The sequence below is a fragment of the Kribbella sp. NBC_00382 genome, from assembly GCF_036067295.1.
In the GTDB taxonomy this organism is placed as follows: Bacteria; Actinomycetota; Actinomycetes; order Propionibacteriales; family Kribbellaceae; genus Kribbella.
Map to the genome: position 1 here is coordinate 2,873,683 of NZ_CP107954.1, position 55,204 is coordinate 2,928,886.

58 protein-coding genes and 1 tRNA gene (2 of these 59 running past the window's edge) are annotated in these 55,204 nt (G+C 68.3%); 30 read left to right on the forward strand and 29 right to left on the reverse strand.

Features of this window, described 5'->3' with window-relative positions:
* The 10 genes in view from OHA70_RS14145 to OHA70_RS14190 are tightly spaced (at most 37 nt apart) and all read left to right on the forward strand, a layout consistent with a single transcriptional unit that may run on beyond the window.
* A protein-coding gene (locus OHA70_RS14145) for a hypothetical protein (RefSeq protein ID WP_328332507.1) crosses the window boundary here: on the forward strand, positions 1-144 show its end. It extends 630 nt beyond the left edge of the window; 144 of the gene's 774 nt are visible here — the last part of the coding sequence; the start codon falls outside the window, past its left edge; the stop codon is at positions 142-144.
* A 37-nt stretch (positions 145-181) separates the two neighbouring features.
* On the forward strand, positions 182-1,369 hold the full coding sequence (locus OHA70_RS14150; protein ID WP_328332509.1) for a hypothetical protein: 1,188 nt from the start codon (positions 182-184) through the stop codon (positions 1,367-1,369).
* Positions 1,366-1,977: an acyltransferase gene (locus OHA70_RS14155; RefSeq protein WP_328332511.1), complete on the forward strand. Its 612-nt coding sequence runs from the start codon at positions 1,366-1,368 to the stop codon at positions 1,975-1,977. The genes OHA70_RS14150 and OHA70_RS14155 overlap by 4 nt, the downstream gene beginning before the upstream one ends.
* Positions 1,974-3,065, forward strand: a complete 1,092-nt coding sequence (locus OHA70_RS14160) for a DegT/DnrJ/EryC1/StrS family aminotransferase (RefSeq protein WP_328335124.1) — start codon at positions 1,974-1,976, stop codon at positions 3,063-3,065. Before OHA70_RS14155 ends, OHA70_RS14160 begins: the two co-directional genes overlap by 4 nt.
* Position 3,066: 1 nt before the next feature.
* Complete coding sequence (locus OHA70_RS14165) at positions 3,067-4,107, forward strand: Gfo/Idh/MocA family protein (RefSeq protein ID WP_328332513.1); 1,041 nt, start codon at positions 3,067-3,069, stop codon at positions 4,105-4,107.
* Positions 4,107-5,168, forward strand: a complete 1,062-nt coding sequence (wecB, locus tag OHA70_RS14170) for a non-hydrolyzing UDP-N-acetylglucosamine 2-epimerase (protein ID WP_328332515.1) — start codon at positions 4,107-4,109, stop codon at positions 5,166-5,168. The genes OHA70_RS14165 and wecB overlap by 1 nt, the downstream gene beginning before the upstream one ends.
* Positions 5,169-5,172: 4 nt before the next feature.
* Positions 5,173-6,351, forward strand: a complete 1,179-nt coding sequence (locus OHA70_RS14175) for an acyltransferase family protein (RefSeq protein WP_328332517.1) — start codon at positions 5,173-5,175, stop codon at positions 6,349-6,351.
* Between the two features lie 25 nt (positions 6,352-6,376).
* Complete coding sequence (locus OHA70_RS14180; protein WP_328332519.1) at positions 6,377-7,678, forward strand: nucleotide sugar dehydrogenase; 1,302 nt, start codon at positions 6,377-6,379, stop codon at positions 7,676-7,678.
* Positions 7,675-10,287 carry a glycosyltransferase family 4 protein gene (locus tag OHA70_RS14185; RefSeq protein WP_328332521.1) on the forward strand — a complete coding sequence of 871 codons (2,613 nt, stop codon included), beginning with the start codon at positions 7,675-7,677 and terminating at the stop codon, positions 10,285-10,287. Before OHA70_RS14180 ends, OHA70_RS14185 begins: the two co-directional genes overlap by 4 nt.
* 1 nt (position 10,288) lies before the next feature.
* Positions 10,289-11,461, forward strand: a complete 1,173-nt coding sequence (locus tag OHA70_RS14190; protein ID WP_328332523.1) for a glycosyltransferase — start codon at positions 10,289-10,291, stop codon at positions 11,459-11,461.
* 40 nt (positions 11,462-11,501) lie between these two features.
* Here OHA70_RS14190 and OHA70_RS14195 read toward each other — a convergent pair whose 3' ends face one another.
* Together OHA70_RS14195 and OHA70_RS14200 are read right to left on the reverse strand one after the other, a co-directional pair.
* Positions 11,502-13,457: a CocE/NonD family hydrolase gene (locus OHA70_RS14195; RefSeq protein ID WP_328332525.1), complete on the reverse strand. Its 1,956-nt coding sequence runs from the start codon at positions 13,455-13,457 to the stop codon at positions 11,502-11,504.
* Positions 13,458-13,622: 165 nt separating this feature from the next.
* Complete coding sequence (locus OHA70_RS14200; protein ID WP_328332527.1) at positions 13,623-14,198, reverse strand: helix-turn-helix domain-containing protein; 576 nt, start codon at positions 14,196-14,198, stop codon at positions 13,623-13,625.
* Between the two features lie 53 nt (positions 14,199-14,251).
* On the opposite strand from OHA70_RS14200, the gene OHA70_RS14205 reads away from it, so the two are divergent.
* The gene (locus OHA70_RS14205; RefSeq protein ID WP_328332529.1) at positions 14,252-16,207 is read left to right on the forward strand and encodes a vWA domain-containing protein; all 1,956 of its coding nucleotides are present in this window, start codon (positions 14,252-14,254) and stop codon (positions 16,205-16,207) included.
* Here OHA70_RS14205 and OHA70_RS14210 read toward each other — a convergent pair.
* On the reverse strand, positions 16,194-17,522 hold the full coding sequence (locus OHA70_RS14210) for a serine/threonine-protein kinase (RefSeq protein ID WP_328332531.1): 1,329 nt from the start codon (positions 17,520-17,522) through the stop codon (positions 16,194-16,196). The genes OHA70_RS14205 and OHA70_RS14210 overlap by 14 nt on opposite strands.
* A gap of 177 nt (positions 17,523-17,699) precedes the next feature.
* Here OHA70_RS14210 and OHA70_RS14215 point away from each other — a divergent pair, with 177 nt between their 5' ends.
* Positions 17,700-18,122 (forward strand): hypothetical protein, encoded by a 423-nt coding sequence (locus OHA70_RS14215; protein ID WP_328332533.1) that lies wholly within the window; start codon positions 17,700-17,702, stop codon positions 18,120-18,122.
* 5 nt (positions 18,123-18,127) lie between these two features.
* Here OHA70_RS14215 and OHA70_RS14220 read toward each other — a convergent pair whose 3' ends face one another.
* Entirely contained in the window at positions 18,128-19,912 is a 1,785-nt protein-coding gene (locus OHA70_RS14220) for a DUF222 domain-containing protein (RefSeq protein ID WP_328332535.1), read from the reverse strand.
* A 131-nt stretch (positions 19,913-20,043) separates the two neighbouring features.
* Between OHA70_RS14220 and OHA70_RS14225 the strand changes: the two genes are divergently transcribed.
* Complete coding sequence (locus OHA70_RS14225; protein WP_328332537.1) at positions 20,044-20,502, forward strand: hypothetical protein; 459 nt, start codon at positions 20,044-20,046, stop codon at positions 20,500-20,502.
* 257 nt (positions 20,503-20,759) lie between these two features.
* Here OHA70_RS14225 and OHA70_RS14230 read toward each other — a convergent pair whose 3' ends face one another.
* Positions 20,760-21,635, reverse strand: coding sequence for a hypothetical protein (locus OHA70_RS14230; protein ID WP_328332539.1), 876 nt, complete (start codon positions 21,633-21,635; stop codon positions 20,760-20,762).
* A complete protein-coding gene (locus tag OHA70_RS14235; RefSeq protein ID WP_328332541.1) occupies positions 21,632-22,636 on the reverse strand; it encodes an SPFH domain-containing protein in 1,005 nt (334 codons plus the stop codon). The genes OHA70_RS14230 and OHA70_RS14235 overlap by 4 nt, the downstream gene beginning before the upstream one ends.
* Positions 22,637-22,752: 116 nt before the next feature.
* On the opposite strand from OHA70_RS14235, the gene OHA70_RS14240 reads away from it, so the two are divergent.
* Positions 22,753-23,436 (forward strand): NUDIX hydrolase, encoded by a 684-nt coding sequence (locus OHA70_RS14240; RefSeq protein WP_328332543.1) that lies wholly within the window; start codon positions 22,753-22,755, stop codon positions 23,434-23,436.
* Here OHA70_RS14240 and OHA70_RS14245 read toward each other — a convergent pair.
* From OHA70_RS14245 to OHA70_RS14300, 12 genes are all read right to left on the reverse strand, one after another.
* Positions 23,433-24,317: a carbohydrate kinase family protein gene (locus OHA70_RS14245; protein WP_328332545.1), complete on the reverse strand. Its 885-nt coding sequence runs from the start codon at positions 24,315-24,317 to the stop codon at positions 23,433-23,435. The two genes, OHA70_RS14240 and OHA70_RS14245, sit on opposite strands and share 4 nt — an antisense overlap.
* Before the next feature lie 114 nt (positions 24,318-24,431).
* Positions 24,432-25,220 (reverse strand): maleylpyruvate isomerase family mycothiol-dependent enzyme, encoded by a 789-nt coding sequence (locus tag OHA70_RS14250; RefSeq protein ID WP_328332547.1) that lies wholly within the window; start codon positions 25,218-25,220, stop codon positions 24,432-24,434.
* 76 nt (positions 25,221-25,296) lie between these two features.
* A complete protein-coding gene (locus tag OHA70_RS14255; protein WP_328332549.1) occupies positions 25,297-25,926 on the reverse strand; it encodes a CoA transferase subunit B in 630 nt (209 codons plus the stop codon).
* A gap of 1 nt (position 25,927) precedes the next feature.
* Positions 25,928-26,716, reverse strand: coding sequence for a CoA transferase subunit A (locus OHA70_RS14260; RefSeq protein ID WP_328332551.1), 789 nt, complete (start codon positions 26,714-26,716; stop codon positions 25,928-25,930).
* A 136-nt stretch (positions 26,717-26,852) separates the two neighbouring features.
* Positions 26,853-28,214, reverse strand: coding sequence for a hypothetical protein (locus OHA70_RS14265; RefSeq protein ID WP_328332553.1), 1,362 nt, complete (start codon positions 28,212-28,214; stop codon positions 26,853-26,855).
* A gap of 90 nt (positions 28,215-28,304) precedes the next feature.
* Positions 28,305-28,991 carry a hypothetical protein gene (locus OHA70_RS14270; protein WP_328332555.1) on the reverse strand — a complete coding sequence of 229 codons (687 nt, stop codon included), beginning with the start codon at positions 28,989-28,991 and terminating at the stop codon, positions 28,305-28,307.
* 1 nt (position 28,992) lies between these two features.
* Positions 28,993-29,220, reverse strand: coding sequence for a hypothetical protein (locus OHA70_RS14275; protein WP_328332557.1), 228 nt, complete (start codon positions 29,218-29,220; stop codon positions 28,993-28,995).
* A 105-nt stretch (positions 29,221-29,325) separates the two neighbouring features.
* On the reverse strand, positions 29,326-30,030 hold the full coding sequence (locus OHA70_RS14280; RefSeq protein ID WP_328332559.1) for a carbohydrate-binding family 9-like protein: 705 nt from the start codon (positions 30,028-30,030) through the stop codon (positions 29,326-29,328).
* Positions 30,023-30,520, reverse strand: a complete 498-nt coding sequence (locus OHA70_RS14285; protein WP_328332561.1) for a hypothetical protein — start codon at positions 30,518-30,520, stop codon at positions 30,023-30,025. Before OHA70_RS14285 ends, OHA70_RS14280 begins: the two co-directional genes overlap by 8 nt.
* 17 nt (positions 30,521-30,537) lie before the next feature.
* Entirely contained in the window at positions 30,538-30,684 is a 147-nt protein-coding gene (locus OHA70_RS14290; protein WP_328332563.1) for a hypothetical protein, read from the reverse strand.
* 90 nt (positions 30,685-30,774) lie between these two features.
* Positions 30,775-30,848: transfer RNA gene (locus tag OHA70_RS14295), tRNA-Pro, on the reverse strand.
* Positions 30,849-30,894: 46 nt separating this feature from the next.
* Complete coding sequence (locus tag OHA70_RS14300; RefSeq protein ID WP_328332564.1) at positions 30,895-31,821, reverse strand: metallophosphoesterase; 927 nt, start codon at positions 31,819-31,821, stop codon at positions 30,895-30,897.
* Between the two features lie 26 nt (positions 31,822-31,847).
* On the opposite strand from OHA70_RS14300, the gene OHA70_RS14305 reads away from it, so the two are divergent.
* A complete protein-coding gene (locus OHA70_RS14305) occupies positions 31,848-32,315 on the forward strand; it encodes a GatB/YqeY domain-containing protein (RefSeq protein ID WP_328332566.1) in 468 nt (155 codons plus the stop codon).
* Positions 32,316-32,360: 45 nt separating this feature from the next.
* Here the strand turns inward: OHA70_RS14305 and OHA70_RS14310 are convergent, their stop codons facing one another.
* The 4 genes from OHA70_RS14310 to OHA70_RS14325 form a co-directional block, all read right to left on the reverse strand.
* Positions 32,361-34,772 (reverse strand): transglycosylase domain-containing protein, encoded by a 2,412-nt coding sequence (locus OHA70_RS14310; protein ID WP_328332568.1) that lies wholly within the window; start codon positions 34,770-34,772, stop codon positions 32,361-32,363.
* A 152-nt stretch (positions 34,773-34,924) separates the two neighbouring features.
* Positions 34,925-37,276 (reverse strand): endopeptidase La, encoded by a 2,352-nt coding sequence (gene lon / locus OHA70_RS14315; RefSeq protein WP_328332570.1) that lies wholly within the window; start codon positions 37,274-37,276, stop codon positions 34,925-34,927.
* A gap of 106 nt (positions 37,277-37,382) precedes the next feature.
* Complete coding sequence (locus OHA70_RS14320; RefSeq protein ID WP_328332572.1) at positions 37,383-38,504, reverse strand: ArsA family ATPase; 1,122 nt, start codon at positions 38,502-38,504, stop codon at positions 37,383-37,385.
* On the reverse strand, positions 38,501-39,451 hold the full coding sequence (locus OHA70_RS14325) for an ArsA-related P-loop ATPase (RefSeq protein ID WP_328332574.1): 951 nt from the start codon (positions 39,449-39,451) through the stop codon (positions 38,501-38,503). Before OHA70_RS14325 ends, OHA70_RS14320 begins: the two co-directional genes overlap by 4 nt.
* Positions 39,452-39,513: 62 nt before the next feature.
* On the opposite strand from OHA70_RS14325, the gene OHA70_RS14330 reads away from it, so the two are divergent.
* From OHA70_RS14330 to OHA70_RS14345, 4 genes are all read left to right on the forward strand, one after another.
* Positions 39,514-39,675, forward strand: a complete 162-nt coding sequence (locus OHA70_RS14330) for a DUF4177 domain-containing protein (RefSeq protein ID WP_203590847.1) — start codon at positions 39,514-39,516, stop codon at positions 39,673-39,675.
* Positions 39,672-40,133: a RidA family protein gene (locus tag OHA70_RS14335; RefSeq protein ID WP_328332580.1), complete on the forward strand. Its 462-nt coding sequence runs from the start codon at positions 39,672-39,674 to the stop codon at positions 40,131-40,133. Before OHA70_RS14330 ends, OHA70_RS14335 begins: the two co-directional genes overlap by 4 nt.
* A gap of 180 nt (positions 40,134-40,313) precedes the next feature.
* Positions 40,314-41,144, forward strand: a complete 831-nt coding sequence (locus tag OHA70_RS14340) for an NUDIX hydrolase (protein WP_328332582.1) — start codon at positions 40,314-40,316, stop codon at positions 41,142-41,144.
* On the forward strand, positions 41,141-41,929 hold the full coding sequence (locus OHA70_RS14345; RefSeq protein ID WP_328332584.1) for an MBL fold metallo-hydrolase: 789 nt from the start codon (positions 41,141-41,143) through the stop codon (positions 41,927-41,929). The genes OHA70_RS14340 and OHA70_RS14345 overlap by 4 nt, the downstream gene beginning before the upstream one ends.
* On the opposite strand, the gene OHA70_RS14350 is transcribed toward OHA70_RS14345, so the two are convergent.
* Positions 41,926-42,603 (reverse strand): Crp/Fnr family transcriptional regulator, encoded by a 678-nt coding sequence (locus OHA70_RS14350; RefSeq protein ID WP_328332586.1) that lies wholly within the window; start codon positions 42,601-42,603, stop codon positions 41,926-41,928. The genes OHA70_RS14345 and OHA70_RS14350 overlap by 4 nt on opposite strands.
* A gap of 181 nt (positions 42,604-42,784) precedes the next feature.
* Between OHA70_RS14350 and OHA70_RS14355 the strand changes: the two genes are divergently transcribed.
* Positions 42,785-43,672 (forward strand): hypothetical protein, encoded by an 888-nt coding sequence (locus OHA70_RS14355; protein ID WP_328332588.1) that lies wholly within the window; start codon positions 42,785-42,787, stop codon positions 43,670-43,672.
* Positions 43,673-43,693: 21 nt separating this feature from the next.
* A complete protein-coding gene (locus OHA70_RS14360) occupies positions 43,694-43,981 on the forward strand; it encodes a hypothetical protein (protein WP_328332590.1) in 288 nt (95 codons plus the stop codon).
* 9 nt (positions 43,982-43,990) lie between these two features.
* Here the strand turns inward: OHA70_RS14360 and OHA70_RS14365 are convergent, their stop codons facing one another.
* Positions 43,991-45,328, reverse strand: coding sequence for a carotenoid oxygenase family protein (locus tag OHA70_RS14365; protein ID WP_328332592.1), 1,338 nt, complete (start codon positions 45,326-45,328; stop codon positions 43,991-43,993).
* Positions 45,325-45,882, reverse strand: a complete 558-nt coding sequence (locus tag OHA70_RS14370) for a hypothetical protein (RefSeq protein WP_328332594.1) — start codon at positions 45,880-45,882, stop codon at positions 45,325-45,327. Before OHA70_RS14370 ends, OHA70_RS14365 begins: the two co-directional genes overlap by 4 nt.
* Before the next feature lie 97 nt (positions 45,883-45,979).
* Between OHA70_RS14370 and OHA70_RS14375 the strand changes: the two genes are divergently transcribed.
* Positions 45,980-46,498, forward strand: coding sequence for a PadR family transcriptional regulator (locus tag OHA70_RS14375; protein ID WP_328332596.1), 519 nt, complete (start codon positions 45,980-45,982; stop codon positions 46,496-46,498).
* 24 nt (positions 46,499-46,522) lie between these two features.
* On the opposite strand, the gene OHA70_RS14380 is transcribed toward OHA70_RS14375, so the two are convergent.
* On the reverse strand, positions 46,523-46,972 hold the full coding sequence (locus tag OHA70_RS14380; RefSeq protein ID WP_328332598.1) for a hypothetical protein: 450 nt from the start codon (positions 46,970-46,972) through the stop codon (positions 46,523-46,525).
* A 69-nt stretch (positions 46,973-47,041) separates the two neighbouring features.
* Between OHA70_RS14380 and OHA70_RS14385 the strand changes: the two genes are divergently transcribed.
* From OHA70_RS14385 to OHA70_RS14415, 7 genes are read left to right on the forward strand one after another with little or no spacing between them, the layout of a single operon-like run.
* Positions 47,042-47,680: a response regulator transcription factor gene (locus OHA70_RS14385; RefSeq protein WP_328332600.1), complete on the forward strand. Its 639-nt coding sequence runs from the start codon at positions 47,042-47,044 to the stop codon at positions 47,678-47,680.
* Positions 47,681-47,732: 52 nt separating this feature from the next.
* Entirely contained in the window at positions 47,733-48,500 is a 768-nt protein-coding gene (gene nth, locus OHA70_RS14390; protein WP_328332602.1) for an endonuclease III, read from the forward strand.
* Positions 48,497-49,108, forward strand: coding sequence for a TlpA family protein disulfide reductase (locus tag OHA70_RS14395; RefSeq protein WP_328332604.1), 612 nt, complete (start codon positions 48,497-48,499; stop codon positions 49,106-49,108). The genes nth and OHA70_RS14395 overlap by 4 nt, the downstream gene beginning before the upstream one ends.
* Positions 49,105-49,878: an NUDIX hydrolase gene (locus OHA70_RS14400; protein WP_328332606.1), complete on the forward strand. Its 774-nt coding sequence runs from the start codon at positions 49,105-49,107 to the stop codon at positions 49,876-49,878. Before OHA70_RS14395 ends, OHA70_RS14400 begins: the two co-directional genes overlap by 4 nt.
* On the forward strand, positions 49,875-51,047 hold the full coding sequence (locus OHA70_RS14405) for a MarP family serine protease (RefSeq protein ID WP_328332608.1): 1,173 nt from the start codon (positions 49,875-49,877) through the stop codon (positions 51,045-51,047). The genes OHA70_RS14400 and OHA70_RS14405 overlap by 4 nt, the downstream gene beginning before the upstream one ends.
* 42 nt (positions 51,048-51,089) lie before the next feature.
* A complete protein-coding gene (locus OHA70_RS14410) occupies positions 51,090-51,605 on the forward strand; it encodes a SigE family RNA polymerase sigma factor (RefSeq protein WP_328332610.1) in 516 nt (171 codons plus the stop codon).
* 1 nt (position 51,606) lies between these two features.
* Positions 51,607-52,341, forward strand: coding sequence for a hypothetical protein (locus OHA70_RS14415; protein ID WP_328332613.1), 735 nt, complete (start codon positions 51,607-51,609; stop codon positions 52,339-52,341).
* Here OHA70_RS14415 and OHA70_RS14420 read toward each other — a convergent pair.
* The 3 genes from OHA70_RS14420 to nhaA form a co-directional block, all read right to left on the reverse strand.
* Positions 52,336-53,184, reverse strand: coding sequence for an alpha/beta fold hydrolase (locus tag OHA70_RS14420; protein WP_328332615.1), 849 nt, complete (start codon positions 53,182-53,184; stop codon positions 52,336-52,338). The two genes, OHA70_RS14415 and OHA70_RS14420, sit on opposite strands and share 6 nt — an antisense overlap.
* Positions 53,185-53,276: 92 nt before the next feature.
* A complete protein-coding gene (locus tag OHA70_RS14425) occupies positions 53,277-53,675 on the reverse strand; it encodes a phage holin family protein (protein WP_328332617.1) in 399 nt (132 codons plus the stop codon).
* A 57-nt stretch (positions 53,676-53,732) separates the two neighbouring features.
* On the reverse strand, positions 53,733-54,950 hold the full coding sequence (gene nhaA / locus OHA70_RS14430) for a Na+/H+ antiporter NhaA (RefSeq protein WP_328332619.1): 1,218 nt from the start codon (positions 54,948-54,950) through the stop codon (positions 53,733-53,735).
* Between the two features lie 178 nt (positions 54,951-55,128).
* Between nhaA and OHA70_RS14435 the strand changes: the two genes are divergently transcribed.
* Positions 55,129-55,204 carry the beginning of a CBS domain-containing protein gene (locus OHA70_RS14435; protein ID WP_328332621.1) on the forward strand. Its footprint extends 371 nt past the window's final position, so 76 of the gene's 447 nt are visible here — the first part of the coding sequence; it begins with the start codon at positions 55,129-55,131; its stop codon lies beyond the right edge, outside the window.

Genomic DNA, 55,204 nt, shown 5'->3' on the forward strand with positions numbered 1-55,204 from the left:
GCCGACGTGATCATCGCCCTCGACGGTGGATCGGTCTGGGCCGGCTGGCAGATCGGCCAGCGCCGGACCGAGACCCCGGTGGTACTCGGCCTCCCGGCAGCCCGCCGCGAGCTCGACCGCCTGGTCGGTGCGGGACAGGAGTGACCAGATGCCGGACCGGGCTGGTGGAGTGGGAACGCAGATGACATCTGCGCGAACTCTTCGTGACCACCTGCCGACGCCGATTGCCAGGACCGCGGGTGCGGTCCGGCGACGGCTGAAGGGGCTGCGGTACAGCTACGCGCAGCTACCGGAGTTTCCGCAGGTGGCCGACACCCCGGTCCGGTTGTTCATCGGTCCGACCAACAGCGCGGGCCAGGGCTACGCCTGGGCACGCGCGGCGGACACCATCGAGGGCGTCTCAGCAGTCAGCTTCTCGGTGCACCGCAAGGGCCAGTTCCAGTTCAAGGACGACTACGGCGTACCGCTGAACTGGTTCGGTCAGTCGCGCTGGCAGCGAGCCCAGGAGAAGCACGTCCTGGGCTCGTACACGCATGTCCTGATGGAGTCGCTGCGCCCGCTGTTCGGCGCCCGCGGCCTGAAGGACGGCTTCACCGAGATCCAGCAACTGAAGGACGCCGGTATCAAGCCGGCCCTGCTCTTCCACGGCTCCGACATCCGCCTCCCGAGCCGTCACGCCAAGCGTGAGCGCTGGTCCCCGTTCATCCCGGGTGACCCGCTGACCGACCGCCTGGAGGCGCAAGCAGCACGGTTCGCCGAGCTGGTTGAGGCAGCGGACGTACCGGTCTTCGTTTCCACGGTCGACCTGCTGGACGACGTACCGCAGGCGCAGTGGCTGCCCGTGGCGATCGACCCGGCGCCGTGGGCCCAAGCGGCTAGACCACTCTTCTCTACCGACCGGCCGGTTGTCGCGCACGTCCCGTCGAGCGCGCAGCTCAAGGGCAGCGACGTGATCGACGAGGTGCTGACCGGGCTCGCGGACAGCGGCCTGGTCGAGTACCGGCGGATCAGCGGCGTCACCCACGGTCAGATGCCGGCCGTGATCGGTGACGCCGACATCGTCGTCGACCAGCTCCGGATCGGCCTGTACGGCGTCGCCGCGGCCGAGGCGCTGGCGGCCGGACGTTTGGTTGTTTCTTACGTCGGTTCGGCGGTACGCGATCAAGTGCGTAGTCTGACTGGGCGCGAGGTGCCGATCGTCGAGGCGGATCCTGATTCGCTCGGCGGTGTGATCACCGACCTGCTCTCCGACCGTACGGCGGCCGCCGAGCAGGCCACCGCGGGCCCCGCCTTCGTGGCGGAGCTGCACGACGGGCGGCGTTCCGCCCGTGCACTCACCGATTGGCTTGACCCGAAGGAGAGCTTGTGACGTCCCGGATCGCTGCGTCGGCAGATGTCGACGAGAGCGCGCAGATCGGCGACGGATCGTCCGTCTGGAACCTGTCCCAGATCCGCGAGAACGCGGTGCTGGGCAAGAACTGCATCATCGGCCGCGGCGCCTACATCGGCACCGGCGTGACGATGGGTGACAACTGCAAGGTCCAGAACGACGCTCTGGTCTACGAGCCGGCCGTGCTCGAGGACGGCGTCTTCATCGGGCCCGCGGTCGTGCTCACCAATGATCACTTCCCGCGCGCGATCAACCCGGACGGCACGCTGAAGAGCGCGTCCGACTGGGACGCCGTCGGTGTGACGCTGCGCACGGGCAGCGCCGTCGGCGCTCGTTCGGTCTGCGTGGCGCCGGTCACGATCGGCCGCTGGGCCACCGTCGCCGCGGGTGCGGTGGTCACCAAGGACGTGCCAGACTTCGCGCTGGTCGCGGGGGTCCCGGCCCGCCGGATCAAGTGGGTCGGCAAAGCAGGCGTTCCGTTGCAGGAGATCGGCAACGGCGACTGGAAGTGCCCGCAGACGGGCGAGATGTACATCGAAACCGACGGGCGGCTCCGGCCGGCCGACGAAAACCAGGAGGAGAACTGATGGTGCAGCCGATTCCGGCCGCGAAGCCGATCATCGGGCAGGAGGAGCGGGAGGCAGTCGACCGTGTGATGCGCAGCGGAATGCTCGCCCAGGGTCCTGAGGTCGCTGCCTTCGAGCAGGAGTTCGGCGCAGCGCTGGTCTCCGGCCGGGCCTGCGTAGCGACGAACTCGGGCACCTCGGGTCTGCACCTGGGCCTGCTGGCCGCGGGCGTCGGTCCGGGCGACGAGGTCATCGTCCCGTCCTTCACCTTCGCCGCGACCGCGAACAGCGTCGCGCTGACCGGTGCCACCCCGGTGTTCGTCGACATCGAGCCGACGTACTTCTGCCTGGACCCGGCCGCGGTCGAGGCCGCGATCACTGAGAAGACCAAGGCCGTCATGCCGGTGCACCTGTTCGGGCACCCGGCCAACATGACCGCCCTGCAGGCGATCGCCGACAAGCACGGCATCGCCATCTTCGAGGACGCCGCGCAGGCGCACGGCGCGACCTGGAACGGCGCCCCGGTGGGCACCTTCGGCGAGTTCGCCATGTTCTCCCTGTACCCGACCAAGAACATGACGTCCGGTGAGGGCGGCATGAACTCGGTCGCGAACGCCGACCTCGAGCGCCGGATGCGGCTGTTCCGCAACCAGGGCATGCTCAAGCAGTACGAGAACGAGGTCGTCGGCCTGAACAACCGGATGACCGACCTGCACGCCGCCATCGGCCGCGTCCAGCTCACCAAGGTCGGCGGCTGGACCAAGCAGCGGCAGGAGAACGCGACCTTCCTGGACGCGAACCTGCAGGGTGTGACGGTCCCGACCGTCGCCGCCGAGGCGACGCACGTCTACCACCAGTACACGATCCGGGTGACCGAGGACCGGGACGGCTTCGCCGACGCGCTCCGCAACGAGCACGGTGTCGGCTGCGGCGTCTACTACCCGATCCCGAACCACCGGCTCCCCTCGTTCAAGCGTGAGCTGGACCTGCCGGAGACCGAGAAGGCCGCCGCCGAGGTGCTCTCGCTGCCGGTCCACCCCTCGCTGTCCGAGGAAGACCTGAACCGCATCGTCACCGCGGTCGCGACCGTCGCGAAGGCAGGTGCGTGAGATGGCTAACCTCCGCGCCGGTCTGATCGGCCTGGGCATGATGGGCCGCCACCACGCACGTGTACTGGGCTCGCTGGAAGGCGTCGACCTGGTCGCCGTCGCGGACCCGGGTGGCGACAAGCACGGCGTGGCCAACGGCCTGCCCGTGCACGAGAACGTCGAGCAGCTGATCGCCGCCGGCATCGACTACTGCATGGTCGCGGTGCCGACCCAGTACCACACCGAGATCGCCAAGGCGCTGGCCGAGGCCGGCGTGCACGCGATGATCGAGAAGCCGCTGGCCGGCTCCTCGTCCGAGGCCGCTGAGATCGCCAAGGCCTTCGAGGCCGCCGGCGTGATCGGCGCCGTCGGTCACATCGAGCGGTACAACCCGGCGCTGCAGGCGCTGCGGGTCCGCCTCGAGGCCGGCGAGCTGGGCGACATCTACCAGATCACCACCCGCCGGCAGGGCCCGTTCCCGGCCCGGATCGCCGACGTCGGCGTGGTGCTCGACCTGGCCACCCACGACATCGACCTGACCGCCTGGGTGACCCAGTCGCCGTTCGCGTCGGTCTCGGCCCAGAGCGCGCACAAGTCCGGTCGCCAGTACGAGGACCTGATCGCCGTCACCGGCAAGCTGCAGGACGGCACCGTGACCAGCCACCTGGTCAACTGGCTGTCCCCGATGAAGGAGCGGCTGACCGTCGTCACCGGTGAGCGCGGCGCGTTCATCGCCGACACCCTGACGGCCGACCTGTCCTTCCACGCCAACGGCACCGTGCAGACCGCCTGGGACGACGTCGCGCACTTCCGCGGTGTCTCCGAGGGCGACATGATCCGCTACGCGATCGCCAAGCCCGAGCCGCTGAAGGCCGAGCACGAGGCGTTCCGGGACGCCATCCTGGGCAAGGAGACGGACATCGTCACCCTGCAGCAGGGTCTGGCCACCGTCGTCGTCGCCGAAGCCGTGATCCAGTCCGCCGCGGAAGACGGCAAGTCGGTCGCGCTGACCGATGCCGTCAACGGTGTCCTGGGCACGGACAACGCGGGAGCCGCGCAGTAATGAAGGTTCTCAGCGTCGTGGGCGCCCGCCCGCAGTTCGTGAAGCTCGCCCCGATCGCGGAGGCGTTCGCCGCCACCGAGCACGAGCACGTGATCGTGCACACGGGGCAGCACTACGACAAGAACATGTCCGACGTGTTCTTCGCCGACCTGAAGATCCCAGCCCCCGACGTCCACCTGGGCGTCGGGTCGGGCAGCCACGGTGTCCAGACCGGCGCGATGCTGTCGGCGATGGACGCGGTACTGGACGAGCACCGCCCGGACTGGGTGCTCGTCTACGGCGACACCAACTCGACCCTGGCCGGCACCCTGTCGGCGGTGAAGATGCACCTGCCGGTCGCGCACCTCGAGGCCGGTCTGCGCTCCTTCAACCGGTCGATGCCGGAGGAGCACAACCGGGTGCTCACCGACCACGCGGCCGACATCCTGCTCGCCCCGACCGAGGTGGCCATGGGCCACCTGGCCAACGAGGGTCTGAAGGACCGCTCGCGGCTGGTCGGCGACGTCATGACGGATGTCTGCTTCCGGGTTCGCGACGCGGTGAAGGACCAGCCGCTGGAGCTGCCGGACGGCCTTAAGCGTGGGGAGTACCTGGTCTCCACCATCCACCGGGCCGACAACACCGACGACCCGGCGCAGCTGGCCGCGATCGTTGACGGCCTGGCGGCGCTGGACACCCCGGTGCTGCTGCTCGCGCACCCGCGCCTGGTCGCGCGCTGCGCCGAGTTCGGCATCAAGCTGGAGCGTCCGGGTGGTTCGCTGCACACCGCCGAGCCGCTGGCCTACCCGCAGATGGTCGCGGCGGTCCTGGGCTCGGTCGGCGTCGTGACGGACTCGGGAGGCCTGCAGAAGGAGGCCTTCCTGCTCGGTACGCCGTGCACCACGCTGCGCACCGAGACCGAGTGGACCGAGACCATCGAAGACGGCTGGAACGTGCTCACCACGGACCTGTCGAAGCTGCCGGAGCTGGCCGTCCGGCCGGTACCGACCGCAGCCCAGGCCGAGCCGTACGGCGACGGCCAAGCAGCCGGCCGGGTCGTCGCAGCACTCGCCGCAGGATAGGACGATGACGAAGGCAGCCGAAGAGAAGTCGCAGGAACCGATCACCACCGCACCGCCGGCTCAGGACGAGCCGGCGGTGCCGGTGGTGGCCGGCCCTGCCGACGAGCCGCCGAAGAAGCGGCTGCCCCGGGTCGAGTCGCTCACCGGTCTGCGCTGGTGGGCGGCGTTCTTCGTCTTCACGCACCACATGACGAACCTGGCTCCGCTGCCGATCTTCAAGTTCCTCACCTACGGCACCTCCGGAGTCACCTTCTTCTTCGTCCTGTCCGGGTTCGTGCTGACCTGGTCGGCGCAGCCTGGGACCAAGGTCCGGACGTTCTACCGGCGCCGGTTCGCCCGGATCTGGCCGGCCCACGCGGTCGCCCTGATCGCGGCGGTCTTCGTCTTCTACCGCTTCCACCCGGATCCGGCGATGAGCTGGATCAAGCCGTTCGACATCGGCGTCCTGCTGCTGTCGCTGGTCCTGCTGCACGGCTGGTCCAACGACCCGACGATCCTGTACTCCGGCAACCCGGCGTCCTGGACCTTGTCGGTCGAGGCCTTCTTCTACGCGTACTTCCCGTTCGTCTGGCGGGCCACCCAGCGGCTGAAGCTGGCCGGTGGGCTGATCCTGTGCGCGTCGGTGGTGGTGATCGGCGCGGGGTACAAGCTGCTCCTGTTCCACTACCCGCAGACGTTGCCGCAGCTGCCGCAGCCGGTCTGGCACTCGGTCGCGTTCCTGTTCGGTATCGGCCTGGCGATCGCGCTGCGGTCGGGCTGGCGGCCGTGGCTGCCGTTCCCGGTGGCCTTCGCGATCTTCGCGGTCGGGATCTACACCCTGTACTACTCCGGTCTGCACCGGACGATCCCGCTAGCCACCACCATGGCGCTCACCCAGAAGGAGATCCTGACCGTCCTGTACGGCCTGCTGATCCTGTCGGTGGCCGCCCGGGACATGCGCGGCGGCCGGTCGCTGTTGCGCAGCAAGCCGCTGGTCGCGCTCGGCCAGTGGTCGTACTCCTTCTACCTGGTGCACGCCACCATCCTTTACGCGATCCGTGAGTTCCACGGCGTTTCCGCTCCGGCCAGCTGGTCGAACCTGACCTGGTACGCCGGGGTGCTGGCGCTCTCGATCGCCGCCTCAGCCTTGCTCTACAAGTGCGTTGAACACCCGCTAGAGAAGCGCCTGCGAGGTCCCCGATGAATGATTCATACCAAGTGGAGTTTTCGTGCGTATCGCAGTAGTTGCCCTAGGCAAGATCGGACTGCCGCTGGCGGTCCAGTTCGCGACCAAGGGACACCAAGTCGTCGGTGTCGACATCAACCAGGCGTTCGTCGACCTGGTCAACGCGGGCAAGGAGCCCTTCCCGGGTGAGGCCCACCTCGGCGAGCTGCTGGCCGAGACCGTCGCGGACGGCCGGCTGCGGGCGACCAGCGACTACGCCGACGCCATCCCCGGCGCCGACGCGGTCGTCCTCGTCGTCCCGCTGTTCGTGGACGAGAAGACCGGTGAGCCGGAGTTCGGCTGGATGGAGAGCGCGACCCGCTCGCTGGCCGAGCACCTGAGCCCGGGCACCCTGGTCAGCTACGAGACCACGCTGCCCGTCGGCACCACGCGGAACCGCTGGAAGCCGCTGCTGGAAGAGGTCTCCGGCCTCACCGAGGGCACCGACTTCCACCTGGTCTTCTCCCCGGAGCGGGTGCTGACCGGTCGCGTCTTCGCTGACCTGCGCAAGTACCCGAAGCTGGTCGGCGGTCTGTCCGAGGAAGGCGCCAAGCGCGCCATCTCGTTCTACGAGGCCGTTCTCGACTTCGACGAGCGCGCCGACCTGCCGCGCGGCAACGGCGTCTGGGACCTCGGCTCGGCCGAGGCGTCCGAGCTGGCGAAGCTGGCGGAGACCACCTACCGCGACGTCAACATCGGCCTGGCGAACCAGTTCGCCCGGTTCGCCGCGAACAACGGCATCGACGTGCACCAGGTGATCGAGGCCTCGAACTCGCAGCCCTACAGCCACATCCACCGTCCCGGCATCGCCGTCGGCGGCCACTGCATCCCGGTCTACCCGCGGCTGTACCTGTGGACCGACCCGGCCGCCACCGTCGTCCGGGCCGCCCGCGAGGCGAACCTCGACATGCCGGAGTACACCATCGGTCTGCTCGAGGGCGCGTACGGCGACCTGGCCGGCGCGAAGGTCGTCGTCCTGGGCGCCTCGTACCGCGGCGCGGTGAAGGAGACCGCCTTCTCGGGCGTCTTCCCGGCCGTCGAGGCGCTGAAGTCGCGTGGCGCCGAGGTGTTCGTGCACGACCCGATGTACTCCGACGAGGAGCTGCAGGGCCTGGGCTTCACGGCGTACCACCTGGGCGAGCCGGTCGACGCAGCGGTGCTGCAGGCCGACCACCCGGAGTACAAGCAGCTGACCCCGGCCGAGCTGCCGGGCGTACAGGTGCTGGTGGACGGTCGCGACGCGACCGACGCCGCTCGCTGGGCGGGTGTCCGTCGGATCGTGATCGGAAGGTCGGTCCGCCAGTGACGCGTTCCCCGGAAGAACTTCGGGTGGTGATGCTCGTCGCGAACGCGGTCACCAACGACAGCCGGGTCCGTAAAGAGGCAGCAGCGCTGGCCCAGGCCGGAGTACAGGTGACTGTGCTCGGGGTCGCGAGCTGGGGTGAACCGCAGTCGCGCGAGATGCTCGACGGCGCGATGGTCGTACGGGTGGCGGTGCCGTTCACCCTGCGCGAGGAGCGCAAGTTCGCGCGCAAGAAGCACCGTGAGTGGCGTCCGCCGTTCCTCGGGTACAAGACCCCGCGGGCGTACCGGGCCCGGAGCCTCCGGGTGCAGTCCGGGCTCAAGGAGATCAAGGCCGACTCGGGCCACGCGATCCAGGCCAAGAAGGCCGGCCAGACCGGACCGCTGGCCTACAAGGTCGGCGTTCTGGGCCGCTTGGTACGCCGGAGCGGCTGGCAGGCCGCCCGGCGCGGCATCTGGCTGCGCAAGGGTCTGGGCAACGCGATCGACAAGCCGTTCCGTTCGGGCTGGCGGGCGTACGACGGCGTGGCGCACCGGCTGACCTGGCCGGCGCGCTGGCGCCGGGTGCACCCGGACGCGCTCGACTACGAGTTCGCCTTCGGTGACCTGATCGACCGGCTCGAGCCGGATGTCGTGCACGCGCACGACATGCACGTGATCGGGGTGGCCGCGCGGGCGGCGGGTCGCGCGAAGCTGCGCGGCAAGGACCTGAAGGTCGTCTACGACGCGCACGAGTACGTGCCGGGCATCGCCCTGTACGGACCGCGCACGAAGAAGTTCATCGCCGCGTGGGCCAACCACGAGAGCGAGTACATGGGTTCGGCCGACCGGGTCATCACGGTCAGCACCGCGATCGCCGACCGGCTGGAGAAGGAGCACAAGCTCCCGCTCAAGCCGACCGTCATCCTGAACACCCCGGACATCCCCGAGGTGGTCGAGATCGAGCACGACATCCGGGCCAAGGTCCGGCTGCCGCGCGAGGTTCCGTTGCTGGTCTACAGCGGCGGCATCACCGCGGTCCGCGGGATCGAGACCGCGATCCAGGCGATGCCGAACATGCCCGGCGTGCACCTCGCCGTGGTCGCCGTGCCGTCGCCGAAGCAGCCCGCGGTCGACGTCCTGCGCAAGCTGGCGGAATCGCTCGGCGTCGAGGACCGGATGCACTACCTGTCCCCGGTCGCGCCGCACGAGGTGACCGCGTTCCTCTCGACGGCGGACGCCGGCATCATCCCGATGCTGCGCGCTCCGAACCACGAGATGGCGATGCCGAACAAGCTGTTCGAGTACAGCCTGGGCGAGCTCCCGGTGCTGGTCAGCGACATGGCCAGCATGAAGGAATGGGTCACCTCGCACGGCATCGGCGAGTACTTCGAGGCCGCGAACCCGGCCAGCTTCGCGGAGAAGGCGAAGCTGCTGCTGAGCCGCACCGAGACGTACCGCGAGCGGCTGGCGGACCCGGCGTACAAGCACGAAGCGGCGTGGAGCGGGCAGGCCGATCGGCTGCGCGAGCTCTACACCCAGATGCTCGGCCGGACGCAGCTGGAGCCGGTCATCGACCCGAACTCGGAGGCGCCCGGACGGCGGCTGCTGATCGGGCCGTCGAACAGCGCCGGTCAGGCGTACCTGTGGACGACCGCGGTGACCCGTGAGGTCCCGTCGATCGCCGCGGAGTCGCTGTCGACCAACAGCGGCAGGTACGACTTCAAGGTGCACCGCGCCGCGACGTTCGAGCAGTACCGCGCCGACTTGCGCTGGCAGCTGGAGCTGACCGCGTGGGCGCTGCAGAACGTCACCCACGTGCTGTTCGAGGCGGGTCGGCCGATGTTCGGTCAGCTGGCCGGCCAGATGTGGACCATGGACGTTCCGATGCTCGACGCGGCCGGGATCCAGCACGGTCTGGTCTTCCACGGTTCCGAGGTGCGCGACCCGGCCCGACACCGCCGGACGTACCAGTTCTCGCCGTTCGCCGATCCCACCGACGAGCTGACCGTCCGGCTGCAGGCGGCCAACGACCTGCTCCGCGAGCACCTGACCGGCTACGACGGACCCAAGTTCGTCACCACGCCCGACCTGGTCGAGTACGTCGAGGGCAGCGTGTGGCTGCCGGTCGTCGTCGACCCGGACGAGCTGGCCTCGGCGACTCCGGTCATGGAGCGGGACGTACCGGTGGTGCTGCACGCGCCGTCGGCAAGCGCGTTGAAGGGTTCGGTGTTCGTCGATCCGGTACTGACCGAGCTCGATGCCCGTGGCCTGATCGAGTACCGCCGGCTGCAGGGTGGTGTTCCGCACCCGGAGGTGGTGGCGATGGTCAAGGACGCGGACATCGTCGTCGACCAGCTGCTGCTCGGTTCGTACGGTGTCTTCGGCTGCGAGGCGATGGCGGCCGGCCGGGTCACGGTCGGGCACGTCGCCGACCACGTCCGGGCTCTGCTGCCGACCGACCTGCCGATCGTCGAGGCGACGCCGGACGACCTGACCGAGGTGATCGAGCGGCTCGTCGCGGAACGCGAGGAAGCCCGCAAGATGGCCGACGCCGGGCCGCGGTACATCCGTGAAGTACACGATGGGCGTAAGTCCGTCGAGGCATTGTTGCCCTTCCTCGGCGGAAGGTGACATGCGGGTTCTGATGGTTGCGCAGTCCCCGATCGCCGGGGACTCGCGCATCCTGCGCGAAGTCGCGGCGCTGACCGGAGCCGGCCACGTGGTGCACGTGGTCGGCCGGGATGTGCCGGAGGGCTTCACGCTCGAAGGTGGCGCGACGGTCGAATCGGTTTCCCGCTCGGCCGGTCTGCGCGGCGGTAGCGGTCCTGCTGTCGGTCATGGGCAGCGTGGGGCGAAGGTGCTCGTGCAGCGGTTCGGCCGGTGGCTGTTGCTGCCGGAGCACCGGCTGCGGACGGAGAAGCAGTGGCGTACTGCAGCTGCTGCGACTTTGTCGGGGCTTGAGCCTTTCGAGGTGGTGCACGCGCACGACTTCAACACTTTGGAGTTGGCCGCTGCGTTTGCCTCTCGTTGGTCGGCGACGCTGGTCTACGACAGCCATGAGTTGTGGTTCGACCGGGCGCTGCCCGGGCGGCCGACACCGTTGTGGCGCGTGCGTGGGCGTCGATCTGAGCTCGCGCTGGCTCGTCAGGCTGCGGTGGTCTTCACTGTCAGCGATGGGATTGCTCGCCGGTTGCGTGAGCGCGGGTTGCCGGACGTGCGGGTAATCCGGAACACGTTCCCGCGTCCCGAGGTCGCTCCTTCGTTGCCCTCGGCACCTACCGGACTGCTGTACGCCGGTCGCGTCGGCGCCGGGCGGGATCTGCCGGCCGTGGTCGAGGCGGCTCGGCTGCTGGCGCCCTTCCCGACGTTGCTGATGGGCTCGGTCGATCCGAACTACCGGCTTGACCTCGGCTCGGTCCAGAAGGTGCCCGAGACGTCGATCGACGAGGTCGACCGGGTGCTGCAGGAGTCGGGGATTTCCCTTGTCACGTTGACGAACACGTGCGAGAACCACCGGCTGGCCCTACCCAACAAGCTGTTCCACGCGGTGCGCGCCGGAGTACCGGTCGTTGCCGCGGATCTGCCTGAGCTGCGGGCGGTCATCACTCGGTACCACCTGGGCACTCTCTACACGCCTGGCGACGGCGCTTCGCTCGCTGCCGCGGTGCGGTCGTTGATCGCGGACTATGCCGGGTACGTCGACGGCGTACGGGCTGCCGGTGACGAGCTCAACTGGGAGCACGACGCGGAGGTACTGGTCTCGGCCTACTCGGCCCTGGCCAAACCACCTGCCAACGCGCACTGAAAGACCCCGGCAGCTTGAGGGCTGCCGGGGTCTTCTTCCTTTAGCGCGAGGCTTCGACGAACTGTTCCATCAGCTTGATGGGGTCCTTCTCGGGCTCGGGCTGGGCCAGCTGGTTGGCCGCGATGCGGGCTTGCGGGGCCTCGGGTGCGTTGAGGCTGGCCGTTGCGCCGGCGAGCGGGAGGGTCAGCGACGACTTGGTCGGGTCGAGGGTGATCGTCGCGCCGGTGAACGGTACCGACGGGTTGTCGGGTTCGACGGTCAGGACCAGACCGAGGCGGTGGCCGGCGGCGAACAGCACGTCGTCGGCGTTGAGCTCGAAGGTCAGGTCGTACCACTTGCCGGACTGCAGCGAGACCTTCTCGTCCGGCGACTTGTAGTGGCCGACGTCGGCCAGCGTCCGGACCACGACCGCGGCGTTCGAGACGGCCGTGTTGATCTTGGTGTCGGCGAAGCAGCCGGTGTCGAGCGCGTTGCCGTCACCCCAGCACCTGCTGGTGTTCGGGACGTTGCTGACGCTGGTGTAGCGGGTCGCCGTACCGTAGTCGACCAGGCGGGCTTTGATGCCTGCGGCAACCTTGTTGACCTTGACCCGGACCTCCACCTTGCCGGTACCTGACAACCGGACCGGCTGGGCGAGATCGTTGCTGACGAACACCGCGCGGTCGGTGCGCGGAGTCGTCGGGTCGAGTACGACGGTGTCGACCGACTCCTTGTCGGTACCGGTGAAGCTGATCGGGTCGCTGGTCGGCGCCGCGATCGACAGGCCACCGGTGTCGCCTCCGGCCGGCTTGCTCAGCGCGAGCTTGGTGCTCTTCGCGCCCGGGTTCGGCCAGCGGGCCTCGGTCGTGTAGGTGCCGTCCTCACGCATGATGGTCGCCTGCGGGGCCTTCATGATGTCGTTATGCAGGCCTTGCAGCCAGTAGTCGAACCACGGGTGCAGCTGGTCGACGTAAGCGTCGCGGAAGCTGAAGCCGTCCAGGTGGACACCCTGGTGCAGGAAGATCTTCCGCGGCACGCCCTGCTTGGTGAGCTCGTCCCACCACTCGCCGAACTGCCGGGTCTTGACGTTCTCGTCGTCCAGGCCGTGCACGACGAAGACCGACGCCTTCACCTTCTTGGCGTCCAGCCGGTAGTTCCGCGGGTCCCACCAGCGGCTGTAGCTGCCGGTGCGGGTGTCGGAGTCCTGCTCGATCTCGCCGGTCATCGCGACACAGCGCGGGCTGAGGTCGTTGCTGACGTAGTCGTGCAGGAAGCCCATGTACTCGTCGTAGTACGGGACGCCGTTGCTGCGGGTGTAGTCGTACCAGCTGGAGATCGCGGCGATCGGGACGATCGTCTCGAGCCCCTTCACGCCGGTACTGGCGACCGAGTTCGCGATCGTGCCGTTCCAGGAGGTACCGATCATGCCGGCCTTGCCGGTGGACCAGTCGGCCTTGGCGACGGCGCCGGCCGGGGTGTGGCCGGGGACGCGGTTGTTCAGCCAGTCGATGACGGCCTTGGTGCCGCGGACCTCGAGATCGGCGCCGACGTCGCTGCAGCCGGTCGAGCGGAAGGTGCCCGGCATATCCACGTAGGCGAACGCGTAGCCGCGCGGGACGAAGTAGTTGTCCAGCCAGCTGGAGAAGACCTGCCGGGTGCCGTTGGCGTCGAAACTCGTCTTCGGGTCGCTGGCGTAGTACGGCGAAGCCTGGATGATGACCGGTACGTCGATGCCGGCCGCGGCCGCCTCACCAGGCCGGACGATGTCGACGGTGATCTGGTCGGTGATCCCGTTCTGATCCCCGTCCACCCCCGGCACATCGACCTGGATGCGCTCGTGGATCGCGTTGTCGTAGTCGTAGGCGGCGACCGTCTGCGTCCCTTGGACGAACGGCTTCACCGGCGCCGGTTGCTTGGCGGTCGCGGTCAGCGACGCCATCGGCACCAGCGCGGCGGCGGCGAACAGGCCGACCCCGGTCCGGAACGCGGTTCTCGATCGGTTCCGAGTTCTGCGCATGCGTGTCTCTCCCCTGTGGGCGGTGGGTAAAGGCACCACAGCCCTCCCTCGACAGGGCCGTTGTGGTGAACGCACCTTATGCAGAACCTGACACCGTTGTCTCCACACATCTCACCCGGTCGATCACATTCCGTGGAGATCACGGGAAATACTTCGCCTTGCCGGTCAGGGGCGGCCGGTGATCCTCGCGTAGTACGCGCGGGCGTCCTGGGTGCGGCCGGCGCCGAGGACGCGGAGGGCCTCGGCGAGATCGGGGTAGCGGTCCTCCAGCAGTTCGGAGGCGCCTTGCAGATCGCCGGCGGACGCGATGTCGCGGAGCAGCGACTGAATGGCTGCCACCGGATCGACGGGTGGGGCCGGCTGCGCGGTGGGGGTTTCGGTGGTGTGGTCGATGGTGAGGGTCGATCGCTGGGCACCGCGGATCTCGTCCAGCCGGCGGGCCTGCTCGGCCGGCGGCAGCGTGGACCAGCCCGCGTCGCTGACCGTCGCCTCCAGTTGGAGCAGCCGCGACAGTACGGTCGGGTTGCTGATCTTGGCGCGCTGGCCGGACATGAGTTGCGACAGCATCGGAGCGGACAGCCCGAGTACGCCGGCCAGTTGCGCCTGGGAGAGTTCGAGGCGGGTGAGCAGGCGGCGGAAGCGCTCGCCGAGCGGTTCGCCGTACCACTCGAGCTGTAGCTTGAGGTTCCGCTCGTAGGTCGCAGTCATCACCGACTCCGGATTGCTGTTTGCAAATTGCAACTGCAAACGATAGCTTTCTGCATGTCTGCCCCTCAAATCCCTCTGGAGAAGCCATGATACGACGCCTCGCCGCCCTGGCCGGCCTCCCTCTGCTGGCCGTGACGTTCGCGTTCGGAAATGCTTCGCCGGCCGCCGCCGAGGGTGACCTGTCGCCGGTGATGGTGGTGCTGGACTCGTCCGGTTCGATGATCGCCCGGGACGTCGGCGGCAGCGGCACCCGGATGGACGCCGCCAAACGGGCGGTCGGTTCGATGATCGACGGCCTGCCGGCCCAAGCTCCGGTCGGGCTGGCGATCTACGGCGCGGGCACCGGGTCGAGCGGGTCGGCGAAGGCCGCCGGCTGCCGGGACGTACGGGTCGTCCAGCCGGTGAAGCCGGTCGACAAGGCTGCGATCAAGCGCGCGGTGAACGCGACGAAGCCCAGCGGGTACACCCCGATCGGACAGTCCCTGCGGATCGCAGCCGCGCAGCTCCCGGCCGAGGGGCAGCGCTCGATCGTGCTGGTCTCGGATGGCGAGGACACCTGTGCGCCGCCGCAACCGTGCGACGTGGCGAAGGAGCTCAGCAAGCAGGGAGTCGACCTGCACGTCCACGCGATCGGGTTCCGCGTCGACGCCAAGGCCCGGGCCCAGCTCGCCTGCATCGCGCAGACCACTGGCGGGACCTATCACGATGCCGCCGACGCCGACTCGCTGCTCGGCGTACTGGGCCGGGTGACGGATCGCGCGCTGCGGCACTACGAGCCGACCGGCCAGCCGATCGCCGGCACCGCGGATCCGGTCACGGCACCGACGATGACGCCCGGCCAGTACCTGGACACGCTCAACCCGGTTGAGGAGCGGTTCTACGCGGCCGACGTGAAGGCCGGCGAGACCGTGTACTTCGCGGCGACGGCGATCTTCCCGCGCGGCAACCCCCGCGACATCGAGGTCGTGGACATCAGGATCACCGGCCCGGGCGGCGCCGACTGCTATCGGTCCGAGCGGGAGCTGAACACGCGTGCGAGGGTCGACGGCGGGGCGCTGACCACGGTCCTCAGCTGGAACGGGACGGTTCCCGGGTCCTCGAAGCCCAAGGCCTGCAGTGTGCCGGGCAAGTACGTCTTCAAGGTCACGCGGGACGCGAAGGACGGTACCGACCGGGTGCCGCTGGAGCTGCAGCTGCGGATCGAGCCGCCGGTGACCGGCAGCCTCGGTGAACCCGCGCAGACCGGGCTCGTCGAGTTCGCGCAGGAACCGTCGGGCGCGGTCCGGACGGTCCACGGCGGCGGCTCCTTCAACGAGGCGACCACCCTGCCGGGCTCCGGCCGCTACGGCGAGACGATCTACAACGGCGAGGAGCTGTTCTACCGCGTCAATCTCGACTGGGGGCAGGGACTCGCGTACCGGGTCGCCTATGGCGGTGTGCCGGGGGCGGCTACCACCAACATCCGGACCGGGCTGTTCAGTCCGGTGCGCTCGGACATCAAGTACGACACGACGGCCTACACCGGTTCGACAACCACCCTGCCGTCGAACGGCAAGCCGATCGCGACGCCGCGGACGGCGTACCTGAACCGCAACGCATCCGATGCGGTGCTGCGTAAGTCGAGCATCGACGGCTGGTACTACCTCGTGGTGAAGGTGGGCAGCGCCATCGGCGACCACCCGGCGGGCGGCGTACCGGTGACGATCGACCTGGCGGTCGCGGGCGACAAGGTCGCCGGTCCGGAGTACGGCGTATCGACGGGCGGTACACCCGGTACTACTCCTACGCCGACCACGTCGACTCCGTCGGCTGCCTCGACGCCGTCGGGGTCCGAGACCACGGCGGCGCAGGGGCCGGGTGGGGACACCAAGCCTGCGGCCGATGAGACGTCGTCGTCTTTGCCCTGGATCATTCTGGGAGCCGTGCTGTTGCTGCTGATCGTCGCGATTGCCGTGCTGGTGTTGATCCTTCGCCGCCGTAAGCCAGCGGCGCCGCCGACGTATCCGAACGTGCCCGGGCAGGGCTGGACTAACCGGCCTTGACCCAGCGATAGGACGACCCCTGCTGACGGCACACGATCCGGATGCCGTCAGCAGTCGTCTCGAGATTGCCGGCCTCCTGCCAACCGCAGGCTCCGCCGAGCTTGACGGCGGCGTTGGGCACCGGGGTGATCGGCCCGGTACGAACGGTCGTCGGCGTCGACGTCTGACCTGTCGTCTGGCTCGTCGGCTGGTTTGATGGCTCGCTCGACTGTTGGCTCGGGGGCTGACCGGGCGGCGGTGAGTTCTTGTCGGCGGGGTGGCCGTCGAGTGTCAGCACCGCTATCGCAGAGGCTGCCGCCAGTACTGCGACCCCGGCCGCGGCCAGCACGACGGTACGACGCTTGCTCGACTGCGTCTCCGGATGCGACTGCTTCTCCGGACCCGGCGCCGGTGGCTCGGGTGGTGGGAGCTGGTCGGGTGATGCTGGCTGGTTGGGGGAGGCGGTTGGTGCGGCGAGGGACGCGTAGGGCTCGGGTAGTGGCGGGAGTTGGTCGAAGACCTCGATCGACTCTCCGTCGGGTGTGTGAGCCGGTAGCTCCAGTGGCATCGCCAGGAGCGGCGCCAAGGCTGTCAGTGCCTCCTGGGCCGAGCGGGTCCGGTCGGCCGCGTCGGGTTGCATCAGGTTCTCGACGACCCGCCAGATGACACTTTCACCAGCCACTGTCGGCGGTCGGCCCGGCGGCGGCCCAAACGCCGGAGGTTCCTCGCCGGTCAGGAGCTGCCAGCCCGTAACGCCCACGGCGTACAGGTCCTGGCTGACGGACGGCGGTTCACCTGTCAGCGCTTCGGGGGCGACGTAACCCGGCGTACCGACGACAGCGCCGTGCTGCGTGAGGCGCGGCTCTCCCAGTGACAACGCGATGCCGAAGTCGCTCAGCCTGAGTACGGGTGGTCCGGTACCGGTGGCTTCGAGCAGCAGGTTGGCGGGCTTGACGTCCCGATGCACCAGCCCGGCCGCGTGGACCTGATCGATCGCGCCCAGGAGTTGAGCCAGTAGCTCGGCTGCATAGCGCTCCGGCAGCGCGCCGAAGTCAGCGACCAGACTGCTCACCGAGCCGCCGCCGACCAGATCCATCGCCAGCAGCGCCTGATCGTCCTCGGCAGCCCAGCCGTACGGACTCAGCACATGCGGGTGATCCAGCCGCATGTTTTGCTCACGGACGAACCTGAGCAAGGCACCCGCGTGCCGCTGCTGGAGCAGCTTTGCCGCGCAGAGCCGTCGCAGGCGACGATCCCACGCGCGCCAAACCGTGCTGTTGCCACCCGCACCGACCGGGTCGATGAGCTCGTACCGCCCGGCGAACACATCAGCCACCCACGACCCTCCTCTCACGGTTCCGAAGCACCCCGACGATAGCCCGAACTCTGGCGCCGCCTGCCGACCCAGGTTTAGCCTGTCGCCGAAGGCCGGCTGGGGGCTCGGAGGATCAGCTCGTTGAGGGGGAGACTCATGGTCAACCGTCGATCTGAACGCCGCTCTCGCAGGTCAGTCATGCGGGTGGCCGCCGTCGCGCTGCTGGCGCTCGGCATCTTGAGCAGTAGTGCGCTCACCGCTTCGGCCGTGCTGTCGCTGCAGCCCGGCTGGAACCTGTGGACCAGGGAGTACTGCGAGGCAGGCACCCTGGTCAGCCTGCGCCACCTGCATCTCGAGTCGGAGCCCAGCCGCCTCCAAGGCCGCGAGTACGTGTACCGCCGCGGCGGTCGCCTCTGCGCCTTCACCGCCGACCACGCCGCCGGCGACCACAACATCCAGATCTGGGGCCGCCGAGACACCGGCGACTGGTCAGTCGAGTACGGCAACTTCTCGGAGTACGCCGGCGCCCTAGCCGCCCCCCAGGGCTACTGCATCCACGTCACGGCCTACCTCGAGTACGGCCCCGGCTGGTGGACCACCCCCGAAAAACGCTTCTGCTGAGGTGTTTACTGTCGGTCGACTAGGTGGGTTCCCTGGTGGTCGACGATGAACTTGAAGCCGTGGCGGGTGGTCCATTCGAGGGCGTCGTCGGTGAGGCGGCGGACCTGCCAGCCGCCGTGCGTCTTGACCCGGTGGCTGAATCGCCGTAGCGGGATGAGGTTGTCGGTGTTGGTTTGTCCTGGTGGGCCGTTGGGTCTGAAGGGTTCGATGTGGTCGAGGTCGACGGTGCGGCTGCTGTCGCCGGTGCCGTAGACGAACTGTTCGGCGGGGTAGCGGAGCTTGATGCGTTCACGGATGCGCTGCGGGATCTCGTAGGAGTCGGCGGAGAGTCGCTCCCTGAGGTCGATCACGGGCTTGACGATGACGTCGCCGTGGCCGATCAACTCCTCCAGCCGGGTGACGAGCACCGGCCCGAATCCCTCGACCCGGGCTACTCCTTCGCCGGCGAACAGAGCCTCGTCGGTGAGGTGAAGGTAGATCATCGTGCCAGTCGGCTGCCGCATCGAGTTCTTCTTGATAGCCGCCAGCTTCCCCACCAACTCGCGCCGCGCCGCCCCATCCAGGCTCCCGTTGCCCTCAGCAACCGAATCCCTCGGCCAGCACTCCACCTGCGAATCCACCGGCGCCTTGAGTCGCGACTCCGCCGACGTGTTGAGCCGCGGGTCGGTCGGCGCGTCGAGCCGCGAGTCTGCGGCTGCGTCAACCTGTTCGTCCAGCCGTGTCGCTCGCGGCAGGGGAGGCATAGCCGCCCGGCAGGACGTGTCGGCAGGGATGCTGCCTCCATCGTCGTGGATCGGCTGTGCTGCGGCGGGCGTCGCAGCGGCGACAGGCGGACTGGGCTCGGCGGCAGGGCTGGGCTCTCCCGAAGAGTTGGGTTCTCCGGGAGATGTGGGCTCGGTGGGGTGCGATGGCGCGGGCTGCGCGGTGGCGGCTGGAGGTACCGCAGACGATCCGTTGTCTGGCTCGCTGGGCGCGGGCGCAGTCGGTGGGGTGGGATTGTCGGCCGTTGGGGTGGTGAGGTGGCGGGCTACCTGGAGGAGGTCGGCGGCTAGGGCGGGGTCGGCTAGGACTTCGGCTGCTCGGACTCGGCGTTCGTCGATTCCGGAGGTGTCGCCGAGGGCGGCGAGGGTGTTGGCCAGCTGATTGATGGTGGCCTCGATGCGGATCACGCTGCCGGTGGGTGCCTTGATATACAAGGTCGTGGTGCCGTGCTCGTCGGTGCGGCCGGCCCAGACTCCGCGCTCGCGGGCCTTCTCCTCGGCTCGGGCGCGGGCGGTGATGGGATCGGCTTCCCAGAGGGCGGCTTTGACGATGTTGTGCAGGCGCAGCGGGCTCAGGCTGTCGACGATGGGGGCGACTCGGCGGTCGACGATGCTCGCGGCATCCTCGGACAGGTCGTTGCACGCGGTGGCGACGTTGCAGGCCTTCCAGGCGGTGGCGTGGCCTGATTCGACCTGGGCCCAGGTACGCGGGAGGCGGTGGCGTAGCGCTAGCGCTTGGCCCATGAACTTGGCGGCCGAGCCCGTGGTCCGGCCGATCATCACCCCGAACTCGGCGACCGCGAACTCGGCAACACTCGGGCAGCCGGACCCGCCGTAGACCCTGCTCTGCTCGCCGCCGCCGACCAGGTCATGGTCGGAGACGGTGGCGGTTCCGGGGTGAAGGTCGGCGAAATGGAGCGCGTGCCGAAGTATCTCGACGTCGATCCGATTGCGCTGGACGTGCAGTTCGCCGACCGAGGAGAGTGTCTCCCGGGCCGTGAGATCGCTGAGATCGTTTGAGGCGAACATGTGTTCGAGTATATACGGATTGTGACGACGCGCAAAATCAGCACGGCCGGAATCCGTTGCAAATAAGGCGATCTATGCCAGGCGGAGCCGGCAGCTTTGGGGTCGGCGGGAGGCTGATGGTGCGGAGGCAGGTGACGACCGTGGTGTCGCGATGGGCGGATGGGAACGGTTATGGTCAGCAGGTGACGGAGCGAACGGCGCCGGTTGTGCTTGTGATTGGGCTGGATCCCTATCGGGTTCCCGGTCCGTGGGATCCTGCGCCGGTGGCGGCTGCGATCGAGGAGTCGGTGAAGCGGTTTGCGGAGAGCGGTATCGACGCCCGCAACTGTTTGATCGGGTTGGATGGCTCTGACGATGTTGAGGCGGTTGTCGCTTCGGCACTGCGGGAGCGTGCGTGGGAGTGCGTCTTGATCGGCGGCGGCATCCGGAAAAGCGAAGAGCAACTCGAGCTCTTCGAGCAGGTCGTCAACCTGGTCCGGCTGAATGCGCCGGACGCCGCGATCGCCTTCAATCGCGACCTGACCGACATCGTCGACGCAGTCGCCCGCCAGTTGGCGCGACAGAGTCCCCGAGATGGTGAGCCCAGCTAGCGACGGCCAGTACTCGATGTGCTGTGCCGAGATGGGCCGACCCGCGCGGTCGGGGCGTCGGCGGGCGACGCCTGGTGACGCGACGCGGGGCAGGTGGCTGGACAGTGGCGCCCGTGGGTGTTGACGCCATGGGGGTCGGGCTGGGAGCTCTCTCGTAGTCGCGCGACGGAGGAGCGCTGAACCGCGGGTGGGTGGGAGCGCCCAGAGGTGGAGCGACGTAGGGGTGGAAGCGGCGGGCGCGTGGGGGATGCCGGTTGTTAGCGGACGAGGTTTAGGTGGATTTGGGCTACTGATACTTCTAGGCGTTGGCCCCAGGTGATGGTGAGGGTGTCGGATTCTATGCCGTCGCCGAAGATGACTAGGTCAGCTTCGGCGGTGATGGTTAGGTGGTCGGTGGCGGTCAGCAGGCCTTCGGTGTAGCTGGTGCCTGTTGCTGGGGAGGGCCAGGCTTCGCGGACGAACCAGCAGAGGGATGGGTCGGTGGGTGAGGGGAGGCGTAGGAGGCTTCCGCGTTCTTGCCAGGCCGAGCGGCACCACCCCGTGGATCCTGTTCCGGTGCCGATCAGCAGGCCTGATGACGATTGACGTTCCTCCAGACCTTCAGGGGAGGCCAGGCGGTAGCGGGCTGATTGATGCGTGCGGTTGCCTACGTAGATCTCGTTCAGGGCAAGGAGTTTCTGGCCGTCATCAGTGCTGGCGGCAACCATTGTTCGTTCTTCGATGGAAGGCTTGAAGAGGAGCTCCGGTACGTCGGAAGGCGCATGCGGCACCAAGATGCCAGGATTCCAGCCGGGCTCCGGATTGACGCCGATCACCGGCTGCCCGTCGAGGTACTTCGCCACGTTCGCCACCAACCCGTCCTGCCCGACGGCGATCACCACGTCCTCGGGACCGAACACGAACCGGTCGAGATCGTTGCGCTCAGCAACAGCCCGTCGCCAGTCCAGCGGGATCGCTGCCGAAACCACAGCCAAAGCCTTCTGCTGAGCCTCATGCCGGGAATCCAGCGACTCCAGCGAACGCCCCCGGCTCGACAGGAAGAAGCCGGCCTGTTGTCGAGTGCCGTGCCGGGCGACCAGCTCGGTGAGCTCGGTCGCCCGGTGGACCACGACCGCCCGCGGAGGCAGGCTCACGAGGAAGCCCCGGAGGAGGCGGTCAGCTTGGAGAGCAGCGGCGTGAGCAGATCCGGCGTCAGGTTCAACGTACCGATCTCCGGCAGCGCGCCCTGCTTGATAGCCATTGCCAAAATCGTTCCCTGATCCAGCTCGGCATAGGCATCAAGCATTGCCTTCTCAGCAGCGGCTTCCGCGTCGCCCAGCACCCGCTTGGCATCAGCATCAGCCGAGGCCAGCAATCGCCGGCGACCGGCCAAAGCTTCGCCCTCGATCCGCCCGGCCGCAGCCGCCTCGGTCGCACGCTGCCGTTCGTTCTGGCCCTTCTGCGTCACCAACTGCTCTTCGCGCCGCGCCAGCTCGATCTGGTTCTGCAGCTCGTTCTCCGCGATCGACCGCTCCCGCTCAACCGCCATCGCCCGCCGCTCGTACGTCGCCTTGTCGGCCGCCTGCTGCACCATCTCCCGAGTAGGAGTCTGCAGCGCCCGCTCGACATCACTCTCAGCCCGTACTGCGACCACGCGTACGTCCTCGACGCCGATCCCCAACCCAGTGAGCCGCTGATCGTCACGCAGCCCGCTGCTCATCGCCAGCCGCAGCGACGCCATCCCCTCGGACAAGGCTTGCGTGAGGTTCAAACGAGCCAGCAGATCCAGAGCAGTCTGCTGAGCCAGCTCGGTCAGCAACCCACCAAGCTGCTCCAACGGAGTCGCCCGCCACAACCCCGTATCAGGGTCGATCCCGAAGTCGAGCCGCGTCGACGCCAGAGCCGGATCCGTCACCCGATACGTGACAGTGGCCTGTACTACGACGTCCTGGAAGTCGAGCGTCCGCCCATGGAACAGCAACGGCTGCTCCCGGTCGTCGATCGGTACCTCGCTCAGCGACGAGTTGAGCGCCCGGAACCAGAACGCCTGTCCGGCACCGTCATGCGCGACCTTCCCGTTGCGCAGGTGCCGGACGTGAGTGGTCGGATTCGCCCGCAGGTGGCTGATGAACCGGAACCGGGTGATGTCTGCCATGAGAAGTCGCTCTCCTGTCGTAGCCGGCTCCGAGCCGGCCCTCTAGTCGTTGTCGTCACTTTGACGATAAGACCTGAGATGGCTTTTCGTCAAGATGACGATTAGAGTCATCGCCCATGGACTTCGAGCCGCTGGGGGTAGCCGCCGACCTCGTCATCCTGACCGTCCGCGAGGGGTCCCTGCAGGTGCTCCTGATCCGCCGCGGCATCGCGCCGTACCGGGGGCGGTGGGCGTTGCCGGGCGGATTCGTACGCCCCAAAGAGGACCTGGAGGAGGCCGCTCGCCGCGAGCTCCAGGAGGAGACCGGCCTGCTGTCCGACCGCATCCACCTCGAGCAGGTCGCGACGTACGGCGAACCCGGCCGCGACCCGAGAGGCCGGGTCATCAGCGTGACCTACCTGGCCCTCGTCCCGGACCTGCCGTCGCCAGTAGCCGGTACTGACGCAGCCTCCGCCGAATGGGTCGCAGTCGACGAGGTGCTGGCCGACCAGAGCCGGCTCGCCTTCGACCACCACCGGATCCTCACGGACGCGGTCGAGCGTGCCCGGGCGAAGCTGGAGTACTCACCACTCGCCGCCGCGTTCTGCCCGGACGAGTTCACCATCTCCGAGCTGCGCGGGATCTACGAGGCCGTCTGGGGCGTCCAGCTCGACCCGCGCAACTTCCACCGCAAGGCGACCAAGACCGACGGCTTCGTCATCCCCCTCGGCGCCACGACCACCCGCGACGGCGGCCGCCCCGCCCAACTCTTCCGCCGCGGCCCGGCGGCCACGCTTCACCCACCCCTGACGCGCGGTTAACGCTTGAGCAGCATGAGTTGTTCGGCGGTGATCAGGTCGGTGTGGGTGCCACGAGAGCCACACGCCCAGGCCCCCGCGATAGTGCCCGCCTCCGCAGCTTCGTAGTACGAGCGACCATCCAGCCACGTGGTCAAGAACGCCGCGACATACGCATCCCCAGCGCCATTGGTATCGACCACCGGCCGCCCAGGGATGTCCACGGCCGGCAGATGGACAGGCTCCTCGCCACGGACGTGGACGTAGCTCCCGTCGGCCCCGGCCATCGCGATCACGACCTGCGCCCGCCCACTGGCGAAGATCCAGTCGATGGCCTTGTCCCGCAGCGCACTGGTCGAGACGAACACGATGTCGGCGCATTGGGCGAAGTCCCGGTGGTACTCGTTCTCGCCGTCCCAGTCATGCAGATCGGTCGACAACGAACAGTCCGCAGCCAGTACGTCGGGAAGCGCACGCCGGGCAAAATCCATGATCGACACGTGCACATGCCGGGCCTGCTCGACCCGATGCCGCCACAGGTTGGGATCGACCCGCATCCCCGGCGGGTGCCGCCGGTCGTACAGTGAAACCCGACTCCCATCGGGCGACACCAGGTTGACGCTCCGCCGCGTACCGCTGGGGTGGATCGCGATCGTCAGCGGCAGCCCGAGCGCTTCGTACGCCCGCCGGATCCGCCACCCCTCCGCGTCGTCGCCGATCACATCGGCGAGCCCGGGATGCAGCCCCAGTCGATGACAACCGAGTACGACGCCGTGGCCGGTGTGGCCGACGTACGTCTCCACAGGCTGGACGGCAATGGTCTCCTGGCCGGGTAACGGCAGCGCGGGAACTCGCACGATGGTATCGATTCCCACGCCGCCGATGACGAACACATCCAGGTCCATGCGATCCATCCTCACCGAGCAGGCCTTGCGGCAGGCGTGAAGGGTAGCGATAGTGCGCACCCGCCGACAGGGCTCAGGCGGGGCGCTCTACGCACGGTCAGTGGACCGCCTCGATCAGTAACCCTGGAACACCCGGCGCAGCGTGGCCAGAGTGATCGGACCGGTCAGCTCCAGGCCGGCCGGAGTGTCCGGGCCGAGGCGTCCCGAGATCAGCCGCAGCCACGTTTCGCCGGGCAATGTGAGGGTGCCGTCGGCCTCGCCGGTGCCGCCGTCTTCGAGGCTGACCGGGTCGTTCAGGTTCAGGGTGAGCTCGGTGGCGGGGTCGGTCGTGACCACCTTGAGCACGGCGTACTTACCGTCCAGCTCGGCCGGCTTGCTGACCCAGCTGAGGTCGATGGTCCGCTGGGCGAGCAGCTCCGGTACCGCCTCGGCCGCGAGGGTCGCGCCCGGCTCGGAGGCGCTGCGGACGTCCCACGAGTGCAGGGTGAACTCGCTCAGCCGCATCCGGGCGACGGTCGTGACGTCGACCGGCGCGGGCAGGTAGCCCAGGTCGATCCGGACGGTCTCGGCCTGCTCCGGGGTCAGCGACTCGTAGAGCGAGACCAGCTTCTCGTTCCATTCGAGGAAGCCGTCGGCCTGCTCGCGGCGCGACGAAGAGTCCCACCGGGCCCAGACAGTCTGGTTGAAGTCACCCTCGGCCGGCGGCTTGCCGGCTACCGCGAGCTGCACGGTGTTGGTCATGATCTCCGCGCCGCTGCCCAAGTGGCTGAGCACCTGCGCGATGTCCCACTCGGACGCGGCCGACGGTCCCGCCAGGGTCTCGTCGTCGAACTTCTTCACCAGATCGGCGAGCGCGTCATACCCGCTGCGAAGCGCGGCGATGGCGGTGTCGGCGTTGCTCAAGATCGTTCCTCCAGAAGAATGGCCCCGTACGGCGGTCACTGAGCACCAACCGCGGTACGGGGCCAGACATTCCGGATCACTGCTTGATGGGCGCGCCGGTCTTCTCCTGGAGTTCGTCGAAGGTGACGCTCTCGGCCAGCTCGACCAGCCGCAGGCCGTCGTCGGTGATGTCGAGGACGGCGAGGTCGGTGATGATCCGGTTGACCACGCCACGCCCGGTGTAGGGCAGGTCGCACTCCTGCAGGATCTTGTGCGAACCGTCCTTGGCGACGTGCTCCATCAGCACGATCACCTTCTTGGCGCCGTGCACCAGGTCCATCGCGCCGCCCATGCCCTTGACCATCTTGCCCGGGATCATCCAGTTCGACAGGTCGCCGGTGGCCGAGACCTGCATGGCGCCCAGGATGGCCGCGTCGATCGCGCCGCCGCGGATCATCCCGAAGGACAGCGACGAGTCGAAGAACGATGCCCCCGGCAATGTCGTGACGGTCTCCTTGCCGGCGTTGATCAGGTCCGGGTCCTCCTCGCCCTCGACCGGGTACGGGCCGACGCCGAGGATGCCGTTCTCGCTCTGCAGCACGACGGTGACGCCGGCCGGGATGTAGTTCGGGACCATCGTCGGCAGCCCGATGCCGAGGTTGACGTACGAGCCGTCCTCCAGCTCGGCGGCGGCACGGGCGGCCATCTGCTCACGGGTGAGTGGCATCTCAGGCCTCCAGCTTCTCGCGGGCGGCCTCGAAGGCTTCGCGTGGTTGGACGGTGCGCTTCTCGATCCGCTTCTCGATGTCCTTGCCAACGGCAACTACGCGCTGGACGTAGACACCGGGCAGGTGGATCTCGTCCGGGTCCAGCTCACCAGGCTGGACCAGTTCCTCGACGGTGGCGATGGTGATCCGCCCGGCCATCGCGGCCAGCGGGTTGAAGTTGCGCGCGCTCCGGTCGAAGACCAGGTTGCCGTGCGTGTCGCCCTTCAACGCGTGCACCAGGCCGAAGTCGGTGGTGATGGACTCCTCCAGCACGTACGTCGTACCGCCGATCTCGCGGGTTTCCTTGGGCTCCGACGCCTTCGCCACCGAGCCGTCGGTGTTGTACTTCTGCGGCAGCCCGCCGTCGGCGACCTGGGTACCGACGCCGGCCAGCGTGAAGAACGCGGCGATCCCGCAGCCGCCGGCCCGGAGCTTCTCGGCCAGCGTGCCCTGCGGGGTCAGCTCGACCTCCAGCTCACCGGACAGGAACTGCCGGGCGAACTCCTTGTTCTCCCCGACGTACGACGAGGTCATCTTGGCGATCCGCTTGTCGGCGAGCAGGATGCCCAGCCCCCAGCTGTCGACGCCACAGTTGTTGGAGACGACGCTGAGCCCGCTCACGCCCTTGGCGTGGAGCGCCTCGATCAGCTGCATCGGGTTGCCGCACAGCCCGAAGCCGCCGACCGCGAGGCTCGCGCCGTCGCCGATGTCGTCGACCGCGGCCTGCGGTGAGTCGTACGTCTTGTCCATCAGGCTGCTCCATTGCAGGTTGGTGTCCGCTCGACTCTAACCAGCAGCCAGAGATCCGGCGAGACTCACTCGCTGTGGCCAGAGCCACAGCCCGCGCGCCGGGCTACCCGCCCCGGAGCCGACCCCGGCAGCTCGGCTACCGGCCTGCCGAGCGGTACTGCTCCGACGCCAGCCCTGCCTTGACGCGCCAGGAGTGCGCCTCTTCCGGACGCCCGGCAGCGGCGGCGATTGCTGCCAGCTCACCGAGGGCCTCGGTCATCGCGAGGTCGGCCTCATCCCAGTCGTCCGGGCAGCGTGACAACGCCACCAGCGCCAGCTCCTGCGCCTTCGCGAGATCCCCGCCGTAGCGGGCCGCCTTGGCCAGCCCGATCCGGGCAGCCGCGGAGAAGTACGGACTGCTGGAGCGCTTCGCCCGTACCAGCGCCTGGCTGTAGTCGTCCGCGGCCGCGTGGGGTTCCCGCAACCGCAGGCGGAGGTCACCCCGGCCACACAGCAGCGATGCGCCCTCCTCGTCCAGGCCTAGCTCGTCGGCAAGCGGCAGTGCCTGGCTGAGCAGTTCGGCGGAGCGCTTGAACTGCTTGGAGCGAGCGGCGAGCTCAGCCAGCTCGTCGAGCGCCAGCAAGCTGCCCCAGCGGTCGCCGACCAGCTGGAACTGCGCTAGCGCTGCCTGGGCGACTTCAGCGGCGTCAGTGAGACCGGCGTACCCACTGCAGAGCTGCACGGCCGCCAGCGTCCAGGGGTCGGTGCTCAGCTCCTGCCGCGCCAGCACCTCGGCAACGAGCTCCGGCGGCACAAGTGGTCCGAGCACGATCGACCAGAGCAGCACTGTCGCCGGGTACCGGAACGGCTCGACCAGCTCCTCGACGATCACCCGCGCCTGCTCGACACCGTCCGGGCGCCCAGACCCGGCCGCATGCAGTACTGCGAGCAGGTACTCCTCAGCAAGCCCGTCGGGCACCACTGGCCCGAGCACCCCGAGCAAGCCATGAGCTGCCTGCCCCGCCTCGTCCCGCAGCCCGTGCATCCACCAGTACGTCGACAGCCCGGCGACCAGCTCGAGCGCGAGCCGCTGGTCCTGCTCGGTGGCCCACTCGATCGCCCGGTGCAGGTTGTCGCTCTCCTGCCGGATCGAAGTTGCCCAGCGCAACTGGTCGGGGCCACGCAGGTGCGCGTCGGCCCGGCGTACCAGGGCCAGCAGGTACGCCGCATGACGCGCGTGGAGGTCATCGGCCTCGGTGCTCGAGACCTGCTCCTCGGAGTACGTGTGAATCGCGTCGAGCACCTCGTACCGCCCGTCGCACAGGGTGAGCAGGGAACGCTCGGTCAGCGCGTCGAGCACGCAGCTCGTCGTCTGCAGCGGCAACTCGAGAACGGCCGCCACAGACTCAGCGGTCAGCCCACCTGCGAACACCCCGAGCCGAGCGACCACGACCCGCTCGACGGGCGGCATCGACTCGCCGCCCTGACCGGCGAGCCCGGCCTGGCTGGCGGACTCCATATGACTGATTGTCACCTTGCCCGGGATCGGACCACCGGGCGGGGCGGCAGTGGTGCCCCAGGAGGGCGGGGCACCACCTGGCCTAGCCGGTCAGCTGATGACGCGGAAACCGCGCCGGTCGCCCAGCTTCTTGAGGCTCTCGATTCCCGGGATTCCGTCGAACGGCGGCGGTACGGTCGCCTTCTGCCACAGGGCGTAGGCCTTGCGGAAGTCCTTGCCGGCGAACCCGTCGACGTTCATCGGATCCTTCAGGCCCTGCTTGAGCAGCGCGCGCTCGACGATGATGATGTCGTGCTCGTGCAGGCCCTGCCCGGCCGGCCGGAACATGTCCTTGGCGGCCGCCTCGCGGACGTTGCTGAGGTCGACGGCGGGCCGGGTGTCGACCGCACCCGGCCGCCAGATCCGGACGCCGTTGATGTCCTCGCTCCAACCCTTGTAGGTCTTGCCCCAGGACCGGGCGATCTTCGAGATCGGCACCTTGTCGACCTTGCCCGGCCGCAGGATGTCGCTGCTGAAGCAGTTCCCGTCACCGGTACTGATCGCGACGTGCCCGTGCGGCGCGCCGGTCCACCACAGCGGTACGCCGAGTGGCGGCGTACCGGACGTGCCGTGCTTGAACTTCGCCGCCTGGTACCCGGCCGCCGCATCGGTGGCCAGCGGGCCGACGTTGAAGCAGTTGCGGACGAAGATCAGGCAGATGCCCGTCCAGTCCCTGGTCGCGTGCGCCGCCTGCGCCGCGGCGAAGTCCACCGCGGCCTTGCCCATCCGGGCGGCCATCTCAGCCGACCTCGATTCCGGGCTCGATCGTGGGTTCGACCGCGGGCTCTTCGTCCGGCCCGAGCGGATCGGTGTCCGGGATCGGGTCCTGGAAGGCGGCCTCGGTGGCCGGGTCGTCGAGCTCCGGGTCGTCGGCCTGCATACCGGGTGAGTCGGCCAACGGTGGCAGCGTCGACTCGTCCAGCACCTCCGTCAGCTCAGACGTGTCCACTGGATCTGTTGCAGTCATGGTGTTTCCCCCTGGTTGTCGCAACGTGGGCCGCTGCCAATCCGCCCCCAGCCGGCGACAGCCGTCCTTCGCAGTTTGGCACCGGCGTCGCGTTGCGACCAGAGGTCATTCGAAGCTGAGTACGCCCCATTGGTCGGGCTTGTGCATGTCGACCACGTACTGCGGCGACCAGACCCAGAAGTCCTGCTCCTTGCCCTTGCGGTACTCGCCGCCGGCCACCTCGTGGTCCCACTCGATCCGCATCAGGTTCATCCGCCACTCGTCGCCTCGGCTCGGCGGCATCTGGAACTTGTTGTACTTCGCCAGGTCGGCCCAGGGGAGCGCGACCTCGACGGTCCAGCCGGTGTCGGTGTCGGCCGGGTCGTTGAGGGTGCCGTCGATGTGCAGCGCGGTGCGCAGGCCGGGCAGGTTGTCCGGGTCGACCGGGACGCCGCCCTCGGAGTACGGCTTGGGCAGGGAGAGCTCCCAGATGGTTCCGAGCGGGTTGATCTCGAACTCGTAGTAGTTCTCGCCGTCGCCGTCCGGGTCGAGGAAGAGCTCGAAGTTGTTCTCCTCGTACAGCCAGGTGTTCGGCTCGGTCATCGTCGACCAGACGTGCGGCTCCTCGAGCTGGCCGCCCACGTACAGGTACTGGTCGTCGTACAGGAGCTTGGCCCTGGTACGGAACCTCGGTGTGGTCGCGTCCGGGCCGGTGATGTCGACGAAGTCACTGGTCCACGGGGCCTGCTCCCAGGCGGGGTGGCTCAGGGTGCCGTCGAGTGGGAGAGGGGTGGTCGTGCGGTGGCAGGGGTAGCGGGGCAGTTCAGGCATCGGCTCGCTCCAACCGTCCGGCGATCAGGTTTGCGACTAGGAAGGTGATGGCGGTGAGCACCGGGACGACAACCAGGGTCCAGGTGGAGAACAGGTTGCTGGACAGGAACGCGAGCACGATCAGCAGCATGAAGCCGACGCCGAGGAACGCGACCAGCTTCGGGTGCGGCATCGCCAGCCGGCTGAGCGCCATCGCGCCGAGCACGATCGTGATCACCACGGTCAGTACCAGCAGCGGGAACCCGGCTGCGCCGCAGTTGGGGGAGTCCCGGACCCGGTCACAGCCCTGCTCGCTCAGCCAGACGAGTGCGATCGTGACGAACCCGGCCAGCAACCCGACCACGGCCAGGATCAGCGCCGGGGGCAACGGCGGAGCGTCGTACCGCCCGTCGTCGTCTTCTTCCTCGTCTTCTTCGTCGACTTCCTCGAGATACTCCTCGAGGTCCGCCGGCATCCCAGGGCTTTCGTCCTCGGACTTGTCGTCGCTCATTGCCGCAGGTTATCTGCTCAGACGGCACCGAGGGCGGTGGCGACGGCAGTGCGCAGTTGGGCGTCGGTGGGGCAGGGGATGCCGAGCTCGCGGCTGAGGTCGGCCAGCGAGGTCATCGTGACGTCGTGCAGGCCGCAGGTGGTGAAGGTGTGGAAGACGTCCATCGCGGGATCGAGATTGATCGAGAAGCCGTGCGACGGCGGCTCCCGGAGAAGACTGAAGGCGGTGGCTCCGAGGAGCCACCGCCTTCTTTGTCGGGCTGACAGGATTTGAACCTGCGACCTCGTCGTCCCGAACGACGCGCGCTACCAAGCTGCGCCACAGCCCGAAGTCGGCGTTAGCTTACATGCGTGGCCCGCCAGGACGAAATCGGGTTATCCGGCCTTGGGAACCAGCGTGATCAAGGTCGCTTCCGGGCGGCAAGCGAACCGCACCGGGGCGTACGGCGAGGTGCCCAATCCGGCCGAGACGTGCAGTGCCGCCTGACGCCCTTCGAAGCCCCAGGTGGACAAACCCTTCACCCGGGACGCGTCGAGGTCGCAGTTGGTCACCAGGGCGCCGTAGAGCGGCACCGCGAGCTGGCCGCCGTGAGTGTGCCCGGCCAGGACGAGCGGATACCCGTCGCCGACGAACCCATTCAGCACCCGTTGGTACGGCGCGTGCGTCACCCCGATCGAGAGGTCGGCTGCCGGATCCACCTCGCCCGCGACGTCGGAGTACCGGTCGCGTTTGATGTGTGGGTCGTCGGTGCCGGCGAAGTCGAGGCGCAGCCCGTTGACCTTGAGGGTGGAGCGCTCGTTGTTGAGGTCGACCCAGCCCGCGCTGGTGAACGACGAGCGCATCTCCTCGTACGGCAGATCAGGGCCGTGCGGCTTGTGGCGCTGCTTGTTGGCGGGCAGCAGGTACTTAGCCGGGTTCTTGAAGTGCGGCTTCCAATAGTCGTTCGAGCCGAAGACGAATACCCCCGGTACGTCGAGCAGCGCCCCGTACGCGCGCAGCAGCGGTAGTACCGAGTCGGGGCTGGAGATGTTGTCGCCGGTGTTCACGATCAGGTCCGGTTCGAGCCGGGCCAGGTCGTTGACCCAGCGGATCTTCTTCTCCTGGTTCGGCATCAGGTGCAGGTCGGACAGGTGCAGCACCTTGAGCGGCGCGGCGCCCACCGGCAGCACCGGCACGGTCACCCTCCGCAGCGTGAACCACCGCACCTCGACGGCGGCCGCGTACGCGACGCAGGCGGCGCCTACCGCGGTGACAACGGCAGCGGACTTCAGTGTCGTGGTGGCAAGCCCCCGGAAACTCATTTCACCAGCCTGCCACAATCGTCCTCATGTCCAACTCCGAACTGAAGCAGCGCCTGCACGATGACATGACCGCCGCCCTGAAGGCGCGCGACGATCTCCGCAAGTCTGTCCTGCGGATGGCGCTGACGGCCGTGACCAAGCAAGAGGTGGCCGGCAAGGAGGCCCGCGAGCTGTCCGACGCGGAGGTTCTCGAGGTACTGACCGCCGAGGCGAAGAAGCGCCGCGAGTCGGTCACGGCGTACCGGGACGCCGGCCGCGAGGAACTGGCGGTCAAGGAGCAGGCCGAGGCCGACATCCTCGCCGAGTACCTGCCCGAGCAGCTCACCCTCGAGGAGATCACCGCCCTGGTCACCGAAACCATCGCCGCCACCGGAGCCGCCGAACTCGGCCCCCGCGGCATCGGCAAGGTGATGGGCGCCCTCCAGCCCAAGGTCAAGGGCAAGGCCGACGGCGGCACAGTCTCCGCCGAGGTCAAACGCCAACTCGGCGCCTAGCCAACGAAGAAGCGCCCTGTCCGTGAGGACAGGGCGCTTCTTGGTTTATCGGCCGCCGCAGTTCGGGTATCTGGGGTTCCAGGGTGGGCAGTTGCCTCCGCCGCCGGGTTTGCCGGTGTTGGGCGGGTTCGGCGGTTGCGGGATCCCTGGCGAGTTCGGCGGGGGCGGCGGCTGCTGGATCTTGGCGCCGTTGGAGACGTAGATCGTCACCGTGGCGCCTTCAGGGGCGCCTTCCTCGGTGCGGGGGCTGAGGTAGGCGACGGTGCCCTGGACCTCTTCGGAGTCGACCTGGCCGGAAGCGATCTTGGCCTCGAAGCCCATCCCGCGCAGCTTGTTCGCGGCCTCGTCCGGGTTCATCCCGTTCACGTACGGCAGGTCGACGACGTTGCCGCGCCGGGTCTTGTCCGTCGGCGCGGTGAACTTGGTGGTCGGCATGCCCTTGAGCGCGCCTTCCATGGCGGTCTCCCAGATCGGCCCGGCGGTTCCGGAACCGGAGGCGTCGTGCATCTCCCGGCCGTTGAGGGTCTGGTTGATCAGGTTCTCGTACTTCGGGGTCGCGTCGGCGACCACGGCGGCGGCGGCCAGCTTGCTCGAGTAGCCGGAGTACCAGACGGCCTTGTTCTCCTGGATCGTTCCGGTCTTGCCGGCCAGGTCGCTGCGGCCGAACTTGAGGTGCTGACCGGTGCCCGGCGGCTCCATCACCTGGTGCAGCACCTCGTTGACGCCGTCGGCGACCTCGGGCTTGAGAACCTGCTTGCAGTTCGGGCCGGGGGTGACGAGCGAGCGGCCCTTGTAGTTCTTCACCGAGGTGATCAGCTGCGGCGCGCAGTACTTGCCGCGGGCCGCGAATGCCGCGTAGGCGTTGGACAGCTGCAGCGGGCTGACCAGGCCGACGCCCAGCGTCATCGAGACATACTGTTCGAGCGGCTGCCCGGTCTGGGCGTCGTGCATGCCCAGGTTCGCGGCGAGGGTGGCGATCGGGCACAGGCCGACCTGCTCGGACAGTTGCAGGAAGTAGGTGTTGGTCGAGGCCTGCGCTGCCTGGATCATCGTCGGCTCGGCCGCGGCCTTGGTCGAGTTCTTCGGGTTGTAGTCGGGGACGGAGGTGGTGCCCGAGCAGGTCTTGAACTTCACCCCACCGAGCGGAAGCGGGCTCGGTGACGGAATCCGGTAGGTGAGCGGGAAGCCCGCCTGGATCGCCGCGGCGATCGTGAACGCCTTCATCGTCGAGCCGTTCTGGAACCCGCCGTAGCCACCCTTGTAGGTCTTCTCGACGTTGTAGTTGTAGTAGGTCTGGTTCTTGCCCTCGCCGTAGCCCCCGCTCTGCACCATCGCCTTCACCAGGCCGGTCCCGGGCTCGACCATGGTGACGGCCGCGATCGCGTCGTCGCCGGGCTTGGTGTGCTGGTTGATCGACTTCTGGGCGGCCGCCTGCATCCGGCTGTCCAGCGAGGTGATCACCGTGATGCCGGCGGTCTTGATGTAGTGGTCGCGATCCTTGTCGGTCTTGCCGAAGGCGGGGTTCTCCATCAGCTTCGAGACGATGTAATCGCAGTAGAACGGGTACGGCGAGTTGGCGCAGCCGTTGAGGACCTTGACCACAGGGCCGTTCAGGACCGGGGTCTTGATCGCTGCCTTGGTCTGGGCGGCCGTGGTGACACCAAGCTCCTGCATGCGCCGCAGGACGATGTCACGACGTTCCTTGGCCTTGGCCTTGTTGTTCGTCGGGTCGTAGCCGGTGGGGTTCTTCACCAGGCCGGCCAGCATCGCGGCCTGGGGCAGCGTCAGCTTGGCGGCAGTGGTGTTGAAGTAGTGCCGGGCAGCAGCCTCGACGCCGTAGGCGCCGTCGCCGAAGTTCGCCAGGTTCAGGTACTTCTCCAGGATCTCGTTCTTGGAGAACTCCTTCTCGACCGCGACGGCGTAGCGCAGCTCGGCGATCTTGCGCTCGTAGGTGTCGGCGGTGGCGTCCTTGATCGCCTTCTCGTCACCGCTGGCGTTCGCCTTCTCGACCAGGCTCAGCTTGACGAACTGCTGGGTGATGCTCGAACCACCCTGCTGGACGCCGCCGCTGTTCTGGTTGCGGATCAGTGCGCGGAGCGTGCCCTTGGCGTCGAGGGCGCCGTGCTCGAAGAAGCGGTCGTCCTCGATCGAGACGATCGCCTTCTGCATGATCGGGTTGATCTGCGCGAGCGTGACGGGGTCGCGGTTCTGGTCGTACAGGGTCGCGATCAGCTTGTGATCGGCCGTGTAGATGTACGTCTTCCGCGACGGTGGGACAGTCTTCAGCTCCTGTGGCAGGTCCTGCAGCGTCTCCGCCGTCTTCTCGGTGCCGAAGCCGGCCAGGCCGGCGAACGGGATCGCCAAGCCGGCGGCAAGAGCACCTGATAGAACACTCACTCCGAGGAACAGAACCACTGACTGGACGACGCCCCGATCGTCCTTATCCCTTACGCGCATGGACTAGAGCCTACGGGATCACAGCGCCACGCCAATTCCTCGAATGTGTTTTATGTCACGTCAACCGGAGCGTGATTTCAAGCGTCTGTAGCAGGACGCGCAACAGCCGGCGAGACCCCTTCACAGGGTCCCGCCGGCTGTCGTCAGCTACCTCAGGCGGCGAACTGCCGCGCGTCCACCTGGGCCGGTTCCAGCGCCAGTTCCAGCACCTCACGGACATCGCTCACGGGGTGAACCGTCAGCTCCTTGAGCACCGACTCCGGCACGTCCTCCAGATCCGGCTCGTTCCGCTTCGGGATCAGGATCGTGGTCAGTCCGGCCCGGTGGGCGGCGAGCAGCTTCTGCTTCACGCCACCGATCGGGAGCACCCGTCCGGTCAGCGACACCTCACCGGTCATCGCGACCTCGGAGCGCACCGGCCGTCCCGACAGCAGCGACGCGAGCGCCGTCGTCATCGTGACACCAGCGGACGGACCATCCTTCGGTACCGCGCCAGCCGGCACGTGGATGTGGGTGTTCCGCTCGGCCAGATCGCCGACCGGCAGCCCCAACTCCGCACCGTGCGACCGCAGGTAGGACAACGCGATCTGCGCCGACTCCTTCATCACGTCGCCGAGCTGCCCCGTCAACGTGACCCCGGTCGGGCCGGTCTCCTTGTCCGCCAGCGACGCCTCGATGAAGAGCACGTCACCGCCGGCACCCGTCACTGCCAGTCCAGTGGCCACACCCGGCAGTGCAGTGCGCTCTGCTGAGTCCGGCGTGAACTTCGGTGATCCCAAGTAGCCCTTGAGGTCAGCGGCACTGATGGTCAGCGACCCCAGTTCCTCGCCCAGGGCGAGCTTGGCCGTCACCTTCCGCAGTACTCGGGCAATGGAGCGCTCGAGCTGCCGTACGCCGGCCTCGCGGGTGTACTCGCCGGCCAGCAACCGCAGGGCCGAGTCGTCGATGGCTACCTCTTCGACCGACAGACCGGCCCGGTCCAGCTGACGCGGGAGCAGGTGGTCGCGGGCGATGGTGACCTTCTCGTCCTCGGTGTAGCCGTCCAGCTGGACGAGCTCCATCCGGTCGAGCAGCGGTGCCGGGATCGAGTCGAGCACGTTCGCCGTGGCCAGGAACACCACGTCGGACAGGTCCAGCTCGACCTCCAGGTAGTGGTCCCGGAAGGTGTGGTTCTGCGCCGGGTCCAGGACCTCCAGCAGAGCAGCGGTCGGGTCACCCCGGTAGTCCGCACCCACCTTGTCGATCTCGTCCAGCAGTACGACGGGGTTCATCGAACCCGCCTCGGTGATCGCCCTGACGATCCGCCCGGGCAGTGCCCCGACGTACGTCCGGCGGTGACCGCGGATCTCGGCCTCGTCCCGTACGCCGCCCAGTGCGACCCGGACGAACTTACGGCCCATCGCACGCGCCACGGACTCACCCAGCGAGGTCTTACCCACACCAGGAGGACCCACTAGAGCCAGTACTGCGCCACTGCGGCGTCCACCGACCACACCCAGTCCGCGCTCAGCCCTGCGGCTGCGTACGGCCAGGTACTCGGTGATGCGCTCCTTGACGTCGTCCAGGCCCGCGTGGTCCGCGTCCAGGATCGCCCTGGCCCCGCGGAGGTCGTAGCCGTCCTCGGTCCGCTCGTTCCACGGCAGCTCGAGCACGGTGTCCAGCCAGGTGCGGATCCAGCCGACCTCGGGGGACTGCTCCGCCGTACGTTCCAGCTTGTCGACCTCGGTGAGCGCGGCCTTGCGGACGTGCTCGGGCAGGTCGGCGGCCTCGACGCGGGCGCGGTAGTCCTCTTCCTCGGACTCGGCCTTGCCGTCCAGCTCGGCCAGTTCCTTGCGGATCGCGGCCATCTGCTGGCGCAGCAGGAACTCCCGCTGCTGCTTCTCCATGCCCTCCTGGACGTCCTTCTGGATCGTCTCGGAGACCTCGAGCTCGGCCAAGTGGTCCTTGACCCAACCGATCAGCTTGGTCAGCCGCTCGGAGACGTCAGAGGTCTCCAGCAGCCAGCTCTTCTGCTCGTTGGTCAGGTAAGAGGCGTAGCCGGCCAGGTCGGACAGCTCCGCCGGGCTGGTCACCTGCTTCACCGAGTTGATGACCTGCCACGCCTCGCGGCGCTCCAACACGGTCGTCACCAGGGCCTTGTAGTCGCGGGCGAGGTCGCCCGACTTGCTGTCAGTGATCTCGTCCAGCACCGTCGCGCCGACCCACAGGGCCGCACCGGGACCAGTGGTCCCCGCGCCGATCAGGACCCGGGCGACACCCCGGATGACGGCTGCCTGGGCTCCGCCGGGCAACCTGCCGATCTGCTCTATCTCGCCGAGCGTCCCGGCCTTGGCATATTTTCCGTCCAGTCGCGGCACCAGGAGTACCTGGTCCGTGCCGGAAGCCTGTGCGGCATCGATGGCGGCGCGTGCCTCGGTGTCGGCCAACCGGACCGGCACGACCATTCCCGGCAGGACCACGACGTCGTCGAGCGGCAGTACAGGAAGATTCAACGTCTCAGTCACGCTGTCACACCCTCTGTTGAAGATTGAGTCTGACAGGCTCAACCATCGTCCCCACCAGGTCATTCCCGGGCCTTCCGGGCGTTCGCTGAGGGTGAAAAGGGTGACGTCAGGCGGTCAGCAGGTCACCGATCGCGCGCAGGCCGGACAGGTCGTGGACGTCGTCGGGCAGAGCCGGTACGTCGACGGTGGCGATCGAGCGGTGGCCGCGGCGGAACCGCTCGGCGCGTTTGCGGTCGCTGACCACCTGCTGCATGCGGTCGGCGTGCAACCGCAGTACAGCGGCCGTCAGCGGCGACTTGTCCTCTGACTCCAGCCGCTCGGCGGCCGCCAGGGCCTGCTCGGCGGACACCGATGGCACGTGGGTGGTCGTCACCCGGTTGAGGACGACGCCGGCCAGCGGCATGTTCTCCTCGCGGAGCCGCTCGGTGAAGTACGACGCTTCGCGCAGCGCATCGTTCTGCGGGGCCGCTACCACCAGGAACGCCGTGTGTGGCTCCCGGAGCAGCGCGACCGTCTTCGCAGCCCGGTCCCGGAACCCGCCGAAGAGCGTGTCGAAGGCGGCAGCGAAGGTCTGTACGTCGGTGAGCACCTGCGCGCCGAGGACCTTGTTCATCACCGACATCGCCAGGTTCACCCCGGCCGACATCAGCTTGAACGGACCTCTCGCGGGCGCAAGCAGTAACCGCAAGAAGCGCCCTTCCAGCAGTGAGGCCAGCCGCTCGGGAGCGTCCAGGAAGTCCAGTGCAGACCGCGACGGCGGCGTGTCCACGACGATCAGGTCCCACTCGCCGGTCCGCTCGGACTGCTTGTACAGCTGCCCGAGCTTCTCCATCGCCATGTACTCCTGGGTGCCGGCGAAGGACGACGAAAGCGCCACGTAGAAGGGGTTCGCGAGGATCTGATCGGCCTTCTCCGGCGTCGCGTGGGACAGCACGACGTCGTCGAACGTGCGCTTCATGTCGAGCATCATCGCGTCGAGCTTGCCGCCGTTCGCGGGGTCGACGTCGGCGACGGCGCGCGGCGTGTTGTCCAGCTCGGTCAGCCCGAGCGCCTGCGCCAGCCGCCGGGCCGGATCGATCGTCAGTACGACGACCTTCCGCCCCCGCTCCGCCGCTCGCAGTCCCAGCGCGGCAGCAGTCGTCGTCTTACCGACGCCACCGGATCCACACGTCACGATGATGCGAGTCCCCGGATCGTCAATCAGCGCGTCCAGATCCAGGGCCGTCACGAACGCAGCTCCTCGGCCAGGTCGAAGAGGGCGCCGTGGTCGATTCCGTCGGGCAGCAAGGCGAGTTCTGTCACTTTCTTGCCCAGGGCATCGATTCGGTCGCGGTTCTCGCGCTCCAGCCCGACCCGTACCGCGTGGTCGTGGGCCTCTTGCGCGAGTGCTGTGGTCAGGTCCTTGGTGGCGGTGATCCCGGCTGCCTTGAGTCCGCGGGTGAGCTCGGCGGCAGGCAGTTTCTCCTTCACCGCAAGGGCAAGCGCGTCATCGTCGAGCGGGCTGTGCCGGACCATGTTGACGACGATCGACCCGACTTTGAGATCCAGCGACTCGAGCTGCTCGACGGCGTCCAGAGTCTCCTGGACCGGCATCTCCTCGAGCAGGGTGACCAGGTGGATGCGGGTGACGTCCGAGCGCAGCATGCCCATGATGGCGTCCGCCTGATTGCGGATCGGGCCGACCTTGGCCAGCCCGGCGACTTCGTGGTTCACGTTGAGGAAGCGTCCGACCCGTCCGGTCGGCGGCGCATCCAGTACTACGGCGTCGTACGCGAGCCGTCCGTGGGCCTTCCGCCGGGTCGCCTCGTAGACCTTGCCGGTGAGCAGAACGTCCCGGAGGCCCGGGGCGATGGTGGTGACGAAGTCGACGGCGCCCACCTTGTCCAGCGCCTTCCCAGCACGGCCCAGGTGGTAGTACATGTCCAGGTACTCGAGCAGGGCCGCCTCGGCGTCCACTGCGAGCGCGTAGACCTCGCCCCCGGCCGGACCGACGGCGATGCGGCGTTCGACGTACGGGAGCGGCGGTACGTCGAAGAGCTGGGCGAGCCCCTGGCGGCCCTCGACCTCGACGAGCAGGACCCGCTTGCCCTGGTCGGCCAGCGCAAGCGCCATGGCGGCGGCGACCGTCGTCTTGCCGGTCCCGCCTTTGCCCGTGACCACATGCAGCCTCGCCATGATCCCCAGACTAGGTCGTGTGCCACAGCACGCTCTGCTCGACGCCCGTTAGAGTCCCTCCCATGAAGAAGTTCGAGTACTCCACAGTGCCCCTCCTGGTCCACGCGACCAAGGAGATCCTCGACAGCTGGGGGCAGGACGGTTGGGAGCTGGTCCAGGTCGTCCCGGGCCTCAACCCGGAGAACCTGGTCGCTTACCTGAAGCGGGAGATCACCCAGTCATGAGCCACCCCGAGGAGAAGCTGGCCGAGCTCGGCCTGAAGCTGCCCGAGGTCGCCAAGCCGGTTGCCGCGTACGTACCGGCCGTACGGACCGGCAATCTCGTCTACACGTCCGGTCAGCTGCCGCTGCGCGAGGGCACTCTGATCGCCACCGGCAAGGTCGGTGCCGAGGTCACGGCCGAGGTGGCCGCCGAGTGCGCCCAGCAGTGCGCGCTGAACGCGCTGGCTGCGGTCAAGGCGGAGATCGGCGACCTGGCGAACATCAAGCGGATCGTCAAGGCGGTCGCCTTCATCGCCTCTACCCCTGACTTCACCGGCCAGCCCCAGGTCGCCAACGGAGCCTCCGAGCTCTTCGGCCAGGTCTTCGGCGAAGCCGGCCAACACGCCCGCTCCGCCGTCGGCGTCCCGGTCCTCCCCCTGGACGCCCCGGTAGAGGTAGAACTCATCGTCGAGGTCAACTGACCTGTCGTCGCCACGGCGGCTGCACCCGCAGCCGCCGTGCCCGGCGCTGGCGGCTGCCGTGCGGGGCTCAGCGTGACCCTGCCAGCTGGCCTCACCAGCTCGGCCCCCGGCGGCTAGGCCTCGGCAGCTGCCCGCTTGTGGGTTTCCGGCGAAGCGCCGACGCTCTTACTGGAGGTGCGCATGGTTCGGGACCTGAAGTCCCACCTGATGTCCGGCCGGATGGCCGCCGAGGCGCTCTCGTTCATCCGCGAGGACCGCGCAGCGGTCGATCCCCGGCCCGCCTCGACTGTGATCCTCACGCGCGACACGACGACCGGCCCTGAGGTCTACCTGTTGCGTCGGCAGCAGAGCATGGCGTTTGCGGCGGGGATGACTGTCTTCCCCGGGGGCCGGGTCGATGCGACCGACTCTTCCATCGCGGACTCGTGGTCCGGGCCGTCCCCGGAGTGGTTCGGGGAACGGATGGGGTGCTCCGCGGAGGCGGCTGCGGCTTATGTGGCGGCTGCAGTGCGCGAGACCTTCGAGGAGTCCGGCGTCCTCCTGGCCGGCCCAGACGCTCAGTCGGTGGTCAGCGACACCACCGGCGACGACTGGGAGGCTGACCGGGTCGCGCTGGAAGGCAGGGCGCTCGGGTTCGCCGACTTCCTGCACAACCGAGGGCTGGTACTCCGGGCCGACCTGCTCGGCGTCTGGGCGCACTGGATCACCCCCGAGTTCGAGCCGCGACGCTACGACACCCGCTTCTTCGTCGCCGCGCTCCCGGCCGGCCAGGTCACCCGCGACGTGACCAGCGAGTCCGACCAGGTCGCCTGGATGCCCCCTGCCGAGGCAGTACGCGCAGTGGACGCCGGGGAGATGCTCATGCTCCCGCCCACCTACCTCTGCTGCAACGACTTGATCCCGTACGCCGCTGTGCCCGAAATCCTCGCTGCGTCGACCGACCGGGAGATCCGCCCGATCATGCCGACCGTGCGGATCGAGAACGACCAGGCCTACCTGGAGACGACATGACAGCCGAGCAGGTCACCGCCTACGCGTCGCGAGTACTTGCGGCGAACCCGGGTCCGATGACGCTGGAGGGCACCAACACCTGGATCCTCAGGGCCCCAGACGCCGACACTGCCGTCGTGGTGGACCCGGGGCCGATGCTGGTCGACCACCTGCAGGCTGTGCTCGACGCAGTCGCGGAGTACGGGTGCAGTGTCTCCACAGTGCTGCTCACCCACGGGCATTTCGACCACTCGGAGGGTGCTGCGTGGTTCGCCTCGCAGGCCAACGCTCCGGTGCGTTCGGTGGACCCTGCCTTCCGCATCCCCACTGACCACGCACATGGGCTCAACGAGGGCGACGTAATCACCTCGGGCGACCTGCGGATCGAAGTACTGCCGACTCCTGGCCACACGATGGACTCGGTCTGCTTCTGGCTCCCACAGGACGGCTCGCTGCTCACTGGCGACACGGTGCTCGGCCGCGGTACGTCGGTAGTCGCGCACCCCGACGGAGCGCTCGGCCCGTACCTGGAGTCGCTCGAAAGCCTCCGCGCCTTCGCCAACTCCCCAGCCGGCGTCGAGCGCCTCCTACCCGGCCACGGCCCGGTCATCACCGACCCGGGCGCAGTACTAACCCACTACCTCAACCACCGCAAAGAACGCCTCGACCAGGTCCGTACTGCAGTAGCTGACGGCTACACGACCCCCGAAGCGATCGTCCAACACGTCTACGCCGACGTCGACCCGATCCTCTGGCCAGCAGCCGAACGCTCAGTCCGAGCCCAGCTGGACTACCTCGACGACTAACGCGCGCGGCGTTGGAGGCGTTCTATGTCGAGGAGGACGACGGAGCGGGGTTCGAGGCGGACCCAGCCGCGGGAGGCGAAATCGGCGAGGGCCTTGTTGACTGTCTCGCGGGAGGCGCCGACCAGTTGGGCGAGCTCCTCCTGGGTCAGGTCGTGGTGCACGTGGACGCCGTCGTCAGCGGTACGGCCGAAGCGGCTGGCCAGGTCGAGCAGGGCCTTGGCCACGCGGCCGGGGACGTCGGAGAACACCAGGTCTGCCACGACGTCGGACACCTTGCGAAGGCGGGAGGCCAGCTGGAGCAGCAGGCCGCGGGCCACCTCGGGGCGGCCGGCCAGCCAGCGGAGCAGCTCGTCGTGGGTCAGCGCCATCAATGAGGCGTCGGTGACGGCCGTGACGGTCGACTGGCGCGGTCCCGGGTCGAACAGGGACAGCTCGCCGAACATCTGACCCGGCCCGAGCACGGCCAGCAGGTTCTCGCGGCCGTCGGCGGAGGTCCGGCCGAGCTTGACCTTGCCCTCGACGACGACGAACAGCCGGTCGCCGGAGTCGCCTTCGTGGAACAGCACCTGCCCGCGGCGTAGCCGGCTCTCGGTCATCGACGCGGTGAGCGCGTCGGCTGCCTCGTCGTCCAGCTGGCTGAACAGCGGTGCCTGTCGGAGCACTGCGGCGTCCACGAATGGGCCTCCTCGGACCTGAACTGCGACTTACGAGAGGGTCAGGACCCCCCTCGGCGCCGGGCGGATCGCACCCGGTCGCCCCAAAACCGTAGCTCCTCCTGTCCACCCACCGCCACGTAGGCCCGCCGGGACTCGCCGGAGCACCCTCCTGCAGACCCCTGCGCAGTGAAGATGAGGAATGCTCGATTGGCTGAGGAAGCGCCGCGCCCGTGCCCGTGCCGAGGCGGCGGAGGCTGCCCTGATCGAGCAGACGAGGCAGCTCGGAGCCCGGGCCAGAGGACTGGCCAAGCGGGGTCAGATCCGCGAGGCGGCCGGTGTGCTGAGCAACAGCGGCAACCCGCGGTCCGAGATCATGCTGGTCGGACTGCTCAAAGAGTTCGGCTACCCGGATCGGGCGATCACCATCGCGCAGTCCAGCGCCGACCCGGAGGTGCGCCGCATCCTGGACGGGCTCCTGCGGGAGCGCGGCGGCCGGCTCGCCCAGAGCTCGCTGCTCGCCACGCTGGACGGTACTCAGCAGGAGCTGACGGAGGAAGCCGGCCACCTCCTGGAGGGTGGGCTGATCGACGAGGCGATCGAGCTGCTGAAGGCGAGTCGGCTCCCGGCCGACCGGACCCGGCTGGAGGCCCTTCTCGGCGAGCTCCACCGCACTGACGAGCTCAGGGACCTGCCGCCCCGCCCGCTCCGCGCCGGTCTCCAGCGGGTCGGGCGGGAAAAGCTGAGGAGCGTGCCCGAACCCGCTGGTCCGGAGGTCGAGACAGGGCAGGAGGTGGTTGATGGGGCTCAGGTGGCCGAGGCGATCGCGGAGCTGGGAAGCGTGGCCGACCCTGCCCGGAAGAACGCAGCGGGCCGGATCATCGACCGTCTGATCGGGCAACGGCGGATCGGCACGGCCATCGCGTTTGCCACGGTCCTGCTCAACGCCGGTGACGAATGGGCGGAGGCCTGGATTCCCCGGCCGCCGCTGGCACGGATCGGCGGGCGGGAGGTCACCCATCGGCAACTGCTGATCGCCGAGACGGTCACCGCCATCCGGAAGCTCCTGGACGGCTGCTCCGCCGGTTAAGTACGCAGTACGAGGGTGAGAATGGCCGACGTCGACTACGCCGCGTACTGCGATCTCCGGCTCGCCCTGCTCGCTCCGGACCGGGCCGAGCTCGCAGTAGCTTGCTGGACTGTCTATACGGACACGGCCCGGTACTTCGGGGACGACCCGCCCACTGAGGCCGAGACCAAGCTGCAGCCGGAAGGTACTGCGATCACGGACCTGGCGGAGACCGTCAGGTTCATCGACGACCTGGCCTACGAGCTCAAAGCCCGCGACCTCCCGCGCCCCCACGGCCGGCACCTCGCCATCACGATCCCCATCCGGTGACGTCCAAACTCACCCCGTACTTCCGTCGGCATCGGCGAGCCAGTTGCCGTGGAAGCCGTACGGGACCCGAACCGGCAAGTGGATGGTCGCGACCGGCGGTGCGGCCAGCTCGGTGGCGTCGACGATGACGAGATCGCTGGTACCGGTGGCCGCGTCGTGAACGTACGTCATCAGCCAGCCGTCGCCACCGGGCCGATCGTCAGCAGGTGCGAAGGCGGCCTCGCCAGGTGTACGACCCGGCCCGAACTCGTGTGAGCTGACCACGCCGTCCCGCAGGTCGTACCGAAGCAGCGCACTGGCTCCGGCCGGATGCGCGACCGTCGCCTGCCCGTGCCGGGAATCCAACCCGGCAAGGCGATCGTCGATCCGCGGGAACTCGGCCGCCCGGTCGTCGAGCTGCTCTTCTCGCACGAGGCCGGCCGTCAGGTCGATGGTCCAGCGCCACAGCGTCGCCTCGTGGTTCCGGCCGTCCTTCCTGAACAGCTCCGGATAACGCATGACATGCAGGACGATTTGCTCGTGCCCGTCCGGCCCGACCTGGTCGTGAGCGTTGAGAGTGTGGAAGACGTAACACGGATCGATCGAGAACCAGCGAACAGCGCCGTGCGGGTCATCGCGTCGCAGTACGCCGAGCCGCGCGCCGTACCCGTCGTTCCAACGGAACGGCATCCCGGCACCCGACCGCACCGTCTCCAGGTCGAAGACCACCGGCAGGTCCATGAAGGCGACATGGCCGGCGGACAGGTGGAAGTCGTGGTTCATGGTCGCGGCGGGAACGTCGATCGGGCGGCTGATCACGAGCTCGCCAGTCGCGTCCGCGCGGTGGTAGGTCAGGTACGGGGCGGTCAGGCTGTAGCCGAAGAAGTGCAGTTCGCCCGTGGTGGGACAGGTCTTCGGATGCGCGGTCATTGCCGTGCGCAACTTGCCGTCGAAGTCGTACGACCCGACCGTGTCCAGTTCGTTGGTGAGCTCGTACGGATACGAGGACTCGACCAGCGCCAGGGTGCGCCCGGCGTGCCGGACGACGTGCGTGTTGGCCGTCCCCGCCGTCAGGTCCAGGTTTCCCTCGGTGTCGTTGACCTTGGCGCCTGCGGTGAAGGTCGAGGTACGGACCCAGCGGTTGCGGTACGACACCGCCCGGCCGGCTTCGAGTCGTACGCCATGGACCATGCCGTCGCCGAAGAACCAGTGGCCCGAGGCGGCGTCGTGCGGATTCGGTCCGTTGCGGAGGTACCAGCCGGAGAGTGCGGGCGGGATCTGGCCGGTCACCGGCAGGTCGTACGCCGTGAGTTCCTGCTCGACCGGCGCGTAGTTGCCGGCCAGGTGCGGTGCGGGTGCGGTGGTCATCGCGAGGCGCGGAGGGTAGCGGCCTTGGCCTGGATGTGGGCCACGTAGCGAAGGGTGAAGACCATCGGTACGACGAACCCGGCGACCTGTACTACGGTCCGCCCGACCGACCCAGAATGCGCCAGCACCACGAGCGCGCCGGCCGCCAAGGCGAAGCAGACGGTCCATACGGCCGTGATGATGACGTTGGTGCGGACGAAGAGCGGCTGGGCCCAGTACTCACGCGGAGTGGTCTGCTTGGCGATGCCCAGTGTGAAGGGCTTGCGAATGGCCAGCGAGATCCCGGCGATGACGGCCAGCGTGCCGGACGAGAGGGCCGCCGCGTACGGGTGCAGTCCGCTGTCCGGGCTGGTGAACGCCACCGCCGTGATGAAGGCGAAGAAGATCGCCGAGCCGATCTCGATGATCAGCGCGTCGAGCGTGCGGCCGGCCCGGATCTGCTGGGCGACCAGGCCGACGGAGAGGACCAGAGCGATCAGTGCCGCCCAGTTCCAGTGCGCCGACGGGATGAGCGCGTAGACGATCCACGGGGCGAAGGTCCGGAGGTAGGACATGAGCGGGTGCTCCCTGGTTGATGAGCTTCCAAATCTGACATGTCAAAAGTAGAAGGTCTGATCTGGACATGTCAAGAGTGGAAGGTAAGCTGTGGACATGAGCCTGCGACACGCCCTGCTCGGACTGCTGGTCGATCATCCGGCCAGCGGCTACGACCTGCTGAAGGCCTTCGACACCTCACTCGCCAACGTCTGGCCGGCCACTCAGAGCCAGATCTACGGCGAGCTCACCAAACTCGCCGACGCCGGCCTGATCGTCGTCTCGGAGCAAGGCCCGCGCGGCCGCAAGGAGTACACGCTGGCCGACACCGGCCTGGCCGAGCTCCGGCACTGGCTGACCGAGACCGAGCCGCAGCGAACCACCCGCAGCGACGTCCTGCTCCGGGTGTTCTTCCTGGGTGTGCTCACTCCCCAGCAAGCCCGCGACTACCTGGCCGGCCAGGCGGTCCACGCCGCCGAGCTGCACGCGAAACTCAAGGCGCTCGATGACGCGGTCGACTGGGACGACGAGGACCTGTCCGTCTACGGCCGGATCGCGCTGGAGTACGGCCAGCGCTTCACCGCGATGCAGCAGGAGTGGGCCGAGTGGGCCCGCACCCAGGTCAAGACCAGGTGAAGGCCGGGTGAGGGCCCACTCGGGTCAGAGCAGCAGGAGATGCGATCCCCAGTTGTAGACCCGGGAGGACGAATCAGTGGAACCGATGTAGTTGGTGGTGGTCACATCGGCCTCGTTGCCCGCCGAGCCTCGGAGCCAGGTGGTTTCTTCGTACTTCGAGACGTTGTAGCTGTACTTCCCGACCACCTGGATGCAGGTGGTCCAGATATAGGTGTCAGCCCTCAGGGGGATGGTGCGCGATCCCCATTCGTCCCACCGGTCGACGAAGATCGACCAGTAGTAGTTGCCTTTGGCAAGGTGAATGGTGCGCTGGGCACAGACCTGCGGAGAACCCACTGGCGCGTTCCAGGTCAGGTAGGTGTTCTTGGACAGATAGGCCCCGTCGTCGGCGAACGCCGGCACGGTAGAGGTGGCGAGACCGGTCACCGTCGTGATCAAGGCGATGGCGGTCAGGAACTTGCGGCGGATGAGCATGCGACGAGTCTGCGGCCCGTACGGAGCCGGGGACAGAGACGTGCTCACCTTCTTGGTTGTGAAGATCTCATGCGTGCTGACGAGTCTCGTGAAAGGGGACGCGGCGTGATCCGGGTACTGCTGGCCGACGACATGAAACTGTTCCGGGCCGCCCTGAGGAACCTGCTCGAGCAGCACGACTTCGAGGTCGTCGCCGAGATCTACTGCGGTGACCTGATCGTGCCGACCGCGCTCGAACTGCGCCCGGACGTCGCCGTGATCGACATCGAGATGCCCGGTCAGGACGGTTTGGCTGCCGCCGCGGCGCTACGTGCGGAGCTTCCCGAATGCCGGACCCTGATCCTGACCGCCTCGGCCAGCCCCGCGAACCTGCACCGGGCGCTGAGTGCGCAAGCGGCCGGTTTTCTGAGCAAGGACGTCTCACCCGGCGCTCTCGCCGAAGCGATCAGGAAGGTCGCCGCGGGATTCCAGGTGGTCGATCCGCAGGTCGCCGCCGCGGCCCTCCGGCTGCCTCCCAACCCGCTGACGCCTCGCGAGGCCGACGTACTGCGGCTGTCTGCCGGTGGCTCGGCGGCGGGGCAGATCGCGGCGGACCTGTTCATCTCCACCGCCACGGTCCGGAACTATCTCAGCTCGATCGTGGCCAAGCTGCATGCCCGTACCCAGCTGGACGCCGTCCGGATCGCCGTCGACGCGGGCTGGATCTGACCGACAGGGCCGCCGCCGGAATCTGTAGGTGGACGGACGTAGGCTGGCCTTTATGCCGACCCAGCGTGTCGAGGCCCTGGCCTCTGTGGAACCCCCGATCAAGCTGCCGCGGAAGGCTCCGGTCTTCGTCGACGAGACCTCCACCCAGCTGGTGCGGCGGGCCCGCAAGATGCACAAGGTGCTGACCGACACCTACCCGGACGCTCACTGCGAGCTCGACTTCACCACACCGCTCGAGCTGTTGGTCGCCACCATCCTGTCGGCCCAGACCACCGACGTCACGGTGAACAAGGTGACCCCGACGCTGTTCGCGAAGTACCCGGACGCGATCGCGTACGCCGAGGCCGATCGCGAGGAGATGGAGGCGATCCTCAAGCCGACCGGCTTCTTCCGGGCCAAGACGAACAGCCTGCTCAAGCTCGGTCAGGCCCTCGTCGACGACTACGACGGCATCGTGCCGAACAAGCTGGAGGAGCTGGTCAAGCTCCCCGGTACCGGCCGGAAGACGGCGAACGTCGTGCTGGGCAACGCTTTCGGCATCCCCGGGATCACCGTCGACACGCATTTCGGCCGGCTGGTCCGCCGGTTCGGCTGGACCACCGAGGAGGACCCGGTCAAGGTCGAGCACATCATCGGCGACCTGTTCCCGAAGAAGGACTGGACGATGCTGTCGCACCGGCTGATCTTCCACGGCCGCCGTCGCTGCCACGCCAAGAAGCCGGCCTGCGGCGCCTGTCCGATCGCGCAGTGGTGCCCGTCGTACGGCACCGGCCCGACCGACCCCGACCTGGCCGCGAAACTGGTGAAGACCCCAGCGTGAGCAAGCCATCCAGCCCCCGTACTACGTTCCGCCGCGCCGCTCTGATCGGCGCCGTGGCGGCGTTCGGGTTGCTGGTGGCTGCGTGTGGCGACCAAAAAGCAGAGGTCAAACCACAGGCCGATGCAACCGTCGCCGGCGCCGATCAGTTGGCGCCCTGCCCGAGTGTCGAGTCCCGACCGCCGGTGGCCAACGCGCTGCCGGATGTCAGCCTGCCCTGTCTCGGCGACGGCCCCGACATCCGCCTGAGCAACCTTCGCGGCCCCTTGCTGGTCAACGTATGGGCCCAGTGGTGCGGACCGTGCCGCAAGGAAGCGCCGTACCTGGCTGAGCTCCATGTCAAAGCGGGGGACAAGGTCAAGATGATCGGCATCGACTACATCGACACCCGCCCCGACCTGGCGGTGAGGTTCGCGGTCGAACAGAAGTGGGACTACCCGCATGTGGCCGACCGGGACAAGCAGATCCAGCAGGGACTCAAGATCGGCGGGCCGCCGTTGACCGCCTTCGTCGACGCGAAGGGCGCGGTCGTCTACGTGCACCGCGCGCCGTTCACATCCCAGCAGGAGCTGGATCAGCTGGTACGCGAGAAGCTGGGAGTGACCTGGTGAGGACCAGTACGACGTACGACGTGGAGCTGCCCGAGTTCCTGCAACAGTTGCGCTCGGCATCCAAAGAGGTCGACCCCAAGGAGTTGTCGCGCTTCCTGCCGCCCGAGGACGACCCGGGCGTGCGCGGTTCGGCGGTACTGATTCTGCTTGCCGACGGCAACGATGCCGACGGCCCCGATGTGCTGTTGACCGAGCGGGCCTGGACGTTGCGCAGCCACGCCGGCCAGATGGCGTTCCCGGGCGGCCGCGTCGATCCTGAGGACGGTACCGGCGTCGAGGGACTGATCCGTACCGCCCTCCGCGAGGCCGAGGAGGAGACCGGCCTCGACCCGACCGGTGTCGAGGTGTTCGCCGTCTGGCCGTCACTGTGGGTGCCGGTGAGCAACTTCGCCGTCTCGCCGGTGCTCGGCTGGTGGCGGGAGCCGTCGCCGGTCGCGGTGGTCGATCTGGCCGAGGTCGCCTCGGTGCACCGGGTGGCGATCGGGGCGCTGGCCGACCCCGCCAACCGGATCAGCTGCCTGCATCCGTCCGGATTCACCGGCCCGGCCTTCACTGTGGGTGACCTCTATATCTGGGGTTTCACGGCGGGTCTGCTCGACAAGTTACTGAAACTCGGCGGCTGGGCGCGCGACTGGGACCCCGGCCACGTCGTACCGTTGCCCGACCGACTGGTCGAGGCGGCCTGGCGGCGTGAGGGGCGACGGCCGGAGGACGTTCGACGGCTGACCGCCATCGAGCACGACCTGGGGCGTCCGGAGGGTGTGGAGTGAGCGGTCTCGATATCGCGCTGCTGGTGGTGACCGCGCTGGTGGCGATCTCGGGTTATGTCGAGGGTTTCGTCCTCGGCGCCTGCGCCACGCTCGGGCTGCTGGCCGGCGCGGCGATCGGCGTGTACGGCGTACCGAGGGTGCTGGACAACTTCCAGCCCAGCGTCGAGGTGTCCTTCGCGGCGCTCGTCCTGGTCGTGCTGCTGGCCTCGATCGGGCGGACCGTCGGAGCGCTGCTCGGCTCCAGATTGCGCAACAAGATCTCCTGGAAGCCGGTGAAGGCCGTCGACGCGCTGGGCGGCGCGGTGCTGGCCGCGGCGTCCGTGCTGGTCGTCTCGTGGGTGCTCGGTGTCGCCGTCAGCGGTGCCCGGATCCCGAGCGTGACGTCCGCGGTGCGTGGCTCGCAGGTGCTGGCCAAGGTCGACGAGGCGCTGCCGGGTGGCGCCGACAATGCGCTGCAGGCGTTCAACGACGTGGTGAACACCGATCTGTTCCCGCGCTTCCTCGACCCGTTCGTACCGGAGCGGATCCGCGAGACGCAGCCTCCGGACGGCGCGATCTCCCGCAACCCGACGGTGAAGCTGGCGTACAGCCGGATCGCCAAGGTGACCGGCGTCGCGAACTGCTCGCGCGGCCTCGAGGGCAGCGGTTTCGTCTACGCCCCGCAACGGGTGATGACGAACGCGCACGTGGTGGCCGGCGTCAGCTCGCCGAAGGTGGAGGTCAACGGCCACTCGTACGACGCCACGGTCGTGCTCTTCGACTCGAGCGTCGACATCGCCGTGCTGTACGTCCCTGAGCTCAACATCAAGCCGCTCGCCTTCGACAACGACGGCAAGGCGGACGCGTCCGCGGTCGTGCTCGGCTACCCGGAGAACGGGCCGTTCGACTCCGAGCCGGCCAGGATCCGTTCCGAGGAGCGGTTGCGCGGGCCGGACATCTACGGCGACAAGACGGTGACCCGGCGGGCCTTCTCCATCTGGGCCCAGGTCCGCCCGGGCAACTCCGGTGGCCCACTGCTCTCCTCGAAGGGCACCGTGTACGGCGTGGTCTTCGCGGCCTCGGTCGAGGACAACCGCACCGGGTACGTTCTGACCGCCGAGCAGGTCTCGGAAGATGCCGCGGCCGGTGCCAAGGCGACCCAGGAAGTCTCCACGCACAGCTGCACCTGATCAAGCTGCAACAGATCGGGTCACCCAGGGCGTTGGAAGGGTGTGACGATTACGGGCGGGGACACTGAGCGGCTCTCGTTCGACGAGCTGGTGGTGTCGAGCGAGCGCCGTTTGCTGCGCCTTGCCCTGATGCTGTCCGGTGGGGTGCACAGCGCTGAGGACCTGGTCCAGACGGTACTGGCGCGAGCACACCGCCGCTGGGACACGATCAGCGTGCTGGACAAGCCGGACGCGTACCTGAGCAAGATGGTCGTCAACGAGTTCTTGAGCTGGCGCCGCCGGCTCAAGAACCAGGAGCTACCACTCGCCGACCTCCCCGAGACCCCGGCCGCCGACGACATCAGCATCCGCCACGCCCAGCGAGACGCCGCCTGGCGCCTCCTCGCGGACCTCCCGCGCCAGCAACGCGCAGTACTGGTGCTGCGCTTCTACGAGGACCTCCCCGACGACGAGATCGCCGCCATCCTCGGCTGCTCCCCGGTCACCGTCCGCTCGAACGCCTCCCGCGGCCTGGCCAACCTGCGCGCCAACCTCCCGACCTCCGACAAGGACAGTTGAAATGCCCAAGCTCACGGACGAAGAGGTCGGCCAACTCCTCCGCGAAACCTTTACAGAAAAGGAAGAACTACTAAACCACTTGCCGGAAGCAACCACACCTCCGGTACGCCGGAAAGCCCCGGTACTCCTCGCCGCGGCGGCCGTTCTCGTCGTCTTCGCCGGAATCGCTGTGGCTACAGGTCTCGAGAGAGGGCCGAACACCCAGCCCGTTGCTCAGAGCCCAGCACCGCCGATGCAAACGGTGCCGGTCGGCAAGGTCGAGCCCAAACACTTCAATCCTGGGAGTGCGTACCTCGCCGGTGTCGCGATCGCTGAACTGACCAAGTGGGAGCGTCCGGCCGGTGGATGGCCCGTCGTCAGGGTGCTCGACGCGTCCTACTCACAGGCGAGCTCTCCGACCGAGGCAGGAGGTAAGGGCACCCCGTTGAGCAAGCGCGACCAGGCCTCTATCGCGGGTTCCGCGGGAGTGCCGATCGAGTGGGTGCAGAGCCGTCCAACCGGACCCGATGTCTGCGATCAAGCGAACGGGACGCCGTACGTCACGCTCGGACCAGTGGTCTTCAACGAGAGCCGGTCGTCGGCCACCATCGGGATGAGCATGTGGCGGGGTTGTCTGGATGCGCAGTGGCTGACCTACCGGCTCGTGCCGATTATCACCCCGGCCAGCAATGTCTATGAGAGCAGCGTGCGTAGCTGGAAGGTCGCAGGGACCGTCGGGCCGGTCGCCGTCTCATAGGGTCTGGAGCCACTCCAGCAGGAGCTCGTTGAACAGGTCCGGCGTCTCCTCGTGGGGGAAGTGGCCGGCGGTAGTCAGCACCTCGTACTGCAACGGCCCCGCCAACAGCTCAGCCGGCGTGGTCGAGCTCGCGGGGCTAACCGCCCCGTCCAGCGCCCCATGCACCTGCAGAACCGGCACCTCCACCGGCGAGCGCATGCGAGCGGAGTACCGGCGTCCATCCGACCGCAGCCGCGACCGTACGAACCACCGGTGGTACTCCAGAGCGCAGTGAGGCGCCGGCCAGACCTGCAGCGCAGCCCGGTACCGCCGAGACGCCTCAGCGTCAGGGAAAGCCCCACCCGGCGCAGACCACGAGCGGAGCAGTTGCTCGATGTGGATGCCGTCATGGGCGAGCAGCCGCCGCTCCGGCAGGATCGGCAGCTGGAACCAGCCCACCTGCGCCACCGACCGCAGTTGCCCCGACCGCATCAACTGCAGCGGGTGTGGAGCCGACACAGCCGCCAGTGCCCGCACCTGCTTAGACGCGAGCACAGCGGCCGACCACGCAACGAACCCGCCCCACCCATGCCCAACCACCACCGCATCGGTCGCCCCCAACGACCTGATGACCCCCGAGACGTCCGCAGAGACAGTGAAGGGGTCATACCCCCGCGGCGTCTTGTCGCTGGCCCCATAGCCACGCAGGTCCATCGCGACGGCTCTGTACCCAGCAGCGGCGACTACCGGCAGCTGATGCCGCCAGGCCCACCAGAACTCGGGGAAGCCGTGCAGGAAGAGCACCAGGGGATCGTCCGCCGCGCCACACTCGGCCACGTGGAACCTCGCCCCGTTGGCCGCCACCAGCGAATGCGACCACGGCCCGTCGACGAGTAGGTCGGATACCCCAGCCGGGCTCAGTGGTCAGCGCCAGCCGGTCGGCGGGATGCTGACCACTAGTTGCCCTTGCCGATCGCCTTGAGCGCCTCGACGGACTCCTTCGAGGTCTCGATCGCGCGCTCCGGGCCCTTCGCCTTGCCGAGCAGCCGCTTGCCGACCAGGACCAGCGCGGCCGCGATCAACAGGTAGAGCACGGCAACGATCAGGAAGGCCAGCGCCGGGTGCAGGCCGAGCGCGTTCACGCCGTACGCCGCGGCGATGGACAGCAGGATGATCGCGAGCAGCGCCAGGAAGCCGGCGGCCCCGAACAGGCCCGCGCCGGTACCGGCCTTGACGGCGGTCGACTTCAGCTCGGTCTTGGCGAGCTCGAGCTCGCTGCGCACCAGGCTGGACAGATCCTTGCTGGCATTGGCGACGAGCTGCCCGACAGTGGGCTCATCCTCGGTCTGCCCCATCGACATGGCGCTCCTTCCACGTGTCCCTAGACCAAGACACTAGCTGGTACCCCTGCCCTATTCCTCGGCGTACGCGCGGTTGCGGCGGAACAGCAGTGCGGCGGCGATCACGGCGGACAGCAGCGAGGCGACCAGGACGGCGGCCTTGGCCCGCTCGATCTGGGCGATGTCGTCGCCGAACGCGAGCTGGGCGATCAGCAGCGCGACGGTGAAGCCGATCCCGGCCAGTACCGAGACCGCGCCGACGTCCCGCCAGGCCAGGTCGGAGTTCAGCTCGGCCCGGGTGAACCGCGCGGTCAGCCAGGATCCGCCGAACACGCCGATGATCTTGCCGGCCATCAGGCCGGCGACCACCCCGATCGCTACCGGGTCGGTCAGCATCTCGCGCAGCGCATCACTGCCGAGCGTGACGCCAGCGGCGAACAACGCGAACACCGGTACCGCCACTCCCGCCGACAATGGCCGCAGCCGGTGCTCGATCCGCTCGGCCGGTGCGTGCTCCTCACCCGGGTCGGGCAGCACCCGGGTGACCAGGCCGAGCGCGACGCCCGCGATCGTCGCGTGGATACCGGACTCGTGCATGAACCACCACGCCCCGAGCGCGACCGGCACGTACAGCAACGGCGTACGGAAGCGGAAGCGTTGCAGCAGGTAGAAGGCGCCGATCAGTGCGACCGCGGCCACCAGCGCCAGCGGGTGGAACCCGTGCGAGAAGAAGACGGCGATCACCAGGATGGCGCCGAAGTCGTCCACCACCGCGAGCGTCAGCAGGAAAGCCCGCAGCGCACTGGGCAACGAGGACCCGACGATCGCCAGCACAGCGAGCGCGAAGGCGATGTCCGTTGCCGTCGGCACCGCCCAGCCCGAGGTCCGGCCGCCGTCGGCGGTCAGGTTGATGACCAGATAGATGATTGCCGGGAGCATCATTCCGGCCAGCGCCGCGACCACCGGTACGACGGCCTCGCTGATCCGCGACAGGGTGCCGACCACGAGTTCCCGCTTGAGCTCGACGCCGGCCAGGTAGAAGAACAGCGCCAGCGCGCCGTCGGCCGCCCAGCCCTCCACGCTCAACGGCCCGAGCTCGAACTCGCGCAGGTGGTGGTACGCGTCCTGCCAGGGAGAGTTGGCCCAGATGAGCGCGATCACGGCCGCGCCGAGCAGCAGCAGGCCGCCGGTCGTCTCGGCCCGCAGAGTGTCGGCCAGGAAGGCGCGCTCCCGGCCGAGGATGCGGGGAAAGGCGCGGCGCTTCTGCCGCAGGCGAATGACTGGAGGCACAGGGCCATCCCTTCGTCGGGGGTCGCTCGGACGATCGCCGACCAGACTTCCCGGCACACCTTGACTCTGACATCACTCTAACGGGTTGCCGGTGTTTGCGCCCCGCTGCTGGATGAGGAAGGGTTGAGTGTTGTGAGAGACGGCCTCCGGGCGTGCACCGTCGCAGTACGCTGCGAGCGTGCACGGAGAACAGATGGCCGAGGAGTACCCGGTGGTCAGCATCGATTCGGATGCCCGGGAAGCGGTCGAGTTGC

Coding starts and splice junctions, on each gene's coding strand:
- OHA70_RS14150 (WP_328332509.1), top strand. CDS start 182: ATGACATCTGCGCGAACTCTTCGTGACCACCTGCCGACGCCGATTGCC.
- OHA70_RS14165 (WP_328332513.1), top strand. CDS start 3,067: ATGGCTAACCTCCGCGCCGGTCTGATCGGCCTGGGCATGATGGGCCGC.
- wecB (WP_328332515.1), top strand. CDS start 4,107: ATGAAGGTTCTCAGCGTCGTGGGCGCCCGCCCGCAGTTCGTGAAGCTC.
- OHA70_RS14175 (WP_328332517.1), top strand. CDS start 5,173: ATGACGAAGGCAGCCGAAGAGAAGTCGCAGGAACCGATCACCACCGCA.
- OHA70_RS14190 (WP_328332523.1), top strand. CDS start 10,289: ATGCGGGTTCTGATGGTTGCGCAGTCCCCGATCGCCGGGGACTCGCGC.
- OHA70_RS14195 (WP_328332525.1), bottom strand. CDS start 13,457: ATGCGCAGAACTCGGAACCGATCGAGAACCGCGTTCCGGACCGGGGTC.
- OHA70_RS14205 (WP_328332529.1), top strand. CDS start 14,252: ATGATACGACGCCTCGCCGCCCTGGCCGGCCTCCCTCTGCTGGCCGTG.
- OHA70_RS14215 (WP_328332533.1), top strand. CDS start 17,700: ATGCGGGTGGCCGCCGTCGCGCTGCTGGCGCTCGGCATCTTGAGCAGT.
- OHA70_RS14220 (WP_328332535.1), bottom strand. CDS start 19,912: ATGTTCGCCTCAAACGATCTCAGCGATCTCACGGCCCGGGAGACACTC.
- OHA70_RS14235 (WP_328332541.1), bottom strand. CDS start 22,636: ATGGCAGACATCACCCGGTTCCGGTTCATCAGCCACCTGCGGGCGAAT.
- OHA70_RS14240 (WP_328332543.1), top strand. CDS start 22,753: ATGGACTTCGAGCCGCTGGGGGTAGCCGCCGACCTCGTCATCCTGACC.
- OHA70_RS14245 (WP_328332545.1), bottom strand. CDS start 24,317: ATGGACCTGGATGTGTTCGTCATCGGCGGCGTGGGAATCGATACCATC.
- OHA70_RS14255 (WP_328332549.1), bottom strand. CDS start 25,926: ATGCCACTCACCCGTGAGCAGATGGCCGCCCGTGCCGCCGCCGAGCTG.
- OHA70_RS14260 (WP_328332551.1), bottom strand. CDS start 26,716: ATGGACAAGACGTACGACTCACCGCAGGCCGCGGTCGACGACATCGGC.
- OHA70_RS14265 (WP_328332553.1), bottom strand. CDS start 28,214: ATGGAGTCCGCCAGCCAGGCCGGGCTCGCCGGTCAGGGCGGCGAGTCG.
- OHA70_RS14270 (WP_328332555.1), bottom strand. CDS start 28,991: ATGGCCGCCCGGATGGGCAAGGCCGCGGTGGACTTCGCCGCGGCGCAG.
- OHA70_RS14275 (WP_328332557.1), bottom strand. CDS start 29,220: ATGACTGCAACAGATCCAGTGGACACGTCTGAGCTGACGGAGGTGCTG.
- OHA70_RS14280 (WP_328332559.1), bottom strand. CDS start 30,030: ATGCCTGAACTGCCCCGCTACCCCTGCCACCGCACGACCACCCCTCTC.
- OHA70_RS14285 (WP_328332561.1), bottom strand. CDS start 30,520: ATGAGCGACGACAAGTCCGAGGACGAAAGCCCTGGGATGCCGGCGGAC.
- OHA70_RS14290 (WP_328332563.1), bottom strand. CDS start 30,684: ATGGACGTCTTCCACACCTTCACCACCTGCGGCCTGCACGACGTCACG.
- OHA70_RS14300 (WP_328332564.1), bottom strand. CDS start 31,821: ATGAGTTTCCGGGGGCTTGCCACCACGACACTGAAGTCCGCTGCCGTT.
- OHA70_RS14305 (WP_328332566.1), top strand. CDS start 31,848: ATGTCCAACTCCGAACTGAAGCAGCGCCTGCACGATGACATGACCGCC.
- OHA70_RS14310 (WP_328332568.1), bottom strand. CDS start 34,772: ATGCGCGTAAGGGATAAGGACGATCGGGGCGTCGTCCAGTCAGTGGTT.
- OHA70_RS14325 (WP_328332574.1), bottom strand. CDS start 39,451: ATGGCGAGGCTGCATGTGGTCACGGGCAAAGGCGGGACCGGCAAGACG.
- OHA70_RS14330 (WP_203590847.1), top strand. CDS start 39,514: ATGAAGAAGTTCGAGTACTCCACAGTGCCCCTCCTGGTCCACGCGACC.
- OHA70_RS14335 (WP_328332580.1), top strand. CDS start 39,672: ATGAGCCACCCCGAGGAGAAGCTGGCCGAGCTCGGCCTGAAGCTGCCC.
- OHA70_RS14340 (WP_328332582.1), top strand. CDS start 40,314: ATGGTTCGGGACCTGAAGTCCCACCTGATGTCCGGCCGGATGGCCGCC.
- OHA70_RS14345 (WP_328332584.1), top strand. CDS start 41,141: ATGACAGCCGAGCAGGTCACCGCCTACGCGTCGCGAGTACTTGCGGCG.
- OHA70_RS14355 (WP_328332588.1), top strand. CDS start 42,785: ATGCTCGATTGGCTGAGGAAGCGCCGCGCCCGTGCCCGTGCCGAGGCG.
- OHA70_RS14360 (WP_328332590.1), top strand. CDS start 43,694: ATGGCCGACGTCGACTACGCCGCGTACTGCGATCTCCGGCTCGCCCTG.
- OHA70_RS14365 (WP_328332592.1), bottom strand. CDS start 45,328: ATGACCACCGCACCCGCACCGCACCTGGCCGGCAACTACGCGCCGGTC.
- OHA70_RS14370 (WP_328332594.1), bottom strand. CDS start 45,882: ATGTCCTACCTCCGGACCTTCGCCCCGTGGATCGTCTACGCGCTCATC.
- OHA70_RS14375 (WP_328332596.1), top strand. CDS start 45,980: ATGAGCCTGCGACACGCCCTGCTCGGACTGCTGGTCGATCATCCGGCC.
- OHA70_RS14380 (WP_328332598.1), bottom strand. CDS start 46,972: ATGCTCATCCGCCGCAAGTTCCTGACCGCCATCGCCTTGATCACGACG.
- OHA70_RS14385 (WP_328332600.1), top strand. CDS start 47,042: ATGCGTGCTGACGAGTCTCGTGAAAGGGGACGCGGCGTGATCCGGGTA.
- nth (WP_328332602.1), top strand. CDS start 47,733: ATGCCGACCCAGCGTGTCGAGGCCCTGGCCTCTGTGGAACCCCCGATC.
- OHA70_RS14415 (WP_328332613.1), top strand. CDS start 51,607: ATGCCCAAGCTCACGGACGAAGAGGTCGGCCAACTCCTCCGCGAAACC.
- OHA70_RS14425 (WP_328332617.1), bottom strand. CDS start 53,675: ATGGGGCAGACCGAGGATGAGCCCACTGTCGGGCAGCTCGTCGCCAAT.